Origin of the sequence: Pseudoalteromonas peptidolytica (genome assembly GCF_012641745.1) — a bacterium.
Lineage (GTDB): Bacteria > Pseudomonadota > Gammaproteobacteria > Enterobacterales > Alteromonadaceae > Pseudoalteromonas > Pseudoalteromonas peptidolytica.
Genome location: NZ_WEHZ01000016.1, coordinates 57,672 through 115,342 on the forward strand (window position 1 = coordinate 57,672; position 57,671 = coordinate 115,342).

At 41.9% G+C, this 57,671-nt stretch carries 42 protein-coding genes and 1 pseudogene (2 of these 43 cut by a window edge); 10 read left to right on the forward strand and 33 right to left on the reverse strand.

Annotated elements, in window-relative coordinates; all coding sequences use genetic code 11:
- Window positions 1–334, reverse strand: partial view of an isopenicillin N synthase family dioxygenase gene (locus F9Y84_RS11940; RefSeq protein WP_125253195.1) — the beginning only. It extends 509 nt beyond the left edge of the window; the window shows 334 of its 843 coding nt (coding positions 1–334); it begins with the start codon at window positions 332–334; its stop codon lies off the left edge, out of view.
- Between the two features lie 383 nt (window positions 335–717).
- The gene (locus F9Y84_RS11945) at window positions 718–1,839 is read right to left on the reverse strand and encodes a hybrid sensor histidine kinase/response regulator (protein WP_147390305.1); all 1,122 of its coding nucleotides are present in this window, start codon (window positions 1,837–1,839) and stop codon (window positions 718–720) included.
- A 103-nt stretch (window positions 1,840–1,942) separates the two neighbouring features.
- On the opposite strand from F9Y84_RS11945, the gene F9Y84_RS11950 reads away from it, so the two are divergent.
- The gene (locus F9Y84_RS11950; RefSeq protein WP_147390306.1) at window positions 1,943–5,674 is read left to right on the forward strand and encodes a response regulator; all 3,732 of its coding nucleotides are present in this window, start codon (window positions 1,943–1,945) and stop codon (window positions 5,672–5,674) included.
- Window positions 5,675–6,066: 392 nt separating this feature from the next.
- On the opposite strand, the gene F9Y84_RS11955 is transcribed toward F9Y84_RS11950, so the two are convergent.
- A complete protein-coding gene (locus F9Y84_RS11955; protein ID WP_125253198.1) occupies window positions 6,067–6,744 on the reverse strand; it encodes a DUF3334 family protein in 678 nt (225 codons plus the stop codon).
- Between the two features lie 115 nt (window positions 6,745–6,859).
- On the opposite strand from F9Y84_RS11955, the gene cmoA reads away from it, so the two are divergent.
- The 4 genes from cmoA to F9Y84_RS11975 all read left to right on the forward strand — a co-directional run bounded on the left by cmoA (window position 6,860) and on the right by F9Y84_RS11975 (window position 11,029).
- Window positions 6,860–7,585 carry a carboxy-S-adenosyl-L-methionine synthase CmoA gene (gene cmoA, locus F9Y84_RS11960; RefSeq protein ID WP_147390307.1) on the forward strand — a complete coding sequence of 242 codons (726 nt, stop codon included), beginning with the start codon at window positions 6,860–6,862 and terminating at the stop codon, window positions 7,583–7,585.
- An 8-nt stretch (window positions 7,586–7,593) separates the two neighbouring features.
- Entirely contained in the window at window positions 7,594–8,562 is a 969-nt protein-coding gene (gene cmoB, locus F9Y84_RS11965; protein WP_147390308.1) for a tRNA 5-methoxyuridine(34)/uridine 5-oxyacetic acid(34) synthase CmoB, read from the forward strand.
- Between the two features lie 516 nt (window positions 8,563–9,078).
- Complete coding sequence (locus tag F9Y84_RS11970) at window positions 9,079–9,498, forward strand: hypothetical protein (protein WP_125253201.1); 420 nt, start codon at window positions 9,079–9,081, stop codon at window positions 9,496–9,498.
- 208 nt (window positions 9,499–9,706) lie between these two features.
- Window positions 9,707–11,029, forward strand: a complete 1,323-nt coding sequence (locus tag F9Y84_RS11975) for a hypothetical protein (protein ID WP_147390309.1) — start codon at window positions 9,707–9,709, stop codon at window positions 11,027–11,029.
- A 470-nt stretch (window positions 11,030–11,499) separates the two neighbouring features.
- On the opposite strand, the gene F9Y84_RS11980 is transcribed toward F9Y84_RS11975, so the two are convergent.
- From F9Y84_RS11980 to glk, 7 genes are all read right to left on the reverse strand, one after another.
- Window positions 11,500–11,649, reverse strand: a complete 150-nt coding sequence (locus F9Y84_RS11980; protein ID WP_167508278.1) for a ubiquitin family protein — start codon at window positions 11,647–11,649, stop codon at window positions 11,500–11,502.
- A 564-nt stretch (window positions 11,650–12,213) separates the two neighbouring features.
- Complete coding sequence (adk, locus tag F9Y84_RS11985; RefSeq protein ID WP_125253203.1) at window positions 12,214–12,858, reverse strand: adenylate kinase; 645 nt, start codon at window positions 12,856–12,858, stop codon at window positions 12,214–12,216.
- Window positions 12,859–13,025: 167 nt separating this feature from the next.
- Window positions 13,026–14,030, reverse strand: a complete 1,005-nt coding sequence (gene gap, locus F9Y84_RS11990) for a type I glyceraldehyde-3-phosphate dehydrogenase (RefSeq protein ID WP_128732661.1) — start codon at window positions 14,028–14,030, stop codon at window positions 13,026–13,028.
- A 17-nt stretch (window positions 14,031–14,047) separates the two neighbouring features.
- Window positions 14,048–14,668, reverse strand: coding sequence for a bifunctional 4-hydroxy-2-oxoglutarate aldolase/2-dehydro-3-deoxy-phosphogluconate aldolase (locus F9Y84_RS11995; protein WP_125253205.1), 621 nt, complete (start codon window positions 14,666–14,668; stop codon window positions 14,048–14,050).
- A gap of 23 nt (window positions 14,669–14,691) precedes the next feature.
- Window positions 14,692–16,545, reverse strand: coding sequence for a phosphogluconate dehydratase (gene edd / locus F9Y84_RS12000; RefSeq protein WP_125253206.1), 1,854 nt, complete (start codon window positions 16,543–16,545; stop codon window positions 14,692–14,694).
- A gap of 693 nt (window positions 16,546–17,238) precedes the next feature.
- A complete protein-coding gene (locus F9Y84_RS12005) occupies window positions 17,239–18,258 on the reverse strand; it encodes a LacI family DNA-binding transcriptional regulator (protein ID WP_125253207.1) in 1,020 nt (339 codons plus the stop codon).
- A 4-nt stretch (window positions 18,259–18,262) separates the two neighbouring features.
- The gene (gene glk, locus F9Y84_RS12010) at window positions 18,263–19,270 is read right to left on the reverse strand and encodes a glucokinase (RefSeq protein ID WP_128730162.1); all 1,008 of its coding nucleotides are present in this window, start codon (window positions 19,268–19,270) and stop codon (window positions 18,263–18,265) included.
- A gap of 316 nt (window positions 19,271–19,586) precedes the next feature.
- Here glk and F9Y84_RS12015 point away from each other — a divergent pair, with 316 nt between their 5' ends.
- The gene (locus tag F9Y84_RS12015; protein WP_128730164.1) at window positions 19,587–20,606 is read left to right on the forward strand and encodes a LacI family DNA-binding transcriptional regulator; all 1,020 of its coding nucleotides are present in this window, start codon (window positions 19,587–19,589) and stop codon (window positions 20,604–20,606) included.
- Between the two features lie 54 nt (window positions 20,607–20,660).
- Here F9Y84_RS12015 and F9Y84_RS12020 read toward each other — a convergent pair whose 3' ends face one another.
- The 5 genes from F9Y84_RS12020 to F9Y84_RS12040 form a co-directional block, all read right to left on the reverse strand.
- Window positions 20,661–23,057, reverse strand: coding sequence for a glycoside hydrolase family 15 protein (locus tag F9Y84_RS12020; protein ID WP_147391096.1), 2,397 nt, complete (start codon window positions 23,055–23,057; stop codon window positions 20,661–20,663).
- 10 nt (window positions 23,058–23,067) lie between these two features.
- Window positions 23,068–24,567 (reverse strand): MFS transporter, encoded by a 1,500-nt coding sequence (locus F9Y84_RS12025; protein ID WP_147391097.1) that lies wholly within the window; start codon window positions 24,565–24,567, stop codon window positions 23,068–23,070.
- Window positions 24,568–24,570: 3 nt separating this feature from the next.
- Entirely contained in the window at window positions 24,571–26,445 is a 1,875-nt protein-coding gene (locus F9Y84_RS12030; RefSeq protein WP_147391098.1) for an alpha-amylase family glycosyl hydrolase, read from the reverse strand.
- A 230-nt stretch (window positions 26,446–26,675) separates the two neighbouring features.
- Window positions 26,676–28,190 (reverse strand): tryptophan halogenase family protein, encoded by a 1,515-nt coding sequence (locus tag F9Y84_RS12035; protein ID WP_147391099.1) that lies wholly within the window; start codon window positions 28,188–28,190, stop codon window positions 26,676–26,678.
- Between the two features lie 319 nt (window positions 28,191–28,509).
- The gene (locus F9Y84_RS12040) at window positions 28,510–31,365 is read right to left on the reverse strand and encodes a TonB-dependent receptor (RefSeq protein WP_147390489.1); all 2,856 of its coding nucleotides are present in this window, start codon (window positions 31,363–31,365) and stop codon (window positions 28,510–28,512) included.
- A gap of 617 nt (window positions 31,366–31,982) precedes the next feature.
- Here F9Y84_RS12040 and F9Y84_RS12045 point away from each other — a divergent pair.
- Both F9Y84_RS12045 and F9Y84_RS12050 read left to right on the forward strand, forming a co-directional pair.
- Window positions 31,983–33,605 (forward strand): alpha-glucosidase, encoded by a 1,623-nt coding sequence (locus F9Y84_RS12045; protein WP_147390490.1) that lies wholly within the window; start codon window positions 31,983–31,985, stop codon window positions 33,603–33,605.
- A gap of 60 nt (window positions 33,606–33,665) precedes the next feature.
- A pseudogene (locus tag F9Y84_RS12050) lies at window positions 33,666–33,899 on the forward strand (IS110 family transposase); the annotation flags it as partial.
- A 40-nt stretch (window positions 33,900–33,939) separates the two neighbouring features.
- On the opposite strand, the gene F9Y84_RS12055 reads toward F9Y84_RS12050, so the two are convergent.
- The 3 genes from F9Y84_RS12055 to F9Y84_RS12065 all read right to left on the reverse strand — a co-directional run bounded on the left by F9Y84_RS12055 (window position 33,940) and on the right by F9Y84_RS12065 (window position 35,322).
- On the reverse strand, window positions 33,940–34,281 hold the full coding sequence (locus F9Y84_RS12055; protein ID WP_147390491.1) for a hypothetical protein: 342 nt from the start codon (window positions 34,279–34,281) through the stop codon (window positions 33,940–33,942).
- A 157-nt stretch (window positions 34,282–34,438) separates the two neighbouring features.
- Window positions 34,439–34,864 carry a DMT family transporter gene (locus F9Y84_RS12060; RefSeq protein ID WP_147390492.1) on the reverse strand — a complete coding sequence of 142 codons (426 nt, stop codon included), beginning with the start codon at window positions 34,862–34,864 and terminating at the stop codon, window positions 34,439–34,441.
- Window positions 34,864–35,322 (reverse strand): DMT family transporter, encoded by a 459-nt coding sequence (locus F9Y84_RS12065; RefSeq protein ID WP_147390493.1) that lies wholly within the window; start codon window positions 35,320–35,322, stop codon window positions 34,864–34,866. Before F9Y84_RS12065 ends, F9Y84_RS12060 begins: the two co-directional genes overlap by 1 nt.
- A 92-nt stretch (window positions 35,323–35,414) precedes the next feature.
- Between F9Y84_RS12065 and F9Y84_RS12070 the strand changes: the two genes are divergently transcribed.
- On the forward strand, window positions 35,415–36,335 hold the full coding sequence (locus F9Y84_RS12070) for a LysR family transcriptional regulator (protein WP_147390494.1): 921 nt from the start codon (window positions 35,415–35,417) through the stop codon (window positions 36,333–36,335).
- Window positions 36,336–36,852: 517 nt separating this feature from the next.
- Here the strand turns inward: F9Y84_RS12070 and F9Y84_RS12075 are convergent.
- The 7 genes from F9Y84_RS12075 to F9Y84_RS12105 all read right to left on the reverse strand — a co-directional run bounded on the left by F9Y84_RS12075 (window position 36,853) and on the right by F9Y84_RS12105 (window position 45,381).
- Window positions 36,853–38,439: an EAL domain-containing protein gene (locus F9Y84_RS12075; RefSeq protein ID WP_147390495.1), complete on the reverse strand. Its 1,587-nt coding sequence runs from the start codon at window positions 38,437–38,439 to the stop codon at window positions 36,853–36,855.
- A 111-nt stretch (window positions 38,440–38,550) separates the two neighbouring features.
- Complete coding sequence (gene ihfA, locus F9Y84_RS12080) at window positions 38,551–38,850, reverse strand: integration host factor subunit alpha (protein WP_099641651.1); 300 nt, start codon at window positions 38,848–38,850, stop codon at window positions 38,551–38,553.
- 2 nt (window positions 38,851–38,852) lie between these two features.
- The gene (gene pheT, locus F9Y84_RS12085; RefSeq protein ID WP_147390496.1) at window positions 38,853–41,240 is read right to left on the reverse strand and encodes a phenylalanine--tRNA ligase subunit beta; all 2,388 of its coding nucleotides are present in this window, start codon (window positions 41,238–41,240) and stop codon (window positions 38,853–38,855) included.
- Window positions 41,241–41,253: 13 nt separating this feature from the next.
- Window positions 41,254–42,234, reverse strand: a complete 981-nt coding sequence (gene pheS, locus F9Y84_RS12090) for a phenylalanine--tRNA ligase subunit alpha (protein WP_125253221.1) — start codon at window positions 42,232–42,234, stop codon at window positions 41,254–41,256.
- Between the two features lie 83 nt (window positions 42,235–42,317).
- Window positions 42,318–43,022, reverse strand: a complete 705-nt coding sequence (gene hda / locus F9Y84_RS12095) for a DnaA inactivator Hda (protein WP_125253222.1) — start codon at window positions 43,020–43,022, stop codon at window positions 42,318–42,320.
- Window position 43,023: 1 nt separating this feature from the next.
- On the reverse strand, window positions 43,024–44,085 hold the full coding sequence (locus F9Y84_RS12100) for a DUF2066 domain-containing protein (RefSeq protein ID WP_147390497.1): 1,062 nt from the start codon (window positions 44,083–44,085) through the stop codon (window positions 43,024–43,026).
- 117 nt (window positions 44,086–44,202) lie between these two features.
- Complete coding sequence (locus tag F9Y84_RS12105) at window positions 44,203–45,381, reverse strand: GGDEF domain-containing protein (RefSeq protein WP_147390498.1); 1,179 nt, start codon at window positions 45,379–45,381, stop codon at window positions 44,203–44,205.
- A 160-nt stretch (window positions 45,382–45,541) separates the two neighbouring features.
- Between F9Y84_RS12105 and F9Y84_RS12110 the strand changes: the two genes are divergently transcribed.
- Window positions 45,542–45,982 carry a VOC family protein gene (locus F9Y84_RS12110; protein ID WP_128731049.1) on the forward strand — a complete coding sequence of 147 codons (441 nt, stop codon included), beginning with the start codon at window positions 45,542–45,544 and terminating at the stop codon, window positions 45,980–45,982.
- A 135-nt stretch (window positions 45,983–46,117) separates the two neighbouring features.
- Here the strand turns inward: F9Y84_RS12110 and F9Y84_RS12115 are convergent, their stop codons facing one another.
- From F9Y84_RS12115 to dapB, 8 genes are all read right to left on the reverse strand, one after another.
- Window positions 46,118–46,870 carry a type 2 periplasmic-binding domain-containing protein gene (locus tag F9Y84_RS12115; RefSeq protein ID WP_147390499.1) on the reverse strand — a complete coding sequence of 251 codons (753 nt, stop codon included), beginning with the start codon at window positions 46,868–46,870 and terminating at the stop codon, window positions 46,118–46,120.
- Between the two features lie 350 nt (window positions 46,871–47,220).
- A complete protein-coding gene (locus tag F9Y84_RS12120; RefSeq protein WP_147390500.1) occupies window positions 47,221–50,016 on the reverse strand; it encodes a collagenase in 2,796 nt (931 codons plus the stop codon).
- A 504-nt stretch (window positions 50,017–50,520) separates the two neighbouring features.
- Complete coding sequence (locus tag F9Y84_RS12125) at window positions 50,521–50,796, reverse strand: hypothetical protein (RefSeq protein WP_147390501.1); 276 nt, start codon at window positions 50,794–50,796, stop codon at window positions 50,521–50,523.
- 531 nt (window positions 50,797–51,327) lie between these two features.
- Complete coding sequence (locus F9Y84_RS12130; RefSeq protein WP_147391121.1) at window positions 51,328–51,933, reverse strand: hypothetical protein; 606 nt, start codon at window positions 51,931–51,933, stop codon at window positions 51,328–51,330.
- Window positions 51,934–52,260: 327 nt separating this feature from the next.
- Window positions 52,261–52,737, reverse strand: a complete 477-nt coding sequence (gene greA, locus F9Y84_RS12135; protein ID WP_125253230.1) for a transcription elongation factor GreA — start codon at window positions 52,735–52,737, stop codon at window positions 52,261–52,263.
- A gap of 46 nt (window positions 52,738–52,783) precedes the next feature.
- A complete protein-coding gene (gene carB / locus F9Y84_RS12140) occupies window positions 52,784–56,002 on the reverse strand; it encodes a carbamoyl-phosphate synthase large subunit (RefSeq protein WP_147391122.1) in 3,219 nt (1,072 codons plus the stop codon).
- A 16-nt stretch (window positions 56,003–56,018) separates the two neighbouring features.
- Complete coding sequence (gene carA, locus F9Y84_RS12145; RefSeq protein ID WP_147391123.1) at window positions 56,019–57,155, reverse strand: glutamine-hydrolyzing carbamoyl-phosphate synthase small subunit; 1,137 nt, start codon at window positions 57,153–57,155, stop codon at window positions 56,019–56,021.
- Window positions 57,156–57,362: 207 nt separating this feature from the next.
- Window positions 57,363–57,671, reverse strand: the end of a protein-coding gene (gene dapB / locus F9Y84_RS12150; RefSeq protein ID WP_147391124.1) for a 4-hydroxy-tetrahydrodipicolinate reductase. Its footprint extends 495 nt past the window's final position; only the last 309 of its 804 coding nucleotides appear in the window; its start codon lies off the right edge, out of view — the gene reads right to left on this strand; its stop codon occupies window positions 57,363–57,365.

Consider the following 57,671-nt stretch of genomic DNA (forward strand, 5'->3'; position numbering starts at 1 on the left):
AACGATAATATTCACGGATCTCAGATTCTAATTGAGCTGGTACTTGACCTTTTGGATATACATGAAAGTATTCTTTAATATCTTTCACGGTAAAGCCTTTTGCTACTTCTGACACCTCTGGTGGAAAGTAACCGTCTTGTGTTTCTTTATTAAAAAGAAATTGATGCTTTTCTTCTGAATTAAAAAATTCTTGCCAATTTTTGTAGATTGACTCAACCAACTCTTGAGGGATTGGATGATTCTTTAATACACCAAAACCGGTATTTCTTAATGACTCTACAAATTCTTTCGCAGCATTTGGCGATTGATAGTCTACGGTAGGTAACTGTTGCATAATGGTTCCACCAAAATTATTAGTAATTCATGGTTATTTACCTAAACACATTGTTTCGGTAAATAACGCACTTCCCGTGTCATCTCAACACTGCGTACCTAGTAGAAGGTAAGGCGTATGTTATCGGGTCTGTTAACCTAGGGGTTTATGCTTGAGGGGTAAATCAAACCTTACCTCTCAAAACAGCAACAGCAAAGGCTAAAAAAGCCCTTATACGATCGTGTTGTCGATAATTCTTAGATAAGTCAGTGACGCTAATTCAATACATGGCAGGTGACTTTTCCAGATTACGTTTTAACAGCGAGCGAGCTTATTGAATTAGCGGCGATGACATAAGGACTTATGTCCGCTTTTCCTAATAGAGCTCACTACTTTGACACAGATCAATCACAATCAGGTGCACTAACCGGAATACGGATCCGCCACTCCAATCCTAGTGGAGTATTATCTACGTCAAATTCGCCTTGTAACGCCCCTGAAATCAAGTTAGCAGTTAAATTGGCGCTCAATCCAACATGTCCAGCGTTACCTCGTTTTGTCGTAATAAAAGGTTTAAGGAGTTCAGTTGTTGAAATACCTTTTAGGCCCACGCCATAGTCAATATAAGAAATATGAAGCAGCTCACCAAGGTGTTGACAGCTAATTGTGACACTATGTTCAGGTGAACACCACGCGTGTGCTATCGAGTTTTCAATTAGATTCTCAAACACTTCAAGTAACGCCTGACCATCAATATATAAATTAGCTGCGATTTCTGTAATAAATTCGATTTTAACATTCTGTTTCGAAAAACTGTTGCGTAAGCGGTTCTCAATATCAAACAGCTTTGTAGGCGCACGAACACAGCCCCTTTCTGATTGCGATATTGATTTTAGTAGGCTGACAAATTTTGCTACTTTCTCTAAATTGCGTATACACAACTCGCAACTTTCTTTCATTTGCTCAAAACCATCAACTAAATGTGCTTGTGTCAGCGTTTGTGATGTCAATGCTTGTTGTAAGTTTTGTGCTATCTCTTTTAAATAGCTAGACGAGGTAATACTTGTGCCAAGTGGTGTGTTGAGTTCATGTGCAATACCTATCATCATCTGATTAATAGTGTTCGATAGCTGTTGTTTAACCGCTAATTTTTGCGCCTCAATCAATTTAAATTGGGTGTTAACTCGCGCTATGATCTCACTTGGCTTGTACGGCTTGGTGATGTAATCCACGCCACCTACAGAAAGTGCTTGAACTAAACTCTCACTGTCTTCGTAAGCGCTAACAAAGACAACTGGAATGCCGGCTGTCACTGCGTTCGATTTCAACGTTTTACAGAGCTCGATGCCAGACATATTTGGCATTTTAATGTCGGTGACTATTAAGGCTGGATGATGTTTCTTAACGATGCTGAGGGCAATATCTCCGCCCCTTGCCGCTAGCACTTTAAACCCCTCTTTACGGAGAATAAGTTGTAATACTTGGAGGTTTTCTGGCATATCATCAACAATTAAAATATCAGCCATTCACGTTACCCACTCCCTGAACAGGACACTTTTAACAGCATAGCTTGAGAAATCATATATCGCGACTATGGTTAAATATAAATTCACGCATAAATAATAGCTTATGTCTTCAAAAGCGTTACTAAGTTGGATCGCCCTATTCGCTTTGTTAGGCGTACTTGGCGGCGCAGCTTTGCTCTTTCACGCCACTACATCACAACGCTTGATTGCAGACGATTTTAGGACTTCCTATCAAAACCATTTATCGCTAGAGATGTACGTAAAAGAACGGGATACAAAATGGCTAGATAATCTGAAATTTCCAAAAAGGCCCCCTACGCCTTTTATGCTGGATCAGCTATACGAAGCACAAAAAAGTTTAGCTTCTCACTTCGCTTCTGATCCTCAGGCACAACTTAGCTTCCCTAAGACATATAGACTCGCCATAGACAAGCTGCCGATATTGGCAAACGCTGAGATTGAAAAAGTACATAATCAACAACTTCAATTACTGATTGCCGTCTCGTTAACTATCTTTTTTGTTGCCATCTGTTTAGCGGCTTTTATTTGGCATATGAGAGCCAAGCATTTTTCACCGTTATACAGCATAATCAGAAGCTTACAAAACCAATCCGAACGTGCTGATACACTTGATTTGGCCTTCTCCAAAGGAGATGCTGAAATCCAAGAACTGATCCGTTCGATTCATCAGACTACCGCTACACAAAATCAAAAGTTACGTTCAGCTGCAATAATCGAAAGGTATAATAGAGAACTAAAATCAATCACAGGCTCAAGCGCAATTGTTGAGCACGCGCTCTCATTTATTGCCAACCAGTTTAATTCACCTTGTACTGCTTTATATATACACCAAGATGCTCAAACCTTTTCTTTGTGCCGTGCACATGGAGTTACGCTGGATTATTCTGTAATTGAATCAAGTTTAACTCAGTGTGCCTATCAAAACACATCTCAAATACTTATCGAGCCGTTGTGGCTTAAAGCAAAGCATCTTGAGATAAAAATACAAGGGCGCTATACCTTGCCGTTGACAATAAATAACCAAGTTGTTTATGTGATTTTTATCGGTAGTGCAGAGACGTTAAGTGAGAGTCAATTTGATGCTTTGGAGTATCTCTGTAAAGACTTAAGTTTGGCTTTGGTCATTAACGAAAATATGGAGAAACAACAAAAAACAGAGTCCGCCTTGGGCGAGCAGTTAGAACTCACTCATCACATCATAAATGCCATCCCAAACCCCACATACTACCGTTCTACTGAAGGTGTATTTATGGGTATTAACAAAGCATTTTTAACTCTCCTTGACCAATTTGAAGTTGATGTTATTGGTGCCAGGATAGACGAAGTGTTTGATTTAGGGGTAGCTAGTTTATTTGAATCGAAAGCCGCTGAAATCATTCGTTCATCACACGAGCAAACCTATGAAGTGTTATTACTAGATGGTCAAGAAAACGCGCGCGAATTAATCGTATACGAAGCGCCATTTTTCAATGAGGATGGCGATGTAATAGGTATCGTGGGTATGTACTTAGATGTTTCAGAGCGTAATCAATTACAGCGTGAGCTCATTGAAGCAAAAGACTCTGCACAACATTCAGCAAAAGCAAAAAGCGAGTTCTTGGCAAATATGAGCCATGAAATAAGAACACCGATGAATGCAATTATAGGGATGTCCCATTTGGCATTATCGGGCGAATTAAGCGCAAAACAGCATGATTATATCTCTAAAATAGATGTTGCTGCTAAACAGCTACTGCGGCTTATTAACGACATTCTAGATTTCTCAAAAATAGAAGCAGGTAAAGTAGAACTAGAATACCAAGCTTTTTCAACTGAAAAATTACTCGATAGTGTTGCCACTATTATCGGCGTAAAAGCACAAGAGAAACAACTAGAGTTAGTTTTTGATGTCGACTCTCAAGTGCCTTATTGTGTAATTGGTGACCAATTTAGATTAAGCCAAGTCCTTATCAACCTCGCAGGGAATGCTGTCAAGTTTACCGACAAAGGTGAAGTGGTGATCCGAGTAACTTTGGTGAGTTGCACCACTACGCTTGCCAAAATGAAGTTCAGTGTTAAAGACTCTGGTATTGGGATGAACAAACGCCAGCAGAGAAACTTATTCCAATCATTTTCTCAAGCCGATAATTCAATTACGAGGAAATATGGTGGTACTGGTTTAGGCTTAACTATTTCACAACAACTAGTCAAACTCATGGGAGGAGAGATCTACGTAGAAAGTGAAGAAGGTATAGGCTCCGAGTTCTATTTTACCCTAGAAATGGAGATTAGCGATGAGATTAATAAAACAAAACCCCTCTCTAACTACTTATCAAAATCAACAGCCATCATCATCGATGACAACCAACATGCACTAGATGTGTTAGGCGGCATGCTGAAAAACTTTGGAATGCAGTTCAGTGCTTACCAAGATCCCAATAAAGCGCTAAACCACTTTATACTTACCAAGGAGCAGCCGGACCTTATTTTTGTTGACTGGCACATGCCAAAATTAGATGGTATAGAATTAATTGGCAAAATTCACTCTCAACTTGTTGAGTTAAAGAGTAAAATAATTTTAGTCACGGCTTATGGACGAGAATTGCACCTGACAGACACCCAGGCAAGTTTAGTTGATGGCGTGTTATTGAAGCCAATAAATCCATCAAACCTTATCGATATCATACAAACAGCACTTTTTGGTTCAACCACAGTAAGGGGAAGTGTTGTCGAAAAAGCGCAATCCATACCTAATGATGTGTTACAGGGAATTGTGATTTTAGTCGCCGAAGACCAACCTGTAAATCAAGAAATTGCAGTTGAAATACTGTCAAATTTTGGTGCAGATGTCGTAGTTGCGGATAATGGCAAAGAAGCGATTGAGCGACTCAAAAGCAAGCACGTTAATATTGTGCTAATGGATATGCAAATGCCAATAATGGATGGTATCACTGCTACGCAAAAGATCAGAAAAGAGTATGATAAAGATACCTTACCTGTGCTGGCGATGACGGCAAATGCAATGGAAGAGGACATACAAATTTGTATTGATGCTGGAATGAATGATCACGTAACTAAACCCATTGACGTGAAGCAATTAGTAGAGCGTATTTTACAATATACGCAAGTCAACCACTCGCTACCACCACTTGAGCCAGACGATCTACAAAACGACATCGTGACCACGACATCAACTTTTGTATCAGAGGAAACTATTGAGTTTAACGGTATTGATATTTCAGAAGGTATTGCCCGTGCTGCCGGAAATCAAAAAGTTTATTTTGATATTCTTGAAAAGTTTCTTTCACAGCAAGTTGAAGAGCTCATCAACTTAAAACAAGCATTGGCAATCGAAAATTTGGAACTTGCACAAAGTATGCTTCACGCCTTAAAAGGCGCAAGTGCTAATTTATCTATTGTAAAATTAGTCACTGAATTCAAAAAAATTGAATCCTCACTTGATATTAATCCACCTAAAGCACAAGAAATAGATGAGCTTATCAAGTACGTAAAATATGCGCTGGGGCAATGTCAGTTACGTCGCAAGCAAGATAAAGTAATAGAATCGGAGGCCACTAACAGCGTGACGAAGAGCGAGAGTAGTCAGCTAGAGGAGCTAATACAATTGGCTAGAGCACTGAGAGATTACGATACCCAAGCGACTGAGTTAGTCGATACCATAACGGCCAGTAGCTATTTATCGGAGGTAGAGTTACAGAAGCTAAAAACGGCTATTGCACGCTTCGAGTTTAATGAGGCATACATGATGTTAACGTCAATAAAGCGTGTTGAGGAAGCTAAAGACTTAAATATCGATAAGGGCTCCGTCCACTAATTCAACAATCCAATTATTACTTCTGCGCCCTCTACTGCATTAAGCCAAACAAGGGAAAAAACTGAAAATGGCTAAAGACTTACTACTTCAGCCTAAGACACAGCAAACAGTACATCTGCCAATATAACTCAGCATTAAAAGCACTTTTATCGAGAGCTTAACACCTCAGCCAAAACATAGCCCAAAAAAAGCGTAGATGACTATTCAGTCTGACATTTGAGTAAGTAATGACAAGAGCCATTACCTCATCAAACTTGTTTGACTGCTATATAATGCTTTGCAATCGTGCAACCCAGCCACCATAGGCGCAGCTACATACGTAATGACATGTGCATCTTTATGGTAACTTGGCCGCAGAGTCTACACAGCAACAATAAAAAAATGCTACCCGTTTACAGACCTAATTGATCCATAAAATCATCATCAGCAGTGTCTTGCTCCTGTGCAGCTTTTGTTGACGTCTTTTTATCCGCTTGACTTGCAATGATATCATCTGGATCTACAGACTCTGCAATGTCAAAGTCGTGAAGTTTAATAAACTCAGTCTTATCCATCGCTAACTCAAGATAGAAAATATTTTGACCTTGCGTGGTAAAAGTAACACGTCGCGCTTGCGGTCGATCCATGGTCGTATCAACTGAGATTTGTACTTGTTTATTAATCGCCATCATCTTGGGCTGGTTTTGTGTGATAGATGTATGTAGCTGCTCGCGAACCTTGTTGGTAAAATCACCAACAATTTGATTCATCAGCTCACCTAAAACATTTGCAACATCATCTGACAAATGACTATGTGCAATTTCGTCTTCAGGCATACCCATGTTACGCATATAGTCAGTATAAACTTCCATCGCAGCTTGCGCCGTAAAATTGGTCACAACTAAACCGGTAAATCCACCATCAAACAGTACAAAGCAGCCAATATCTGGTCTCATACAAGTACGGGTAATCTTTTGTACCATTGCAGAATAGCTTATTTGATTGCCGCTTGCCGACGACAGCACTTCTGTTACCGAGTGGCATAGAGTTGAAAGAATATCTTCTGTGCTAATCACTTTGTTTTTCGCCATTTTTTATCTCATATTTACTTCTTATCATTAATAGTAGCCAAGCTACTGAATTTATCACTGACTATCCAGCATAAAATGCTAAAATAGCGAGATTATTTTCAAAGAGAGATTTGATGTGACGGGCAAAGACAGTATTTATGCCACTGAGCAAGCAGTAAAAGACTTTACTTTTGACGAAAATGTTGTCGAAGTATTTCCAGACATGATCCAGCGATCCGTGCCTGGATATGCAACGATAGTCAGTACAATGGGTAAACTTGCTGGTGCATATACACAAAGCAACTCCAATTTATATGACTTAGGATGCTCTTTAGGTGCAGTAACATTAAGTATGCGCAGAAACATCGACAAAGAAAATTGTCACATTATCGCTGTAGATAATTCTGCGCCAATGACTGAACGCTGTAAACTTCACTTAAAAGGCTTTAAATCTGATGTGCCCGTCTCTGTCATTTTAGGCGACATTAATGAAATAGAAATTAATAACGCCTCGGTGGTTGCGATGAATTTCACGCTACAGTTTATTCCACCAGAAAACCGCAATGCGGTGCTTGAGAAGATATATCAGGGCCTAAAACCCGGTGGTGTATTACTATTGAGCGAAAAAATTCGTGGGGAAAATGACATTAAAGACAATTTATTGATCGATCTCCATCATGACTTTAAACGTCACAATGGCTATTCCGAATTGGAAATCAGCCAAAAGCGTACAGCGATTGAAAACGTGATGCGCACAGACTCTTTGAGCACACATTTGACAAGATTAGAAGATATTGGCTTTAGTCAAACTCAAGTCTGGTATCAATGTTTTAACTTCTGCTCACTGGTAGCTATAAAATAGAGGCAATTATGAATCATTGGTTTACTGACTTTTACGCTACCATAGCAAAGACACCACTGAGCCATTGGCTCGAAACACTTCCTGCGCAGCTAAGTCATTGGCAAAAAGAAGCACAGCATGGAGACTGGCCAAAATGGGAAAAAGTACTTAAAAACTTACCTGACATTTCTACTTCGCATGTCAACATCACTACAAAAGTTGAAATTGGCACGGTAGAAGAAATCAGCGAAGGTCACCAAAAGCAACTGACACACCTTCTTAAGCGTATGATGCCTTGGAGAAAAGGGCCATTTCACCTGCATGGTATACATATTGACACAGAATGGCGCAGTGATTGGAAGTGGGATAGATTGTTACCACACATTAGCGATTTAAAAGGCCGCAATGTGCTAGATATTGGGTGTGGCTCAGGCTACCACCTTTGGCGTATGCGTGGTGAAGGTGCAGAACTGGTTGTCGGTATAGATCCATCTGACCTATTTCTATGTCAATTTCAAACTATCAAGCACTATAATCCAGACCCTAATGTTCACCTATTACCGCTTGGTGTAGAGCAATTGCCAGAGCTTAAAGCCTTTGATACCGTTTTTTCGATGGGTGTCTTGTATCACCGTCGTTCCCCGATTGATTTTTTAGCTCAGCTTAAGGCTCAACTACGCAAAGGCGGCGAGTTGGTACTAGAAACTCTCGTCGTTGAAGGGGATGTTAACACGGTATTGGTGCCCACCGATCGTTACGCAAAAATGCGTAACGTATGGTTTATTCCAAGTTGTGATGCACTAACCTTATGGCTGGAGCGAGTTGGCTTCAAAGACATTAAAGTTGTTAACCGGGATGTGACGTCATTGGACGAGCAGCGCCAGACCCCGTGGATGGAAACAGAGTCGCTTGCTGACTTTTTAGACCCTGATGACCCAAACAAAACGATAGAAGGCTATCCGGCTCCACTTCGCGCCATTTTTACTGCTAAGGCGTAAGGAAGTTAATGTGCAAATTTGCCTAGCCTGCATTCTGCAGGTTAGGCAAGCTATGATATTTAGCTCTACAAAACAATAAGCTCCAATGTGTTTATCGTTGTAATAGCTTACAAATCAACCTCCCCCCTTTAATCCAAGCGAAGCTGTTGCACCCCACCCAAGCTCAGTATTTTAGATTGACCGTTAATATTGATAGTAAGATATGTCGAACTACACTATATGTAATAAGTAACCAACATTTTGGACAATAGGTGAGCAAGCTTACTTTTATCGCTCATCGAACATACTACCGCATCCATTTATAAAACCGGCACTGTAATGGCTATTCTTCAATAGTACCCGAGCAGTGGCTAAAAAAGCCTGAGAGTTTGGGGAACAGTTAATCCTAGCTTTGAAGCAAGCGAGAAGTAATCCGTAAAAATGGGATCATGATCAGCCTAAAAGCCTTCTGTTCAGGTACCCCACACAAAGCTCAGCTGTCATTACATGGCTTATTTCATCATAAAAGGAGACTAAATGGCTGTAAATAAATCAGATCAAGAATATACCCATGTGCGGCAACTGTTAAAGAAAATGGATCCTGATATAGCTGCCAGCTTTAGTTACAAACAACGCAAAGCACTACAAAAAGCAATGGATACGCGTAGTTGGAACAACCATAAGATTGACTTTAGGCCGACATTAGCACTGCCATTCTTACCCTGGAGTTTCTATTTTGTTTTCCTTGGCGGTGTAAACAGGCGCAAGCTAAGCTCGAGCGAACGTGTTACCGCCGCTATCGTTTTTTTAATCACGCTACTTGTCTTCAGTGTTATTTTGCTTGGGATCTTGTTTGTTGCGCTTTACTTATTAAAGTCTTGGCTAGGTATTGATATCTTTGCTGGTGAATCACTGGGCTTATGGGATCATTTCAAAGAAGTGTTTAATTTGGAATAAGGTATGTAGAAGAAGCAATGATTTAGCCAGCATCCAAACACCAGATTACATAGTAAGTAGAAATCTTTTTTGCTTCTTACTCTAAAACAGTACAAGTTTATAATCGATTAATTTATATAGTAATTATCAAGGATAAGTCCGAAACAGCGCTATACTTTGTTCCTGATTTTGGGTAGCATCTGCACTGATTCAATAATGGACTAAATCAATGAAAACTACAAAAACACTCATCGCGCTTGCGCTTATCTCTTCATTAGTAGCTTGTGGCGGTAGTGATAATAACAACAGTACACAAGGTTCAGGAAGCAGCAGTGCTGCTCTAGCAAAATTCACAACAATGACTAGCGTGACTAACTCGTGCGGTGAAGCCACTCGACCAGCTTTTGATGTTGTATTCCATAAACTTGATGGTGCCGTAAACGGTACCACAAAATCTGACAATCAAGGGAAGATAGATACCGATATTCCCCAAGGGACACAACATATCTCTGTCATAATACCAATGAAAAACAATGATGGTGAAAAGGTGACTTATGTCGACACGTATCTTGATGTTTCTAACGGATTAACACTAGATAGACTCAGTTTTTATAACAGTGATGACTCTTGTTCATGTACATATGAGGCGCAAGTCGATATTTCTGAACTTAAAATATCTGCACCTGATGCTATTTTGGAGGGGGTAAATCGCCGCCCAATTCATATTGATGTTGCTGATGACGTATTGCCAATGTGTAGCAAGGATAAACTCGCTTATCTTTCAATCAAAACGCCATACTTTGGCGGCTCAAAAGCGGCGAAATTTGATCTCTCTTCCGGAGCAATCAGTGTAAAAGAGTCTGACTTTATTCATCAAGGCGTTAAAGTCGACTACTCACACATTGATGAGCATAGTATGGGGACTGTTAACATACGTGGTGCCATTGATAACCGCTCTGTTTTTCATCAAGTTTCATATAGAACCAAAGATAATCTTTATATCTACCCCTCTATTGCAGATACCAACTTACTTTCTCTTGCAAGCTTTGAGGAAAACAGCTTTGCAGAGGGTAACTTTAAGAGCTTTAATACTGCATATCAGCATATCGACGAAAATGGTCACTTAGATCAACCGCAGAAGATTTCGGCCTACGATGTTGGTTATGAGTTTTCAAACAGCTTTGTTAATGCCCTAGTATCATCAAATAGTAACGTATTATCTTATGATTACACCAACGCTGTACCCAGTGCTGACAGAGTACAATATATGATAGGGTTTAATGATTACAAGCATGGTGCGGTAAGTTGGTATATCAACTCTGAAGCTAAAGGAACAATCCCTGATTTGGAATTTGGTGATATTCTCACTGATGAGACGATGGATGAAAGCTCTATGTACCTCTCATTTAACCTTTACGATTATAATCATGAAGGTAATTACATTGACCTTATCAATGTGTTTCAACGCCAAACATACGAACAATTGATAGACAGTGGTATATATGATGGTGGCGCTTCCATCAGAATAGAGTTTGAACTTAACTCCAATTAAGCTTTATTAAAGGTGATATGAGGCGAGCTTAAACGCGTAAAAAGCTCAGAGCTCGACTTATATCATCTAACTTCCATTGAGAGCCTCTTAGCCGTAATTCCCACTATCGATTAACACCATCGCTATAACAGCCTTAAACCAATTATCTTAATTAAGAGGTCTATGTTGAGGCGAGAAAGTCTTGTCGATAACACCGCGCCCGCGTCCTACTATTACCTCGGTAACTACGTCCTGTAAGCAAGGCAAAAATTTTGCTTCTAAGCTGTTCTAAATAAGAAGTTTTGTGACTAATCAAAACAATAGGATAGTACGAATGTCATACGGCTTTATGCTCATCTCTACGCAAGAAATAAAGTGAAAAAGGAGCTAAAACGCTCCAAATCATGTAGATATATCAACCCTTAATGGCAAGTCTTATCTTTACACTATAAGAGAAGCCTACCTAGTTGTTCTATCACCCATGGTTTAAGTTATTTTGCAATGTCGCAATATGCTCTACTTAACTCTTTAAACCAACTGGAAGTAAATCCGCCTCCCGCAACTTGTGGTGTCAGTTTTTGGTTTAATGACTTGTTATCAGATAGGTTTAACATGTTTTTCTTTTTTACTTTTAATTTCATTTTTTTATCCTTAATGACAATCTGAATTTTCAACTTGCTTACATTGCAAGTAAAAAAATAATAACAACATTGAGATAGTTAGCAAACATTTGCTTTTAAATTGTCCTGTTTTTTAATACGGAAAGTATGAATTTGCGTTAGAAAGACTTGTTACTCAGGTGACGAGTTAACGACCTGAGCCCCTATCCGCTAGTTGCTCTAAAGTATACTGCATACAGCTTTTTTTAAGCTTTCAACAACTACTTTAATTAAAAAATCTCTCTGGATGAATACAACACCTTGTGAAGGTGTGGATCACCAGGATCCAAACTTAACCAACTATTACTGCTGAAAACCTTCACTATATCTAGCTGAGAGGAAGCAATTGTACCGTAACACCTGCTAATCTATGGAAATTGCTAGGCCAGTCTGGATTTGCTAGCAAACTGCTCGCTAGAACTGGAGCTTGGGCATGTAGAGTGAAACTTTTACCTTTTTAGGAGACTTAAATATTCTTTTTGTTGCGAGGTTAATATACTAAAAAAGGAGCTAAAATTAGCTCCTTTTTATTTCGATTTGTAAACTTTAGCCTAAAAGCTCACCAAGCTGCTTGCTGACCGCATCAACAGCTTGAGTACCATCAAGTTTGTGATACTGCGTGTTACCGGCGTCCGCTTCAGCGCTGTAGTAATCTACAAGTGGCTTAGTTTGCTCGTGATAAATTGCTAGGCGTTTACGTACTGTTTCTTCTGTATCGTCATCACGGATGATAAGGTCTTCACCTGTCACATCGTCTTTGCCTTCAACTTTAGGCGGATTGTAAACAATGTGGTAAACACGGCCAGAACCTGGGTGTACACGACGACCACTCATACGCTCAACAATGATCTCATCCGCAACGTCAAACTCGATGACATGGTCTACATTGATGCCATTTTCTTTCATTGCATCAGCTTGTGGGATAGTACGTGGAAAACCGTCAAGCAAGAAGCCGTTTGCACAATCTTCTTTAGCAATGCGCTCTTTGACTAAGCCGATAATAATTTCATCAGACACCAATTGACCGGCATCCATGACTTTTTTCGCTTCAAGACCCAGTGGTGTTCCCTCTTTAATTGCGGCACGTAACATGTCACCTGTAGAGATCTGAGGGATCCCATACTTGTCCATTAAAAATTGAGCTTGAGTACCTTTACCTGCACCCGGTGCGCCTAGCAAGATGATGCGCATAATTAAATCCTCGTTTGGAGTTATTGGTATTTGTGTGTGAATTTTTCCATATACGCTGCCAATCCTCAAGGGACTTATACCAATTGATAAGGCAGAATGGTCATTTTTCTCGTAAAAACAAAAAAGCTCTGCGATTAACAGAGCTTTTGGTCAGAAATTAATCCTGATTATAAGAATGTACCTAGTGCCTTCACTTGGTCTAACATGCGGCAAGAGAAACCCCACTCGTTATCATACCAAGCCATCACTTTTACAAGTTTGCCATCAACTTTGGTTTGCGTTGAGTCAAATACCGAAGAAGCTGGGTTATGATTAAAATCGATCGAAACCAGAGGTAGCTCATTGTACTCTAGGATTTCACTCATTACGCCCTCAGCAGCTGCTTTAATTGCCGCGTTGACCTCTTCTTTTGACGTCTCGCGCTTGGCAACAAAAGTTAAATCAACTAGCGATACATTGATAGTTGGCACGCGAACCGCCATGCCGTCTAGTTTACCCGCCAGCTCAGGCAGCACAAGGCCTACTGCTTTTGCTGCACCTGTTTTTGTTGGGATCATCGATTGTGTTGCACTTCGAGCGCGGTACAAATCTTTGTGGTATACGTCAGATAAGTTCTGATCGTTCGTGTAAGCATGGATAGTCGTCATGCTACCTTGCTCAATTCCAATAGTGTCGTTTAACACTTTTGCAATAGGCGCAAGACAGTTTGTGGTGCAAGATGCGTTAGAAATAATCGTTGACTCAGCATTAAGTACTTCACTGTTAACGCCATGAACAACCGTTGCGTCCATATCAGTACCCGGTGCAGAAACGATCACTTTCTTAGCGCCCGCTTCAATGTGCTTTGCAGCGGCTTCGCGAGAAGTAAACAACCCCGTACATTCAAGCACGACGTCAACATCCAGTGTTTTCCATGGTAAGTTTGCAGGATCACGCTCTTGCGTTAGCGTAATTTCATCTCCACCAATAACCAGTGTATTATCATTCAGTACAACTTGCTCTTGAAAGCGGCCATGTACTGAGTCAAACTGAGTTAGATGCGCATTTACATTTGCAGGTGCAAGATCGTTAATGGCAACAACTTTAATGTCTTTATTCTGACCTGACTCGTATAGTGCGCGAAGTACATTACGACCTATACGTCCATAGCCATTAATTGCGATATTAATCATGATAACTGTCCCCTAATCTATTTTACTTCACTTGCTTGTTTTGCAAGCGCTTCAATGGCTTGCCAGTCTTTGTTTGCGATAAGCGCTTTATCAAGCATCCAAGTACCGCCCACACATACCACATTGTCGAGTGCTAAATACTTAGGTGCAGTTGCCAACGAAATACCACCCGTTGGACAGAATTTTACTTGTGGAATTGGTCCGCCAATAGACTTAAGCATTGGTGCACCACCTGCAGCTTCTGCTGGGAAAAATTTCAAGAATTCAAAACCATGACTTGCAAGTTTCATCACCTCACTTGGCGTTGCGGCACCTGGAAGGAATGGAATACTTGAAGACTTTGCCAGTTCCAATAATTCGTCATTTACGCCAGGGCTGACCATAAAATCAGCGCCGGCTTCTACAGAAGCATTGAAAGTTGCTTTATCCACTACCGTGCCAGTACCGACATAGGCCTCTGGTAAAGCCGCTTTAATGTCTTTCACCGCTTGCGCTGCCACCGGTGTGCGAAGTGTAACTTCAAGTGCTCGCAAGCCACCATTAAACAATGCCCTAGCAAGCGGTACCGCGTCTTCTAGGTTATCAATAACGATAACCGGAACCACTGGTGCTGCTGACAATATCTCTTTAATACTCATGCTCACCCTCATTCCCACTGTTATTATTCTTCGATGCCAAATGAGCATGCGCCTTGATCTGCACTACTCACTATGTGTCTAAATCCTGAAAATAGCTCTCGGCCTGTACCAAATGTCTGTGACTGTGGTGATAGCTGTAATTCACGCTGTGCCATTTCTTCATCAGAGACGTGTAGCACTAATTCGCCTTTAGGTGCATTTAGAGTGATCAAATCACCTTCGTGCACTTTAGCAATTGCACCACCTTCAACCGCTTCAGGCGCAAGGTGTATTGCTGCTGGTACTTTACCCGAAGCACCAGACATACGACCATCGGTGACAATTGCCACTTTAAAGCCTTGGTCTTGTAGTGTAGCCATCACTGGTGTCAGTTTATGAAGCTCAGGCATACCTTTCGCTTTAGGGCCTTGTTCTTTAATCACGGCAATAAAATCTTGGTTAAGCTTGCCAGCAGCAAAGGCTTCTTGTAATTCACCTTGAGAACTGAATACCTTTGCTGGCGCCGTCACAGTTTGATGCTGCTCTTGTACCGCAGATACTTTAATCACCGCTTTACCCAAATTACCACTGAGTAATTGCAAGCCACCTTGCTTATTAAATGGATTTGCGACTGGACGAAGCACTTCTTCATCTAGCGAATTCTCAGGCACTGGTACCCACTTCACTTTAGCAGGCCCTTGGTTATCGCTAATGATCACATTGCTGTTAATATCCAGCAATGGCTCCATGGTGTAAGCATCAAGTCCTTCGCCCACAATTGTTTTGACGTCATTGTGTAAGAAGCCGCCATCTCTCAATTCACGCATCAAGAAGCCCATCCCCCCTGCTGCTTGGAAATGGTTTACATCTGCATGCCCGTTTGGATAAATACGCGTTAATAACGGCACCACTTCAGACAAGTCGGCCATATCCTTCCAGGTAATTTGCACACCTGCCGCTTTTGCCATCGCCACCAAGTGGATAGCATGGTTAGTTGAACCACCAGTAGACAATAGACCAACTAAACCATTAATAACGGTTTTTTCACTCACGATGTCCGCAAGTACATTGCCACTTTTTCCATCGAGCAGTTGCGCCAACATGGTCTCAACTGCACTCGCTGTTAGGCCATCTCTTAGCTCAGTGTATGGGTTGATAAACGAACTACCAGGTAAATGAAGACCCATGATCTCCATTAGCATCTGGTTAGAATTTGCTGTGCCATAAAAAGTACAAGTACCAGCACTGTGATAGGAAGCACTTTCGGCTTCTAGTAGCTCATCCCGACTTACTAGACCTTGAGCGAACTTTTGACGAATACGAGCTTTTTCTTTATTTGGGATCCCCGACTGCATTGGGCCTGCTGGCAAAAAGAAAATAGGTAAATGACCAAAAGATAACGCGCCGATTAATAATCCTGGGACGATTTTGTCGCATACGCCAAGACAGAAAACTCCATCGAAAACATCATGCGATAATGCCACCGCTGTTGACATGGCAATTACGTCGCGAGAGAACAAAGACAGTTCCATACCATCGCGGCCTTGTGTCACCCCGTCACACATCGCAGGTACACCACCTGCCACTTGTGCAGTCGCATCAAACTTATTTGCCACTGCTTTAATTAAATCTGGATATTCTTTATATGGTTCGTGCGCCGACAGCATGTCATTGTACGAATTAATAATTGCTAAATTTGGTTGTTCGTCTTCTTTCAGACGTGCTTTGTCACTGCTTGAACATGCAGCCATCACGTGTGCTAGATTTCCACAGCCCAGTCCTGCTCGTACGCGCGTTTGTTTTTTTGCTTGTTGGATTCGAGCTAAATAGGCTTGACGTGTTGCTTTGCTTCGCTCAATGACGCGTTCGGTGACTTCCTGAATTCGTGGATGCAACATAATACTGACTCTCTAGTGTTAGAGGAAAAAGGCTCTGCACGATTACCAGCATTCGTGGCAATCCTTGTACAGAGCTGCTTTGATTTACCCGTTCAAAGGTACGCTATCAGGTTGTCTCTCACCCCAACCTGACACCGGTGTCACTATATTTACTCACAAAGCTGACACCGGTGTCAACCTTTCTTATAAATTTAGTCTAACTTTTTAAAATGACCAAATTATAACCATTAGAAATTCAACTGGTATCTGTGTAACAAGAATCGTTAGTTGTTTGATTTTATTGTTAATTATTATGACAAAAATAATTATTCTAATGTCTGATCATAATCACTATTGTAGAGTTAAATTCTCAATTGGCCTTAGCATGACGATATGCAGCTTAATACCAATTTGCTTAATTAAGTGGTCTATTTTGAGGCGAGAAAATCTTGTCGATAACGAGACAAAAATTTTGCTATTTAGTTGTTCTAAATGAGAAATTTTTAACGCTGTTAGCGTCAGATTTACTCCTTCAAATTGAGCAAGTATTAAGTCAAATTGGTATAACTGATGGGTCAACAAGCTTCATTAATGCGATACAAACCTGAGGATTACTTGAACGCGCTGTATTTAACATTTTTCCTAAGAACAGCGAAAATAAAAAGCCCAATGACTAAGCATTGGGCTTTGGGGCAAGTATAAAAATTGAAAATGTTATGAGTTCGAGCGCGCTTGGGTCGACTCTCGAGTAATGAGTTTAGCTTCAAGTACATGTTGAAATGGCGTTTCTTGCGGCTGCGAAATATGCTTTATTAACTCCTCTACTGCAATACGTGTCATCTCTTCGACAGGCTGTGCAATGGTCGTTAGTCCAGGCCAAATATGCCGAGCGATCGGCGCATTATCAAAGCCTGCAATAGACAACTGTTGCGGCACTTTAATTTCACGTTGCGTAGCCAACTTTAAAACGGCAGCCGCCATATAGTCATTTGAAGCAAAAACAGCGGTCGGCCTAGGGTCTAGATCTAAAATCGCTTTTGCGCTGTCTGCACCCGAATGGTAACTGAAGTTACCTTCTGCGACTAAACGCGGCTGAAAATCTATACCATGCTTTGCGATCGCGCGCTGATAACCGGAAAAACGATTTTCTGTGGCACTGTGATCTGGGTGACCTTTGATAAATGCTATTTCGGTGTGACCTAACTTAATCAAGTGCTCTGTAAGTTCAAACGCGCCCTGTTCATCGTTACTTCTAATCGAAATGGAGTCATCTCCTTCAATTGCCGACGCGACACGTGCATACGGAATTTTTCGCTGCTTTAAAAAAGCTATCAGCTCTTTGGAGTCTGAAAATGGTGGGGTAAGTACAATTCCATCTAATCTTGAAGTCGTCAGTAACTGCTCAACGTTATCAATAAGGTCTTGACCACGCAGTTCACATGGGTGGATCAATAAGTTGTAACTGTGTTTTTGGCATGCCTCAAGCGCACCACTTTGCACGCGCGTGATGTAACTCTTTGATGGATTATCGTAAAGGCAACCAATAATAAAGCTGCGGTTTTGTGCCAGACCCCGCGCGATTGGATTTGGTTTATAATTTAATTCTTCAAAAACTTTTAGCACTTTTTCGCGAGTTGCCGGACTGACATTAGGTTCGTTGTTCAGAACCCGAGAAACTGTCTTTTTTGACACTCCAGCATACTCAGCAACGCTATTGATAGTTACTTTTTTCATTGGCCTACCTTAACGATCCTCGTCGCTCGTGAATACAAGCCGCAGCACCAATTAGTGGAATATTATCCTGCACCACCAAAGTTACTGGAATTTGGCTGGTATACTGCGACATCATGCCTTTTTCAGTAAAGCGCTCAACAAAGCTACTTGCTTGCAATCTAGTCTGCATGCGAGGCAATATCCCACCGCCAATATAAACGCCACCTAAAGCACCAAAAGTCAGCGCTAAGTCGCCTGCTACACTGCCCATCCAGTCGCAAAAATGTGTAAGCGTCGCGTCACACACTTTACATTCTTTGGCAAGAGCACTAACTTGCGCAGCGTTTAAGTCTTTTGCTTGCTCACCACGCACTTGCGCCATGGCTTTGTAAAGTCTTGCGATACCGGGGCCAGAAAATACAGTCTCAACAGAGACATGCTGAATGCTGGCACGAAGGACGGTCAATAATTCTTTATCTAAAGCGGTCACCGGTGCAAGTGAAATATGCCCAGCTTCACAGCTCATCACTGCACTGCCGTTAATATCTCGCGCAAGACACGCAGCCCCAAAACCAGTTCCGGGTCCCATCACCCCAATATTTGCCCCTAACTCTGGCTGGCCTTGTTTAATTACAAGGTTTTTCTCTAATGCTAAATATGGTGAAGCATACGCAAACGCGGCGAAGTCGTTTATAACCGCCAGTTCATAAAAGTCAAACTGTGATTGAATGTCTTCAGAATTAAAATGCCAACCAAGATTAGTTAGGTGTACTTGCTGAGACTTAATAGGACCTGCAACCGCTAAACACGCTCGGCGTGGTTGTGGGATGGGTAACTCAGTTAAATATTTTTGGATAGCGGCTTCAAAAGATTGGAATTCAGCACTTGGAAAAGTAACTTGGTGAGTGATTGAAAAACGATTAGTTTGTGTGTCGAAATCTGACACTATAGCAAATCTAGCATTTGTTCCCCCGATGTCGGCAACGACAATCGGTTCAAACGGCACGGATGAATGGCTTGTTGTCTGGCTCATATTATTATCTCTTTATCACTGCGATTATGCTTGGGCTAACATCAGGGCTGCCAGCACACGTCCTGCAATTTATTGTCTCAGCTAGCCAAAATTTGCACGCCTTGGCTTTTGCTCCTACCTAAATTGAATTAATTGGTAAAAAAATGCTGCCCTTGGCATAGGGCAGCTAAATACGTTTTGACAACAAAATGATAAAACACCGACATTATGACACCGGTGTCAGACTGTATCAATAAAAATTTGCAAATTCTCTTAAATTGGTTGAAAAAAATTCTCAATGGCTGACAATGTCACAGTCCAAAGCGTTGAGAAAAACATGAAAGGTAAAGCAACTTCATTTGATATTGCCCACTATGCAGGCGTATCACAATCTACCGTGTCACGCGCCTTAAGAAATAGCCCGTTGGTTAACGAAGAAACACGCCGCCGTGTCCATGAGATTGCAAAAAAGCTAAATTATAAAGTCGATAAAAACGCCAGTAACCTGCGTACCCAACAAAGTAGCACACTTGCACTATTACTATTTGAAGACCCAACGGAGGATGAATCACAGATCAATCCTTTCTTTTTAAGTATGCTGGGCAGTATTACTCGCGCATGTGCAAAAGAAGGTTACGATTTATTAGTCTCGTTTCAATCCACCAGCAGTGATTGGCACGCTGACTATGAAGATAGTCATCGCGCTGATGGCCTTATTTTACTGGGTTACGGTGATTACATCGACTACCAATCGAAATTACAAACCTTACTCGACAATCACACTAAATTCGTCTGTTGGGGGGCATCTGTTGATGATCGCCCTGATCTAACAGTGAGCTGTGACAATTATGGTGGTGGTGCGTTAGCTGCTAAGCACTTAATTGAAATGGTTAGGACTGATTGTGCGTTTATTGGCGATGCTTCGGATCATAGTCCTGAATTTTTCGCTCGCTTTAAGGGCTTTAGAGATACTCTCAAGCAAAAGGCGATCGAAGTCAGCGATCGTAAAATAGCCAATGCCATCTCCACAGAAGATTCAGGTTACCATGCGACTCGCTCACTTATTGCCAATAACGTGACATTCAATGCGCTTTTTGCCGCCAGTGATCTTATTGCAATTGGCGCTATCAAAGCGCTACAAGAAGCTGGGATCCGCGTACCGCACGACGTACATGTTGTTGGTTTCGACAACATAGCTGCGGCCGGTTATGTCTCTCCATCTTTGACAACAGTACAGCAAAATACCACGCTGGCAGGTCAAATGCTGGTTGATAATTTACTTCGTCTGATCAGAGGAGAACAAGTAGCCGATACACTACTGCCACCTAAACTGATTATCAGACAGTCTTCACGGTAACAGTCGCAATAAAAATGCCGAGGTAAACCTTGGCATTTTTATCACTTGTATTCGTTATTGCAATTTATTATCTACAATTGGGTAGTGATCCCACACTTGTTTTTCTTGTAGTGAACGAACCAACTTTACGTATTCTGCGTGTGTCCAAGCTAGTGGTGTCGCTGAATTAGTTCCTTCACCGAGCGTATATTCAAAGGTATTCTTACCCACGCCATCCCATACTTGCTCTGGTAACATCATGCCCTCATTAGCAAAATGCTCCATCGCTTTAACATAAGTATTTTTTATTTTGCTCTGCTCATCGATACTCAGTTCACCGTCTAGCAGTGCTAATGCAATGTCATAATGACCCCGTTCACCGGTGAAAAACGGCCATACCCGACCGCGCTGACCATCAGTATTTTGTCCGCCTTCAGCATAATTTGTTCCGCGCTTTTCATCTTCGCCATAGCCATCATTACCATAGCGGCGATAACCCGGGTAGCTATTCACATCGCCATCAAATTTAAAGCTGTATTTTACTCTCAAGTTTTCTGCAATCGTTTCATCATCATATTCAGGCATTGTTGCTACAATACTTGGCGCATCTGCCGCCCTTACCCCATAACGCACAAGCTCCAAAAAGCCACCATCAATGATCTGTTTCTTATCCATACCTTGACGGCCATTATTTGCGTTTAATGGTGTACTCGAGTTCGGGCCTTTATCCTGACCAATTCGGAAGAAATAACGCCCATCACTTTGCTTACTCTGTAAGTTACCTTCGGTGGTGAACATTAAAGCTTCAACTTCACGATTATACTGCTGTGCTGTTGCTAGAAACTTTTCTTCTCCAGCTTTGTCACCAGCTAACTTAGCAATGTCACTTGCTGTGACTAAGCCTGAAATGATGGCAGCCGTAGTTGATGGGGAGTAACCATTTTGCTCTTCCCAACGCTCTTGCTGAGTTGCTGGAGGCATGACCTGTGTGTCATTCCATAGTATTTTCGCCAGTCCCCCTTCAACCAAAAAGTTGGCAGCCGGTTTGAGCATTTTGTTGTACCAGTACACCAACTTCTCATCACTTAGGACACCTGCTTGCCACAGTTTCCATGCTAGCATAATTGGCATTGCAGTTTGATCAAGCTGTACGCCCACCCACTCAAGTTCACCATCAACATGGGTCTTTTGCAAGAACCACCCCGTATCACCTTGGTTACCTGGTGTTTTATCCGTGACTTGGACTTTTTCTAAATATTCAAATGCAGTTAGTGCTGTTTGCTCATCACCCATCGCTAAAAATGCCATTGCCACTTGGTAAAAATCGCGTACCCATACTGCTTTATAACCCGTATGGCCTTGCTCTGCAGGCACTGTATCTCCCCACGGGTTAGATAATGATGCGATCAAGGCGCCTGCATGGGTTTTATCTTCTTGTGCTTTTAATACAAGTGCACTGGTATACAAGAGCTTGCCATTATCTGTTGTGTTAGCGGTCATTGAGTTAAGTGGTTTAAGGCTGGTGATATAGTCTTGCCACCCTATCGCCTCTCCTTCACCATTATAATCTGCCAATACTTGCCCATACCCTTTAGCTAGAGAAGCTGCGCCTTCGGCAAAACTTTTTTGCGCTGAGTGACCAAAGCTCAAGGTTAAATCAAAGGTATTACTACCGCTAATAGTGCCTAAATTTGCCAGCCAGTTCACATTCCCTGACGTTTCCCCTGTGGTGGTATAAGCTTGAGCTAACTTACCTGTAGACTCCAGCATTGATAAATTATCGCTGGTGCCTGTAAAGCCAACAGAAGCTTCAACAAACCCCGTTTTGCTTTGCAACGATAAATAATTATCACCTTCCCACGCTAACAGCCCTTGATCTGTTACTTTTGCAAAGTCATTTAAACCATTGTTATTGACGTAAGGATTAACGTTCACAAACGCCTTAACAGCGTTTAACTTACTATCCACCTTTGCTCTAACAAATAACGTTTGCCTTTCAGGGTCTGTAAAAATATGCTTTTCAAGCGTAAAGCGACCTTGCTTATCTTTGCTGACCACTTTGTAGGCGAGAGACAGTGGACGGCCACTATCATCCTTGTGCAGGTAATCTATGGTCACATCCAAGCTATCTGTATCCGATTCTTTAACCACAAACCCATCACCAACAATGATAAACTGCATGTCTTTAATTTGCGCTTGGTGGATAAGACCAAACATAGTTTCTGTGATCATGCCTTTAGCAAGCGAAAACCATACCTTTGACACAGCTTTGGTAGAAGCTGCATCACTATATTGCCCACTTTGATAAGCCTCGTAAGACGTGCCAATACCTGTTTTACCTGAGTAAGCCCAATAAGGTTTGGCACCGGGGGCACCCGGTGCTGAATGTGAATCGATTGCTGATTGCTGAGTACCGCAACCAATAAGACCCGCACTGACAAGCGCAAGTGCAATTGTTGAATACTTAATCATGTTGTTCTCCTTATTGAGCCTTAATCGTGACTCTTGAAACAGCTAGTGCAGCGAGTAAAAGCGATACGCCCCCAATAATCAGTGCAAATATCGGTTGGTTGTCAAAACCGTGGCGCAAAATAAGTCCTAAAATACTGGCAGCGAGTAATTGTGGAATAACGATAAAAAAGTTAAATATGCCCATAAATACTCCCATTTTACTACTCGGAAGTGCATTACTCAGCATGGCGTAAGGTAGTGACAAAATTGATGCCCAAGCAAAGCCAATCCCAACCATGGGGATCCACAGTAGTGTTGGGTCACCGATAAATTTAAAACTGATTAATGCAGCAGCACCAAGTGACAGGTTTGCAGCATGCGCCCCTTTAAGCCCGATACGCTTCACCATAAACGGGATCACCATTGCAGCGATGGCCGCAAAACCATTGTAAGCCGCAAACAGCACTCCAACCCAATCTGCACCGTCATTATAAAGTTTGCTGGTTACATCCGAAGTACCGTAATGAAAGCTCGTTACCGCGGAAGTGGTGTAAATCCACATCGCGAATAAAGAAAACCAGCTAAAAAATTGCACCACTGCAAGTTGCAGCATGGTTGTTGGCATAGTGAATAGATCAAAAATAACATGATAAAAGCCATTATTTACGCTTTGCTTTCGCTGCATTACATGAGCTACGGCAAATACCATGGCAAACGCAATTAATAAGCCACTCAATAAATAAAGCTCCTTTTCAAGCTTCATTATCGCCACAGCAAGTAACACACAACCACCAAAACCACCCGCTATTACAGCGCCTTTTAAAAAGTTGACCTGTACATTTGCGGTGCTTATTTGCGGCTGATGAGCTTGCGCTTTTTCAAATGCAGCTAATTGCTCTGGGCTATATTCCTTTGTGTTGACAATAGTCCACATCACCGCAACGAATAAGATCGCCCCACCCCAATAAAAAGCATATTTTACCGATTCAGGAATTTGTCCTGCTGGTGCTGTATTACTGACATCAAACCAATTGGTCATCATCCAAGGTAAGGCTGACGCAACCACAGCTCCAACGCCAATAAAAAAGCTTTGCATCGCATAACCGTTGGCACGCTGCTTTTCATTTAGGTTATCGCCAACCAACGCTCGAAACGGCTCCATTGTCACATTAATTGACGCATCCATGATCCATAACATACCGGCTGCAATCCAAAGGGTTGGTGAATTTGGCATAATAAACAGTGACAACGTCGTGAGAATCGCGCCCCACAGGAAGAAAGGTCTCCTGCGTCCCAACTTACCCCAAGTTCTGTCACTCCAATAGCCAATAATAGGTTGAACAATAAGGCCTGTTAGTGGCGCAGCAACCCACAGAATAGGAATGTCATCGACTTGAGCACCTAACGTTTGAAAAATCCGGCTAACATTGCCATTTTGCAATGCAAACCCAAATTGGATCCCTAGAAAGCCAAAGCACATGTTCCATATCTGCCAAAAACTGAGTTGTGGTTTTTGTTGTTCTTGTTGCATAGATTACTTCTCTAGTTGATATACCGCACTCGCCAGTGGTGCAAGGGTAATTGTGGCTTTGACCTGCTCGCCAACTTCACTCTGTTGTAATTGTAAATTCGCGTGCGCCTCGAGAATATCGCTGTAGCGACCTTGCCAATCTGCAGGCAAGTGCACTGTTACAGTTCGAGATTGTTGTGCGTCAAAATTACTGATAACAAGCAGTTTTTGTTGGCCTAGCTTGCGGCCAAATGCCATTATTTTCTCAGTATTGATAGGGTCATCACTGTGTGTAGCCACTGGACTGTATTGCCCTGCAGCTATCGCGGGTTGCTTAGCCAGATTCAAAAGCTTAATGTAGTAGTTGCGCAGCGATACTTGCTCTTCGCTCAGCAATGCACCATCAAACTTACCGTGGTTCATCCATTTTTGATGTTCGGGCACCCCAATATAATCAAAAATACTGGTACGGCTAGGACTGCCAAACCCTGCTTGTTCCGAGCCATCTTCACCTACCGTTTGACCAAAGTAGATCATAGACGGAGCTGTGCTTATCAGATGACTTACCACCATGGCAGGTTTACCTTTAAGTGCATCTCCAGCAAACTCAGGACTTGCGATCCGCTGTTCATCATGGTTTTCTAAAAAGTGCAGCATATGCGGAGCAATATCCGCAACTGACTGATGAATATCTAATACAGTTTGAGCATCTCCTTTTCCTTGCATTAAGGCTTTTAGGGTGTCATAAAAACCAACCTTATCATAAAGGTAATCCATCTTCCCTTGTTTGATATAAGGCCGATATAAAGCTGGGTTATATACTTCAGCTAGCAAAAATGCGTCCGGTTTTTTTGTTTTAATCGATGAGTTTAAAAAGCTCCAAAACTCTACTGGCACCATTTCAGCCATATCGTAACGAAAACCATCCACCCCTTTTTCTAGCCAAAAATGGGTAATAGCTTGGAACTTATACCAACTGTCTGGCAGCGATTTGTGTTGCCAAAATTCGAAGTGTGCTTGATAGCCCTTGTCTACATATTCATCTGGTAGGCGGTCAAAATCATAACTACCATCAGGCTTAACCCCATAGTTTACTTTGACGGTTTCATACCAGTCATTGATATCTGGCTTTGCTGATCGAGCGCCGTTCCCTGTCCACTTCGCCGGAATTTCAGTAAACTTACCATCAGCAAGAGGGTGTACATCACCACCTAGCACTTGATAATCATCGCTGCTTGGCACTTCAAATGCTTCACCTACGACATAATAAAAATTATTGTTCTTCGCATAAGTGACTTGCGTGTCATCATTATCGCCAAAATCTATCGTTCCATTTGGTGCCCCTAAAGATTGATAATTACGGGCAACGTGATTTGGTACAATATCGATAATGACTTTAAGCCCCGCCTCGTGGGTGCGTTTAATTAGCGCCTCAAACTCTGCAAGACGTGCTGAGGGGTCATTAGCAAGATCAGGGTCAACGTTATAGTAGTCTTTGATTGCATAAGGTGAGCCAGCTCTGCCTTTCACCACATCTGGGTCATCTTGACCAATGCCATATTTACTATAGTCAGTGACAAGTGCATGATGAAGCACGCCAGTATACCAAACATGGGTTACCCCCATGCTTTTTAACGCCAGCAGCGCCGTTGGAGTGAAGTCAGAAAACTTGCCTACACCATTTTCTTCTAGTGTTCCCCAAGGTTTATTAACTTGTTTAGTATTACCAAATAACCGAGTAAATACCTGATACACGACGGGCTTACTCAATGGCACAACCTCAGGTTGTAGCGTCATCTGCTGTGACTTTTTGTCGATAGGCGCAGGGCTACAGCCAGCTATACTCACTGCACCACCTAAAAGGGCTGAAACAGCCAATAATAAAGATTTATTTTTCATAATGTTGTCATACTGCTGTTTTAACAGAGTCTACTTGCCTCACTGTTTATTTAGAACGGCCTGCATACGTATTCACAGAACTACTCATCGTTATTCTTCAGGCTTTATGACTAGTGATAAGCGCTGTTAAGCAACATTTAACTTAAGCTACTGAGAATAAATGCCTTTTTAACGCTCACTGTGTTGAACTCGATGCTAATAGTCGGTTACCTTCAAGTAACTTGGTCTGGTTATTTATGAAAAGTTGAGGCAAGCGCATCTAGTTCCAACCGATGTGCTTTAAAATTCAATCCACATCGTCTCAAGTAATCTTCAATTTTTTCGATATTATATTGCTTAGCTAACGCGTTGCCTGGTTTGAGCTGAGCCTGATCTGGATAGACTCCATAGCCTGCAAGCAGACAGTGCCAGCTAACCGATGGGTAGTACTGATCAATATTTTGGCGCGCCAATTCATCCGATAAATTATTGCCTGACACCCAAGTTTGCAGCACATTAAATAGTGAGCGAGATAGGTTGTTATTATTTGCATTATCAAGCCAATACTGTGTATCCGTGCGACTATTTACACGATAATGGGCAACAATATAATCTCTAATGGCTTGATAGCGCGTTGCGATCGAATGGTTATGTTTGTCGCGATTCCCATCCGTGAATCCTGCCTCTTGATAACACTCTATAAAGCTTTGCACAGTCTCTTGAACTATGTGTAAAGCCGTCGCCTCTAATGGTTCTATAAACCCTTGAGATAAGCCAACAGCAATACAATTATTTTTCCAGTGGGTTTTCACTTGACCCACTTTCATTTTTATATGGCGAGCTTCAACGTCTGAGTCTAGTAGACCCAGTGCGGCCCTTAACTCTGTTTCGGCCTGATCTCTATCGCAATAGCGCTGACTATATACATAGCCATTACCTGTCCGGTTGGTTAATGGGATATGCCAAGACCATCCGTATTTGCGCGCCACCGACTGCGTTTCAGAGCGAATGATATCGCCTTGTTTGGTTGCTAATACCACCGCAGCATCATTAAACAAGTTATTGCCAAATGATTCAAAACCGACATCAAGTGCTTGTTGTAGCAGTAAACTCTTAAAACCTGAGCAATCGACAAAAATATCTCCAGCGATTTCTACGCCCTGTGAGGTAACAAGTGCCGCAATGTCACCATTCACATGCTTTCTCACATCTGAAATTGTTGCATCAATATGCTTTACATTGCGCTTTTCGGCTTCACGTGCCAAAAACTCTCCCAACAAACTTGAGTCAAAGTGGTAGCCGTAATTGATTTCGAACGGAAAGTTTTGTGCAGCAATTGGCGACTTATTTGTGTTCGCTAAATGAGTGGCCAAAAAAAAGTGGTCTGGATGACCTTCAACATCAATTGCCTTACGCCTCACGAAGCTATTATGAAAAAATGCAGGTGCAGAGTAGTCATCTGGCTGTGCGGGAAAAGGATGAAAGTAACTGGAAAATCCGGTTTTCGTTGACCAATCAATAAATCGGATCCCATTTTTGTATGTCGCGTTGCAAGCTGGCATCCATTGAGCTTCCGAAATACCAAGGTAATCCATAAAGCCCTTAAATTGTGGTGTTGATCCCTCACCAACCCCAATAATACCGATACTGGAAGACTCAACAACGGTGATTTCGATCGCTTTATCTGCCCAACTCTTAGCCATCATATTTGCAGCCATCCAACCAGCAGTTCCGCCACCTAAAATCACTATTTTTTGGCTTTTCATCGTCTTCATACCTTAACACTGTCAACATTGCTTATAAAAAGCTGAGTAATACCTATTTTCTTAATTAAGTGGTCTATTCTGAAGCGAGAAAATCTTGTCGATAACTAGGCAAAAATTTTGTTATTTAGTTGTTCTAAATAAGAAATTTTTAACGCTATTAGCGCCAGATTTACTCCTTCAAATTGAGCAAGTATTAAGTCAAATTGGTATAAATACGCCTTGTTAGAAAATAGATGATAGCAATCAACTACTGCTTCAGCGATTATAAAAAAACCACCAAAGCAGGGGTTTACTTTGGTGGCTATCAAGTTCTTATTGATTAAAAACTATAGTTAAAGCCCAGATAATACTGGCGACCAAATTCCTTGTATTCCCCTGTCGCCAGAGCTGTACCATAATTTGTCGTATTCGGTTCGTCAGTCAGGTTATTTACTTGCAACACAGCCTCTAAGCCATTTTCAAAATTATATGATGCTTGCCAATCGACTACCGTATATTCATCAGCCCATGCTAACGATGACCCACCAGGTGACGCCCCCTCATAAACGTACTCGTCACGGTAACGAATATTTAAGTGAGTTGTGAATGAATCAATGTTCCAAAATACCGTTGCACTCCAGACATTTTTAGACAAACCAGGCAGTGGTAGCTGTTGATCTGGGAAGTTACCGCCACCATCAACGGTGGTTTCACTTTCGGTATATGAATAGTTAGCATTGAAGCCTAAACCGGAAAAAATCCCCGGTAAGTTATCAAACATTGTCGTGTAGGCAAGTTCGATACCTCGGACATAGCCGCCCTGATCATTATTTTGTGTGGTCTGATACTGACCAGCCACAAATCCTTCCGGAACTTCCAGACCAATATCAGCCCAGTCGACTTCACCTTCTTGATAAGTGATACTTTCAATTAATGACTCAATATCCTTCCAGAATAAAGCTGCAACAAAAGCACCACCATCTTCAAAATAGCGCTCGTATGACAAATCTATTTGAGTTGCTCTAAATGGGTCTAGATTTGGATTACCTTTTGACCACACATTGTAACGAGGAGTTTTACCATCATTTGCCGTATCAGCCCATGAGCCTGCGCCCCCTCTTAGCTGATAGACAGGCGGTCGACCTATCACCTCTGCTGCTGCAAATCTGATTTGGTCGGTGTCACTTACTCTGAAGTTCAGGTTTAATGAAGGTAGTGTGTCAGTGTACTCTGGACCATAGTTGACATGGCGATAATCCGTTCTTTCAACACCATTATCATCCACGATTGAATCACCTACTTCATTACCTTGGATCTGTTGGATCCCAATAGATTTAGTATCAGTTCTAACAACTCTTACACCGAAGTTACCAGTCACAGGAATGTCTGCGATTTCGGTGTCTATGTTGGCCATGATGTAACCTGCAAGTACTTCTTCTTTAACCGCACCACTTTCAATAAGAGTCCAGTTATGACCCCAAGTTTGTTGCGCGTCATAATTGCCGGGCCCAAAGACCTGATCAGCGATACCTTCAAGGTCTAACTCTAAGTATTGGAAGCCACGCGTCTCTCTAAGCGAGACAAACCCCGTCACATCGTGAGGAATACATGGGTGGTTTTGATCATTAAACTCACAGCCTTTATTCGTGACAATAGTGCCATCAGGTAGCTGATAACCATTTTGCCCTTCACGAGCGCCCCATCTAAACGTCGAACGTTGATCGGTAAACTCTCGGTCTGACCAACGTGCGCCAACCTCAATCGATGAAATAAAGCTATTTTCAATATAATATTTGAAGTCAACTTTTACGCTGTCCAACTCATCCGTATACTTATGTGGAAATTGCTCCCAGTCTCCCAAGCGCATATTTGAAAGATCGGTATAGCCATTACCCAAAGTTAAAAACGGTGAGTCTTTTTCTCTTTGCTCAAAAGAAAACGTTTGGTTTCTTAATTCCTGCCATGTATTTACCAGCGTACCATCTTCCAGTGTCGCCGTACCGAACTCGTAGGCGTGCATAGAGGCAATCATATCTCTTCGCGTTTTTTCGCCTTCGCTGTGTGCGATGTCAAGGGCTATTTCCCAAGTGTCAGTGGTGTACTGCAAGTTTAAGCCAAAGCTGTCTGTCGTCGAATCTGTAGATTGATCCTCAGAGCGCATTTCCACCCAAGGGCCTGTAGGGTCGGTAATCGTCACGTCACCGGCAACCAAGAAACCATCTTTTACAACAGCATTGTCAATGGAATACAGAGAGTTCAGATCTTTTGAAAAGCCTTCAATATTTAAACCGCTCTTTTTATCTTCCGATTCAAATTTTGAGTGAAAATAGTCAAATTGTACCTTGAATGTGTCTGTTGGTTGATAAACCAAAGTACTTAACAGGCCAAGCCTCTCATCGCTTCCTTTTGCCGAGCGATATTGAAAACCGTTAACCGAGCGTTCTTCATTACCATCACCGTCAAAATCTTGGGAGCGAGTTGGGGCATGTGCAGAAATATCGATGGCATTATTAGGTTGATTTAAATAAGCTCCCCCTATTGCAAAGCCCAGTGTCTCATCAAGAAACTTACCACGATAAGAAAAGCTTATGCGCTCTCCTGTAGAATCAGCACCAACATCAGACGCGCCATCGTTGTATGAATATCTAACTGAAGAATTAAAGTTATGCTCATTTTCAGCATCAAGTGGATTAGCGGTTTTTAGCTCTACCGTTCCTGCAACCCCGCCTTCAACAAGAGAAGCTTTGGGAGACTTATAGACCGCAGCTTGATTAATTAGCTCAGACGGATATTGGTCAAACGAGATCCAGCGACTACCAGCAGTATAGCCACTAGTACTGGCTTGCTCGCGTCCATTGAGTGTCGTTTGAATAAAGTCGCCATTCATTCCGCGGATATTTAACTGAGAAGACTGTCCACTTGCTCTAACAGCCGTTATGCCTGGTAAACGGCTTAACGAGTCTGCAATAGAAACATCTGGTAAAGCCGCCAAATCTCCAGCATCAACTATTTCTGAGACCGTATCGCTGAACCTTTTTTTATCAATAGAAGCGATAATACTGCGCGAGATCCCACGAACCTCTATCACTTCTACATTTTCATCTTTGTCAACGGCGTTATCTTCGACTGGAGCTGCGTGACTCACACCCGCTGCAATCAGTGCAAGTGTTAGCATACTCGGTTTGAACTTAGACATAATGTTTTATCCCAATTAACCATATTATATTGTGCGATTTGCTCATCGGCGTGCAATTTGATGAAAAAACAATCTGGCACTATTGTTGTCTGGTAAATACTAGCGGTTGATTAAATTTGCAAACAACTTTGTGCATACGTATTCAAAGCTAGTGTATTTTAATAAAATTTACAGGTAGTTTACGAAAACAAAACCTAACCAAATGAAATATATAACTTTTTATGATTAAAGGTTATTAGTCCTCTCGTTAATTTTATTCGGTGTAAAGTTCACTAAATTTTAACCCAAATGCGTTACGGTCATTTGCTATACCTCTATAATATCGGAGCTGTTGTGTATTCGCCCACCAAGCTTAAATTGGTCTTACCAATAAATCACAGCTAGACCCAATAAATACAGAACAATCAAATCAATTACATCTAATTGGTAAAGTCTTTTGACAAAAATATATCTTGCTTGGACTTTACTTTATCCCGCAATGCAAAACCTGCATACGTATGCAGGTTTTTTACAGCCTAAAAACCATGACGTATTCTTTGCCACAATATAGTGGTGCTTATCAAGACTAGTAAGCAACACAACCACAAAGCAATAAGGTGAGCAGCCGGAGAATGTACATGGCTAGTAATAATGAATGGTGGAAAGGTGCAGTTATTTATCAAATCTACCCTCGCAGTTTTCAAGATAGTAATGCAGATGGTATCGGCGACTTAAAAGGAATAATTCATCGTCTGGACTACATCAAATCTCTTGGCGTAGATGCGGTGTGGATCTCACCGTTTTTCAAGTCACCAATGAAAGATTTTGGCTATGATATTAGCGATTATCGTGATGTAGACCCTATGTTTGGTGCGATTGAAGATTTTGATGAATTGATTAACCAAGCTCACGAGCGTGATATTAAGATAATCATTGATCAAGTCCTGAGTCATACCTCAAACCAACATCCGTGGTTTATCGAAAGTCGTGAAAATAAAATCAACGATAAAGCTGACTGGTATGTTTGGGCTGACGCCAAACCTGACGGCAGTCCGCCTAATAACTGGCTGTCTATCTTTGGCGGTGTTGCTTGGCAATGGGAGTCTAGACGTTGTCAGTATTACTTACATAATTTTTTGACTGAGCAGCCGGATCTTAATTTCCATAATCCAGATGTACGTAAAGCTGTCCTAGATAATGTTGAGTTCTGGCTGAAAAAAGGTGTTGATGGCTTTAGATTAGATGCAATTAACTTTTGCTTTCATGACCAACAATTAAGAGATAACCCGGCAAAGCCAGTTGCGTTACGTCAGGGAAGAGGTTTTAGCGAAGACAACCCGTATGCTTTCCAATACCACTATTATAATAATACCCAGCCTGAAAACTTGGCGTTTATGGAAGAGATCCGCGCCCTGCTTGACCGCTATCCAGGAACCGTTAGCCTTGGAGAGATAAGTTCAGAAGATTCGCTACAAACTATGGCTGAGTACACCGCAGATGATAATAAGCTGCACATGGGCTATAGCTTTGAACTTCTCACCCGCGACTACAGTGCGAAATATATTCGAGACACCGTATCTCGCCTCGAATCTGTCATGACCGAGGGGTGGCCATGTTGGGCATTTGCTAATCATGATGTCGAACGCGTCGCAAGTCGCTGGAGTACTAACAGCGTAGTCAATAACGAACAAGTAAAAATGCTCACTGCCCTACTCGGTTCGCTACGAGGAAGTGTTTGTATGTACCAAGGTGAAGAACTTGGCCTTGGTGAAGCTGCGGTGGCATTTGAAGAGTTGCAAGACCCATACGGGATCACATTTTGGCCTAACTTTAAAGGTCGTGATGGCTGCCGTACACCAATGCCGTGGACAAAAGCCAAACCACACGCTGGGTTTTCAGAAGCTAAGCCTTGGCTCCCTGTGTCCAATGAACATAGCGAGCGAGCAGTTGATGAACAAGTACAAGATAACAACTCAACACTTAGCTACTATCAAGCATTTTTGAGGTGGCGAGGTGCACAGCCTGCACTAAAAACTGGTGAAATTGAGTTTATCGACACGCCAGAGCCGATATTAGCTTTCTATCGAAAAGTGGATGAACAAACCTTGTTATGTATCTTTAACTTAGTAGATACCCAGCAGGCGTTCACTTTACCTGAGCTAACACTGTCAGAATGCGACGTCAAACATCAAAGTGGCAGCATTACTAACAATGTACTTCAGTTGAGCGCCTTTGGTTGTTATTTTGCTGAAGTGATTTAATACAGCTATATCAGCATAGAGCGGCGCTAAGCCGCTCTTTTTTATTTTCCGGCTTTTTTTCGCTTCAAAGGTCCCAGAAAAATACAAGGTGGTCGCCATCAAGTAAGGACCGTTTTATACATGGCTATGATGTCTACGATTCAATCAAACCCCGTATTCAAATCCCAATATGAAAAGCTAGTTGCTGCCGGAAAACCCAAAAAAGTATCACTCATTGCCTGTGTCAGAAAGATGATTGTGATCGTAAATTCGATGGCCAGAAACGGGGCAATGTGGGAAGCGCCAAAAGTTTAAAATTTAGCTATTGACGCCATAGTCTCTTGTTAGAGTTTCACTACTCTGATTTTAAATATCTTTGGTAGTGCTCCTCTACTTCTTCCTTTGGTATAACTCGCCCCTCAGATTCTCTTTCCAGTAATGTATTCATATAACTCAGAATATTACCGTGACTTAACTCTTTTTGATTTGGAAAGAAATCGCTAGGTGCAATCTTAAAATCAAGCCAACTATCATCATCGTCGAAAGCTATATGAGAGCCCCATTTTGAAATAAACAACTCACCATCACGATCATCAAAGAAAATGCTAATTTCATAGTAATATGATTCACCATCAAATGATTCTGAGTATGGGAACTCTTGGCCATTTTCACTGACTATAATTTTATCGTATGGCATGCAAGAAACTCTAACGCACGCATTAAGGTGTGAGCAACGCTACCACTGAACTTAACCATACCACCGTAAACACGAAACCCAACGATGGCACCAAAAATGCCAAGCGTTGGGAATCACTCTTAAATGCTTTGTTATGAGCGTACTTGAGTAGTTGTACTTACTTATTTTGGAAGCTTAATCGTCCTTTGAAGAAAACTCCAATGACAACTAAACCAACTCCAATAAGCTGCGCCCCAACTTGTTCAAAGCCGAAACTATAAACCTCGATGAACAACCCAAACAGCATTTGTCCAGCAACAACTAATACTATTGAATTTGTTGATCCAAGCCTAACCATAACAAAACTATTCACTGCTACGTACAACGCACCAATAACTCCCCCGACATATAAAGTTAGGTCTTGAGGTAATGCATTTACTGGTTCAGCTACAAATATAAACAATAAGGACAATGAAGCAAACCCTACAGCATGATTCACAAATGAAGCATGAAAAGCTCCATTACGCACACTAAGCTGGCCATTCAAAACTCGACTTAAAGTGATACAAAACCCGTTAAGAAGACCTAGTAATATAAATTCCATTACATCTCTACCTTACCGTAAATTATTAAAATTGACCCAACTGCAACCAGCAATGTGGGCAACAAGTTGACTATAGTAACCTTAGTTTTGGGTTGGTTTAACAAACCATAATGTTCAAGAATTAATGAGAGAAGAAATTGCCCAATGAGCGCTAACGCTAAAGTTCCTGTCAGACCGATATAACTCTGTACTGTCATTGATGCAAAAACTACTGTTAAAGCACCAGGAACACCTCCAAACCAGTACTGTTTCTTGATTTCTGGTCGGTTTGCACGAGCGTGATTTTTTTTGAATGCAGAATAAAGAAACCACGCTGTAATGCCACCAACCCCATGAGCAATCCAAGATGCTTGAAATGCAGACGTAGTACCTGCTAATTCGGCATTAACACTGATCATTAACGCAAGTAACAGACCACTAAAAATAGCTACTAAAACTAAACCACTTTGTTTTAACATAAATTTTCCTCTTCTGATGAGGGCATTATAATTAACAACAAATTGATGTATAATAGCTAGATTATCACAACTAAGTTGAGTAAAACTCACCAATGAAAGATGTTTTTTCCGCAATCCCAATATTTGTTGCAGTGGTAGAAGCAGGCTCATTCTCATTAGCAGCTGAGCGCCTTGGAATGACAAAGTCAGCCGTGAGCAAACGTATATCTAGTTTAGAGGATAACCTTGGTACAAGGTTATTCCATCGGAGTACTCGCAAGTTGGTACTAACGGAATCAGGCGAAGAGTTTTCAGATTACGCTCGTAATTCTGTATACATAGCTCAACAAGGCATTACTGCTGCGACATTAAATCAAGGCAAGCCTAAAGGCACATTAAAGATTAATGCCCCAATGACTTTTTCCAGATTACACCTAGCTCCTCACCTAAAAGAGTTCCTAGATCTGTACCCTGATATAAAAGTCATTTTAAGTATGGATGATCAAGTTGTTGATATGATCGCTGGTGCTTACGATGTCGGAATTCGGATAGGAGAATTAAAAGATTCAAGCCTAATTGCTCGGAAATTAGCTAAGTGCAACAGTGTTGTATGTGCATCCCCTGAGTATTTGCAACAAGCTGGTATTCCCAACACCCCGCACGACTTGAAAGATCACAATTGTATTTATTACAGTTTATTTCAAGCGGGTGTTGAATGGACATTTTTTAAAGCAGATAAAAAACTCAAGGTTGAACCTACTGGAAATTTCATAGTAAACAACAGTGATGCTATATGTGAGATGCTTTTACAAGGACTAGGGATCTGTCAAATGCCAACATTTATTGTTCAGAGATACCTCAATACAGGTCAGTTGGTTCCAGTGTTGGCTAACTATGACTTACCAGATCACAGCATTTTTGCTTCGTACCCAGAAAGGAGACACATACCAGAGAAAGTAAAAGTATTCATCGACTTTCTTGAGGAGAAACTGCACTCCGTTTACTGGGAGGTTGACAGTGGTAAAAGCTCATAACACTTTAGTATTTATGCGAGACGCAGTTTGTGTTGCATAATCGCTTGTTGGACTGAGCTGCTACCCGCTCGATGTCTCAGAGTTGGTGTTATTTATGCTAAGGGAATTTGTTTTTTGGAGGCTCTCACTTTCCTAGCTAGTGTTATGTAAGCTTTCCCTGCATTGCTCAGCGCTCATTATGTATTCATTACACCTAAATTTGCCTTAATAAGCAATTATATTTTTTATACGTACAGAGGCCGCTAGCCTGAGCAATTAAGCAGGTTAACTAATTGATTTTGAAAAGTTATCTAGCTACTAACTCGTGCGTTCTACTTTGATCGGTGTTGCCTCTAACTTGATTGCGCCAATTAGCCGCAAGATACCTGCCTTACAATGCTAACAAGGCCATGTTTGATAACCGAGCTAACATCTAACCCGTTGGGTGATACATTTTCCAGTAACTAAAATACAAAACGCCCGATGAAGTTCATTGAGCGTTTTAATTTCAAATAGTGTCAGTCCATGCTAGGACGGATCACTTATTCATCTCATGCTTTAGCTGAGGTAGCTCGAGCGCTTGGTAATATAACCATCCTTGATGAATGTTGACGCCCCGACTTTGCAGATAATCCGCCTGAGCCTGTGTTTCGACTCCTTCTGCAATTAGTTTCTTATCGAGCTTTTCCGCCATATCTATTACAGCCGCGAGTACTGGAGACTGAAGTGTGTCTAAGCCTATCGAAGCTACAAAGCTCTGGTCTATCTTGAGTAAATCTATTGGGAAGCTCTGTAAATACTGTAAGCCACTATAACCTGTACCAAAATCATCAATAGCTATCTCAATGCCTGCACGCTTAAGTTCATTTAAGACCGTTTTGGTTTGTGCCTGTGTCAGCACATCTCGTTCAGTTAACTCAATGGTGAGTGATGAAATATGCTTCTTTGCGCCAAGCAGTGTATCAATATATCGCTTTGATCCAAGTAATAAGCCATTGACATTAAATGACACTTTAAACTTCGGTTGCTGCAATAAGATCTCGCTTAAGTCTCGTATTGCCTCTTCCACTTGGGCGATTGAAATATCCAGTATGGTGCCATCTCTCTCGGCCTCTGGTACAAAATAAGCGGGACCCAAAACACCTTCTAACGGGTGGCGCCATCTGATCAATACTTCTACGCCAACAATACTTTTTGACTGAGCACATACAAGTGGCTGATAAACATTGAAAAGCTCTTCATTTGCAAGTGCTCGTAGAATTTGCGTTTTACTGCTCAGCTGACGTTTATCATAGTTAATTAACAGAAAGGTTAGCCCACCCCAAGAGCAGCAATACAAGACCCCCCACAGTAGCCCCCAGATCCATTCCATTTTGACCAAGCGGTCGTCGTTTTTGGCAATGATCAAACTTAACTGCGGCAAACTAGGGATTGCGGAAATATAAGCAAACTTAACAGCGCCATCGTCAAAGTGCCCTTCTACAGCTTGTCGGTTTTTAGCTGGAAAAAGTTTCTGGCGGATCGGCAGTGAATAATTACCGTTTAGAAAGATGGGTACGCCTGTCGTGTTATCAACTAAAGCTGCAAAATTAGTATCATGATGAGCTGATATGTCTAACATTCTTTTCAGCCAATGATCTGGCATCAGCACGTTTACCTCATAGCCATCATCTCGAGTACGGGCAAGAACAAATGCTGGTAGCTCCAAATAATCAGTAATAATGGGGCCATAATATCTCAAACCAGACTGTTTTAAAGGCGCGCTAGTATTGACGGGGGGAGTCAATCTTCCAAACGAATTACAGATGAGTTTACCCTTGGGATCTATAACCCCTATTTCGCTCATACCAGGGTTTTCAAATACTAGCCTGCGCATATGATGAAGACTGTGCGGATCACAGTTTAAAGAGAGATCTACTGCATACTTGAGTGTGTCGTCAACAACGGTAAATTCTTTATCAATATCGGAGACAATTCGGTTTACTACGGTAGCTAGGTTCGCCTTTGCCGTTTCCTTTAGGTGTACATAGCTGAATAAAGTCGCTATTGAAAAAACAAAACTACAAGAAAGCCAAGCAATCAAGATATTCTTTAACAACTTGCTTAAGGAGTGTGCTCCTCGCATATACTTCTCACTACACAAAATGCGACAAGGCGCAGAGTGTAGCGTGCGTATATGACGATACTATTTCGAATTAAAAAAAGCCTTGGTATCGCTACCAAGGCTTTTTTACTTTTACAAGTTTTTGCTTGTGCCGACCTCAACACGGGTTTTTAACTTTTGGCCTGGCCTAAAAGTTACCACGCGTCGCGCAGAGATAGGAATATCTTCCCCAGTTTTTGGGTTCCTACCTGGGCGTTCCTTCTTGTCGCGAAGGTCAAAGTTACCAAACCCGGAGAGCTTTACTTGCTCGCCGTTTTCTAGCGCTGAGCGGATTTCTTCAAAAAACGCTTCAACTAAGTCTTTGGCATCTTTCTTATTGATCCCCAGTTTATCAAATAGGTGTTCAGCTATGTCGGCTTTAGTAAGCGCCATATCTAGTCCCTCAACGATGCATTGAATTGTTTGGCCAATTCGGCCACCACGTTTTCTACAACCGCGTTGATGTCTTTCTCTTCGAGTGTTCTATCAACCGCTTGCAATGTTAGAGCAATAGCTAAACTCTTATGATCAGGTTCAACACCTTGCCCTTTGTACACATCGAATAAGTTTAGGTCAACTAATTGATTTCCGCCAACTTTCTCAATGCACTCTAAAATATCGCCTATTTTTACGTCATCTGCAACTAAAATAGCAATATCTCTTCTATTTGATGGGAATTTAGAGATGCTTACCGCTTCAGGAAGCAGACGGTTTTCTAAAGCAGCCATGTCAATTTCAAACACATATGGCGTATCTTTAAGCTCTAACGGCTTTAATAGCTGCGGATGTACTGCACCGATAAAACCGACTTTTTTGCCATCTGCATAAATTGCAGCTGATTGGCCTGGGTGCAAGCCATCACTCGCTTCGGCTTTAAAGCTAAAACGTGCTTTATCATTACATAGTGCCAGTAATGCTTCTACATCGCCTTTTACATCAAAGAAATCCACTTTACGTGAAGGCACAGACCAGTGTTCATTATGTGTATTACCATAGGCAATACCACCAATTACAGCCGTTTGACGTACACCGTTTTCTGCACTGTCATCTTTAATAAACTTCAGCCCAGTTTCGAACAAGCGAATGCGTGATTGTTGACGATTTTGGTTATAAGAAACCGCATTGATTAAGCCCGTCATCAAGCTTACGCGCATTGCCGACATTTCCACTGAAATTGGGTGTGGCAAGATTAACGCATCAGATTGTGGGTGCAACAACTGCTGAGCTTTTGGATCAACAAAACTGTAGGTGATCGCCTCTTGGTAGCCACGACTTACTAACTCATCTCTAAAACGCGCTACTGGCAAACGCGCTTCTTGATGATCTGTCATCTTTAACGCCGCGGTTGGCGCCACATTTGGAATATTATTGTAGCCAAATACGCGAGCCACTTCTTCGATCAAATCTTCTTCAATGCTGATATCAAAGCGATAGCTCGGTACTGTTGCTTGCCACTGGCCGCCTGCAAATGTTACCGCTAAACCAAGACGCGTTAAGATATCAGATACTTTAGCATCTTCGATATGATAACCGATAACGCGATCTAAACGCTCACGGCGTAAAGTCACTTCACGCTCTTTTGGTAAATCTGCTTCTGATACCGCTTCAACAATCGGCCCAGCTTCACCACCAACGATTTCAAGCAGCAAACCTGTTGCTCTTTCCATTGCGTCACGCTGGAGTACAGGGTCTACACCACGCTCGTAGCGGTGCGACGCATCAGTATGCAAACCATAGCTACGCGCTTGACCCGCAATTGCCAACGGTGCAAAGAAGGCACTTTCTAATAAAATGTCTGTTGTCTGCTCATTAACACCAGAGCGCTCACCACCAAAAATACCTGCCATGGCCAGTGCCTTATTGTCATCTGCAATAAGCAGCGTTGATGGCTTAAGCTTCGCCGTATTGCCATCTAATAATACCAGCTCTTCATTTTCATGGGCGTTGCGTACTTTGATCCCACCTTCGATTTGGTTTAAATCGAATGCGTGCATCGGGTGGCCTAACTCAAGCAAAACGTAGTTAGTAACATCAACCACAGGGTCAATTGAGCGCACGCCACAACGGCGCAGTTTTTCAACCATCCATAATGGAGTGTCTGCGTTAACGTTAACGCCCTTGATCACTCGACCTAAGTAACGTGGACATGCTTCGCTGTTTACTAACTCAATAGCGATTTTGTCATCAATTGTTGGAGTAACTGGCGTGATAGCCACTTCTGTTACATCGATACTGTTTAGTACTCCAACTTCACGAGCAAGACCTTTGATCCCTAAACAGTCACTGCGGTTTGCAGTTAAGTCAACATCAATAGTTACGTCGTCTAAGCCAAAGTATTCGCGAATATCTTGGCCAATTGGCGCGTCCATCGGTAGCTCTAAAATACCGTCTGAACTTTCTGCCATGCCCAGCTCTTCGAACGCACAAAGCATACCATGTGATGGCTGACCACGAAGTTTAGCTTTCTTGATTTTGAAATCACCAGGCAGCGTTGCGCCCACTTTAGCAACCGCTACTTTTAAACCTACACGGCAGTTAGCGGCACCACAGACAATATCTAGTAGCTCGTCTTCGCCTACGTTTACTTTTGTTACTCTAAGTTTGTCAGCATCTGGGTGTTGTTCACACTCAACTACTTCACCGATAACAACCCCTTGGAAGTCACCAGCTACTGGGTCTACACCATCAACCTCTAAACCAGCCATTGATAATTGCTCAGATAGCGCATCAGTATCAATTGCTGGATTAACCCACTCGCGTAACCACTTTTCACTGAATTTCATACTTTTGTCGCTCTTATCTGAATTGGTTTAGGAATTTTAAATCGTTTTCGAAGAAAGCCCTCAAGTCAGTTACGCCATAACGCAACATAGTCAAGCGCTCAACCCCCATACCAAAGGCGAAACCTGTGTATTTTTCAGGATCAATGCCTACCGAACGCAATACGTTCGGGTGCACCATACCGCAACCGAGCACTTCTAACCATTTACCATTTTTCCCCATTACATCTACTTCTGCTGAAGGCTCTGTAAATGGGAAGTATGAAGGGCGAAAACGAATTTCCATATCTTCTTCAAAGAAATTACGTAGGAAATCGTGCAAGATCCCTTTCAGTTCAGTAAAGCTAACGTCAGTATCTACCATCAGGCCTTCAACTTGATGGAACATCGGTGTGTGTGTTTGATCGTAGTCGTTACGATAAACACGGCCCGGCGAAATAATGCGTAAAGGTGGTTGCTCTGCTTCCATTGTACGGATCTGAACACCACTGGTTTGTGTACGCAGTACCAATTTAGGATTGAAATAGAAAGTATCATGATCAGCACGCGCTGGGTGATGCTCAGGAATATTTAGCGCGTCAAAGTTATGAAAGTCATCTTCAACCTCTGGGCCAGATTTAACAGCAAATCCTAGCTCACCAAAGAATTGTTCAATTCGTTCAATAGTGCGAGTTACTGGGTGAAGGCCACCAGCGGGCATAGTACGACCTGGTAAGGTCACATCGATGGTTTCAGCGGCTAACTTCTGCTCAAGTGCTGCATTTGCTAACGCTTCACGTTTTACCGTAATCGCATCTTGTACTTGGGTTTTAGCTTGGTTAATCACTTGACCTGCGTCTTTACGCTCTTCCGGCGCTAGTTTGCCTAGCGTTTTTAGAAGACCGGTGATCTCACCTTTCTTACCAAGGTAGTTAACTCTAACTTCCTCAAGGTGCGCAATTTCGCTTGCCTGCTCTACGGCTTCGAGCGCTTGCGCTAAAATATTTTCTAAATTCATTGTCTACCTGATCTTTGCTGAGGTAATTTGCTGTTATTTAATCTCTTATGATAACTGAATTGCAAGGCGATATTCTAGCCCTGTTACAGCTTTAAAGTCGCTTTTATAAAAGGAATCGTTAACTTTCTTTGCGCTGCCATGGATGCGTGATCAAGTTTGTCTAGTACATCGAGCAGTGCTCGCATGTCACGGCTTAGCCGAGTGAGCAAAAATCGAGCACAGTCATCTGAAAGTTCAAGGCCACGCATATACGCTCTTTTTACCAATGCTTCGGCTTTGTCGTCATCACTCATTGAGCGGATCTGAAATGTCGTACCCCACGTCAAGCGCGATTCTAAGTCTGGTAACGACAGGTTTAGCATATTAGGAAGTAAGTCTGCAGTCACCACGAGACACTTACCTTTTTCGTTGAAGCGATTGAAAAAGTTAAATAATGCTTTTTCCCATGCTTCGTTTCCAGCAACCAAATGGACATCATCGATGCACACAACGTCTAAGGCGTCTAAACCATCAAGCACCAAAGGACCGAAATCGAGTACTTCTCGCAATGACAACAAAATGGTGGAAAGCCCTAACTCCTGGGCTTCGATACAAGTAGCATAGAGTAAATGCGACTTGCCAGAGTCTGCTAATCCACACAAATAAGTATATTGAAACCCCGTTGAGCGCTGAGCTAGGCCATTTTTTAGGTGGCTTACTTCTAAGGAAGCTTCACCACCGAAATAAGAAGAAAATGTTTCGTCATCAGGTAATGTGACGGGCAATGCCATTTGACGTGGCGATTCCATCTTAGCGACCCACCCAGTTATATTTTAAATTACCATCATCGGCAATTTGGTAGTACGCCCTAGGGTCAACGAATATTTTAAAGCTTTGCTCTAAGCCTATTGTTTTACGCAAATCAGAAACTGTTGAAGTATGCTCAATGGCAAACTTGACAGCCGTTTTTGCTCGATAGATGACGTCAACATCCATCACTGTGCTCATAGACAGTAGCCTACGCCTAGCATGCTCAACATCAGCAAAGGATAATAATTGGTCGACCGTAATCACTGTTCGGTGCACATCTTGCGTTTGATTGGGATCTATTACGTATTGCTGAGCCAAGGTACTAGATACATAATTTATCATATCAATGATCACTTGCTGTTTATCGCCAACATATTGCTCAGGTTCAAAAAGCTCTGCATCAGTATAACGCCAATCTAATTGCCAAGAGCTAGTATGAGGAGGTTGAAACAACCTTGCAGTAATAACACGTTCGGCTTCATACCGACGTGATGCAGCTTCCACTTCGTTGGAAAAGTTTCCCCATACTTCAGCAATACTAACGTTACTTCGGTCTACCAAGTCCATCAAGGGGACAACAACAGGCACTCCCCATTCATCAGCGGTATCGTAAATTAATCGTTCTAATTGGGGGTAGCTTTCTTGTGTCACGAAATCACGCTGAAAGTTGTCTTCAATTACTATCCAAATAGCAATCATAGGGCGTCGATTTCCCCAAAGAGGTAAGCCTGCTCCTCTAACCAGCTCTTCAACTTTCCCCGGCTCAAATTCAACCTTTATTTTCGTTGCGCCTTGCATGTCGTAATATTCATATCTCAACATGTAGTCCGAGATCCGCCTTAGGCTTGACTGAATTGCCGAGTGGGAAAAATCGTCAGCTTTACCGGTGAGCTTTTGTAATACTTTTAACAGCGCCTGTTGGCTCGCTTTAGCCCGTGTCGCACGAGATTTATCGCTAACGGTCAGTGAAGTCTCATATAGATTTTGAACTTCAACAGCTTTTGCCGTCAAGGTAAAGCAAATAAGTGCAATAAAGATCAGCCTAATGGTCATAGAATGCAATTGTTTTATCTGTAAAGCTTGATCCTAAAACAATCACCAACGTAAAGCAAAGGCCAACATGCAATCACCAAAAGAAATTATAAAAACATGATAAATATAAGGATCTTAATCTCAAGTTCAGCGTGGTTCAAAGCTAAATGAGACCTGATTTTTACCTTGTTTCTTTGCTTCATAAAGTGCATTGTCCGCCCTTTTTAACAACGACTCAGCACTCACGCTCACCCCTTCAGCAATCACCACTCCAATACTACAACCAACCTGTACAAGCTGACCATTACTCAACAAAATATCTTGGTTAACCTCAGTGCGAATACGTTCTGTTAATCGAGATAACATGTCTGATGCAATGCTTTCATTAATAACAAACACAAATTCATCTCCACCAATCCGACATACAAAGTCATACTCCCTTACTGTCTCCTGCAATCTTCTAGCAACATGTACCAGCACTTCATCGCCACTATGATGACCATGAGTGTCATTGATTGGTTTAAAATTATCTAAATCTAAATATCCTAGGTACACATTAATTGGCTGACGAGATGAACGCGCAGATAATTTTTGTAACTCATTTAACAAATACTTTCTATTGGCAAGCTGCGTGAGATTGTCGTGATAGGCATCAAATTCCAGCTTTTCTTGAAGCGCTTTGCGTTTGTCGATTTCTGATTGCAACTCAGACAGGCTCGCTTGAAGTTCGAAGGTTCGCGCTTGTACCGTTTTTTCTAACTCTAATTCGTGTTTTCTTAATGCTTGATTGGCGTCAATTAATGCTTGCTGGTTTGCAAAAGCATCCATTGCAGAAGCGATTACATGACTCACCGTGTATAAAAGATCTACCATATTGTCTGAGTATTCATCTTGACGGCGGTAAGACTGGAGTACAAAAGCACCTAAATGCTTGTCTTTATTCATTAATGGGAAACACAACCACTGTTTGGGAAAGCTCCCTAGCATATCGATAACACCTGTGGAAGTGAGTGCCTTTAGCGAGTGCTCGGTGTAATTTTTTACGCTATCTGAACTAAGCGCATAATAGGTCAGCGTCTTGTTTAACTCAGCTGTAGTTAAATTATTTAACTCATCTAGTGAAATACTATCCTTGACGTCATGAAAATAAGGAAACTCAAATGAGCCATCTTGACGTTGCAACACAACATAAAAATTATCGGCATAGGTAATTTTTTGCACAATACAGTGAACATTTAATAAAAAATGCTCCAAAGACTCACTTGTATTTAAGCATGATACGATGTCTGTCATGCTATCAATTACCTCTGGAAGTTCTGCCATCATCGAGCACCTTCTTTTAATTCGTTATCCATCGTCAAAAAGCTTAACTACCCGATGTAGAAATTGCCAGAAATCCGCCTCATTTTTATAAAGTTAAGCCTTCGCTTTTAATCCATGAGGTAAAGCTTTAAAATTGATGTTAGTAACCCAGAAGGAATAAGTAATGAAATATTTACACACCATGGTTCGTGTAAGCGATCTAAATGAGTCACTTAATTTTTATTGTGATCTATTGGGGCTTATTGAGGTAAAAAGGTATGACAGTGAGCAAGGTCGTTTTAGTTTGATTTATCTTGCAGCCCCTGAGCAAGCAGAGCAAGCGCGAGAAAGCTTTTCACCCACGATTGAGCTAACTTACAATTGGGATCCCGAAAAATATGATGGCGGTCGTAATTTTGGGCACTTGGCTTTTGCCGTTGAAAATATTTACGATCTTTGCCATAAACTGCAAGAAGCCGGCGTAATTATAAATAGGCCTCCTCGGTGCGGCCACATGGCCTTTATCAAGTCACCTGATGGTATATCGATCGAATTACTGCAACAGGGTGATGCACTACCACCACAAGAGCCGTGGAAATCGATGGAAAATACAGGTAGCTGGTAACGTAACGCCCAGCTGCCGTGATTCGAAAAATAGCGTTAATCCCGCCCGTTATACACTCAACGATTAGCGCTCATGTTGTAGTTAAAATTGATGTTGCACGTTAGCATGCACTTGGCACCACTGTAGTTTGATTTTTCAGTAGACTAAATGATAACTTTTTAGCAATGTCACAAGTTGCTTTTTAAATAACTCAGAGTCTAGTGCATCTTGTAGTAACGTAAATTCTGCTTTGAGTGACTCTGGTGCCATAATCGCTCGGTAATATGTCTCATGTGGATTTTGAGAAAAGTAAAACACCTCTTTCCAACCATTTTTAGTGGCTAAATGCTCTGTGGTCGAGCGGCTGACAATGGCAACATTAACCCGTTTTTTCAACACCATTTCAAGCAAGGCTTCCTCAGAATTAACATCTACTCTTTGCACTTTTGAATATTCATTTTTTTGATCAAGGTATCGATAATAGTAACCAGCGATTGTACCGACCAAATTGCCAGACAACGAGCTTGGATGATAATATTCAAACGGATGTTCAATATGCGATACGAATTCATCCGTGTCATACATTAATGGGCTGCTCCAAAGGTACTTCTGTTTTTTTATGTCCCCAAACCAAGCTGGGTTAACCCCTAATATAAAGCCTGGTAACTGTGCTTCTTGAAGCAGTTTATCCAGACGCTTGCGGGGAATAAATCGCAAGTCAAACTGTAGCTCAGTCGCATGGCTATTTATCAGCCTGACAATATCAAAATAGAGGCCTTCACGAGCGTCTAAGTCTGTGATGTATGGCGGCTTATTATGATACACATATAGTGTCTGTTGCAGAGCGCTATATGCTAGAAACGACCCTAACAGAAATAGAAAAGTAGAAAGAAAAGCTATCTTTAACACCACAGGCCTCATCACTTACACAGCACTTATACCAATTATCTTAATTACGTGATCTATTTTGAGGCGGGAAAATCTTGTCGATAACTCCGCTACCGCGTTCTATTCTCGCTCAGGTATCTACATCCAAGTAAGCAAGGAAAATGTCTTATTTAGTTGTTCTAAATAAGACATTTTTAACGCGGTTAGCGTCAGATTTACACTTTCAAATTGAGCAAGTATTAAGTCTAATTGGTATTATATTATCAATACAGCCTAGCCTCTTTTGAGTAAAACTGTCACATCATTCTCTGGGTAACGAAAAAGGAGCTCATAAAGCTCCTCAAACATTATAGTCGATTACCCTTTTATAGCTAATTGCAGCTCCCCGCGTTATACGATACTTTGATTGATGCACCAGCTGGATCACCTGATACTTTTATATATCCCCAATACGAAGATTGTGCACCGAGCTCGATACATTCAACATTACCTTGATTAAAAGAGCTAGCCTCCACATTGCTACCATTTGGCCACCCCCCATTACTGTACTCAAGCCCCAAGTCACCGCTGCCATGGGCAGTTTGTATTACAATTGATTGCTGTGCACTTACATTTTCAAGGCTAAACCACATCGGATCTTGGCTACCTAGACACACCGTTTTACCGGCTGTTAATCTGCCATTGGATATACTACCTTGAGACTTGCACATATCCTCAACCGCTGACTTAGTATGGATCTCTCCTAATAACTGAACATTTTCAAAGCGATTGTAACCGTGTAGCATAAGGTAATAAGTGCCAGCTACCGGGGTAGCAATTTCGCATATTTCTTCGTTACCAGATTTATAAGGCCGGCAATCAAATTCATTGAATGTTGGCGCTGTTCCCGCTTTGACATACAGATCAACATCTCCAGTTCCTCCAGATGTCGTCAAAATTAATTTGTCTACACCCGCAGCAACGTCAATGGAAAAGGCAAGTTGTTCATCTTGTTCACCTGAAATAATTACTGGACTTCCTGAACGTAACTTTTCTGATGACGCTGCACTTATGGAAGCAATCGTATTACTTACATGACTTAAACCGGCAGGATCCATAACCGTAAGACTTACTTGATACTCACCAGGTTGAGTATAGTTATGTGTGGGATTAGCGATGTTGCTCTCACTACCGTCTCCAAAACTCCAAAGATACGTTAATGTGTCACCATCTGGATCTATGCTTCCTTGACTAGAAAACTGAATGGCTTGATCAGCAGTCCCTGTATATGGGCCATTAATTTGTGATGTCGGCGCGTTATTTTGTCCGCCATCAACCAAACTATTACACCATTGCACAAATTCAGACTGATACTGAGACGCCCAACGATTGACACGCTCTTGATAACCATCCCAATTTGCGGTTCTGGTTTCTTGTCGCATTGCCTTTACTTCATCAAAGTGTCTTTCGTACATAAATCTGACACCTAAATATCCCCAACGATAGATCCTATCTTGGTCAAATCCATCGTAAGTGGTGCTAAAGGTTTCAGCTAGCGTATAGGTGGAGCCATCTTGAATCGTATCGATAGCAGCTTGATTGTCGTTAAGGTTTGCGATGTATTCAGCAACCCCTTCACTCCACCACACGATTGGTTTGGTTGGGGCATTAAATCCTCCATACAAGTCAAAACGACCATCAAGGTAATGCACATACTCATGCTCTAAGTTCCAGATGTAGTGATCGGGTTTAGCATAGCTTGCCTCGTAAGCAACAAAGTTGGCAATATTATTCACATCGCTTGGATCCCCTTCCAGATACATACCACCATTGTCTGTGCTTATTTTAAAAATGGCTTTAGCATATTTTTTATAGTCTGAACTACTGTTAAAGATATTAACCTGAAGAAAATCATTGTTATCGTCTGCTACGGGTGAACGACCTGTCTCAAGCATATCGTGGAAACGCACTTCCTCTGCTTCCATTTTTTCACAAGCAGATGTCAGCTGTACGGGTGTTAACTCTTGTGCACGTATTTTAATAGTGTCGCTACAGCTATGCTGCTGTGACAGAACTTTCGCTTCTAGCTCTTTGTCAAAGTCACAAATATCAAACTTACTACAATCCGAGTAATACGTTGCAACATCAGCCGCAGCCAACCATACTCCATCCCCAAAGCCATAGCTCTCATAGCGTGAAAATAGTGACACTAGTTGATTGTCTACGTTGTCTTGTATTGCTGCACCATCATATAGCTTTAATCTTGCCAGTTCGCTTGCAGCATTGATAATGAGGTATTGTGAATCAGAGTTTATCATCCAAGTTTGCGCCGTAAAGTTACCTAATAATTGGACTAGCTCTTGATCATTTTTTACCTGCGCTACGAAGTTACTATTCCATTGTCCACGATATAAAATCGTAAAAATGCCATTTACCGCGCTTCGCATATTCCATTTCTGCCCATAGCTTTCATTCCATTTTGCTAGCCAAGCCTTCACTACTGGCAGGTAGCTGTCTTGCAACTCAGACGAGTCCATGGTGATTATTGCTTCGCTTAAGACTTTGCCATGTGCATCATTGTCATCGTAAAAGTGGCTATTATTTACAAACGCATCCAAAGCCTCTTTCACAGCAGGCTTTACCCAAGTTGCAAAACTCACTTGGTCGTTATAAAACTCAACGTAAAAACCAGCACGAATAAATAAGTATAAAGCTTCAAGATCAGAGCTACCGTTGCCAGCGTAGCTCTGAGAAAGCGCTTTTGTGCTTTGCGCAGCAGCATACATTTTATCAGAAGTAAACACTTTTGATTGAATACTGCTTTCAGCCGAAAATAGCGCATTGATACAACTTGCCCCTTGCAGCTTGACTTCAGCAACAATTTGACTGCTGTTGGCATTTGCCAGACTAGCTAAGTCGCAAACGCTTAACTGCTCGCTGCGGTCAGCATTAAATGTATTGACTTGAGAAGTTTGTGCGGCGAGTAATGGGCTAACTTGCATAGCTTCACTCTCGGCGACCGGCGCTTTATCCCGTTTGGCGTTGTGTTCATGACCATGCGAGATATTAATTTTTGCCTGGCTCGACGCCTCTAATGGCTTAAATAATCGCTCTGACTCTTGATGGGCGTTTACCGCTCCTGCCATTGCTAACGCGACCATGACTGACGTAAATTTTGTTGTTTTCATAAGTTACCTTTATGTTGTGTATCCAAACCCAACGGGTCTATCCGATTGGGTTTTATTTTTCTAACATCAAATACACAATGTATACAATATATTTTATATAACATTATGGAATAGTGAGGTGATTTATATCTTGGTTGGAGGGGCTCAAATGCGCGAAGTAGAAATCACAATACCACTTCCACTGTTTCCAAAAAGGAAACTATTATCGCGTACTACAGCGTTAGTTTTGCTTGAATAGAGCTGCTTTTGATGTATAAATTTGCCATATATTAAGAAATCACTTCTGGCTAGAGCAATATTGCGCAGAGGCACCTAAGTTGACTAACTAACTGCTTATCCCGACCTAAAGTTTGAGCATAAGCTCAGTCATAATTTGTCATTGAGACTACCAGATTACAGTACATATCAAGTTTCGAGCATTTAAACCCAACCCTTGGTTAAATAAAGATAAATCGGTTAACTGACGGTGGTGAGGAATAGAAATTTACAGAAAAGGAGAATATTTTAAATTTTATCTATTTGGGCGATGGCACCTGATGATATTTTAACTCTAATTTTACAGTTTGAAAGCGAAATGGAATAAATACCATCCGTTGGCTTCTGCACTAATAGGTGCTGAAGTCCCAATACTAACTCATCAGTCTCACTTTTCATTTGCGTGTTTCGTGAGTCTATGAACTCCTTTCCCTGCTTCAATGCTTTATCAAGCACGACCGAAGCGACCTGCTGAGTAGATTTACTTTTTAAAGTCTTAATAAGTGCACTTTTTAATAAACTCATGCTAATCCTATAAATAAAGATACCGATCCATATCACAATGCTTAGGGATCGGTGTCTAATTGGTCTTGGGAACAAATAAAGTGTAGCAAGCACAGCAAAAAAGTCTAAAGTAAATTCGTTTCAAACTGTGTCAATTGTTACATCATCGGCTAATTAATTTGCATGCAAGTTTATCCCCTATTCACACTCTGTGGCTAGGTACTCAACTATCGCCAAAAAGCTAAAATGCCTCATATTCATCAAACCGGACTTCGAATAACTTATACTTTTTTAGCCGCAAGTTTTATGTGGCCTTTATACCAATTTGCTTAATTAAGTAGTCTATTTTGAGGCGAGAAAATCCTGTCGATAACTCCGCTACCGCGTCCTGCTATCGCCAAGGTACCTACATCCGTGTAGGCAAGGCAAAAATTTTGCTATTTAGTTGTTCTAAATGAGAAATTTTTAACGCAGTTAGCGTCAGATTTACTCCTTCAAATTGAGCAAGTATTAAGTCAAATTGGTATTAACACTCTCTACCTAAAGTTTGAGTCAATAAAGCGCGGATAAATGATTACACTGCTCAATAATCTGCTTTTCAGAAAATAGCTGCGGTATAAAATATAATAAACTACTAGGAAGCTGGGATGCTGAGCGTGGCGCCGAAGTGAAATTTGTTACGGCTTCCAGCTCATGAAACGCATCGTGCCATGTCGGAACGGCCTTGCGTAATTGCTCATAGCATATTGTATTTATCTCAAAATTCTCGAAGTATTCATCGATTAAGCAAAGCGGCTGGTTGAGATTAAGAGAATCAAGCAATTCTCGAGAAAAACACTGCTGAGCTGGATTAGCGTCATTAAAAAAGTGTCCTGGCAAGTTATGGCCGATAATTAGGTCTTTACTCTCAAACAAGCTATTGGTGTACAACAAAGCAGTAAGAACGAGGTATGTGTCGTACCTAGCCAAGCTAACCCCTTGGAGAAGTGCGCTATGCTTGCTGAGATCCACTGTGGATCTTAGTCGTAGAGTGCGCCAAAACTCATGCTTTTGACTGGGTAACTCTTGATGAATTCCTGTGCTTGCTAGCCTCTCTTTCCAACTTGATATAAAAAGCTCAAATCCTTCAGTTTTAAACTGTTCCATTTCAAATGGCACATGTACCTCCTCATTTTTGTTCCGTGTCAAGGATTAACACAAACCCTAGAAGGTTTTGCATAATTAGCAATTACATGACATTACAGCTAAGTTCTGAGTGAGCGTTCAGACTCGTTTAAGTTCAGTGACTGAGACACGGGGTAAGAAGCTACATCAATTAACTGGATTAATACCAATTAATCTTAATAAACGAGAAGAGGTTGTTGATAACATAGTATTAAGTGAACACCTGTGCATCTATATTCATAGAGGTGAGGAAGAGTTATGACAAGGTGGGTAACAAAAAAGCCCGTATTTTTCAAAATACGGGCTTTTAATTGAAAAGGATTACTTGTATTCAACCTCGATGATTTCATACTCAACTAGGCCATTTGGCGTTTGAATATTCACTGTATCATCTAGCTCTTTGCCAATTAATCCACGCGCAATTGGAGAGTTAACAGAAATTAAGTTATTTTTAATATCTGCTTCATCATCACCAACAATGCGGTAGCTAACTTCTTCGTCCGTATCCACATTAACGATAGTAACCGTACTGCCAAAAATAACCTTGCCGTTATTTTGCATTTTAGTTACATCAATTATTTGTGCAGTTGAAAGTTTCGCTTCAATTTCTTGAATACGGCCTTCACAAAAACCTTGCTGCTCTCTTGCTGCATGATATTCAGCGTTTTCTTTCAAATCGCCGTGTTCACGTGCTTCTGCAATGTCTGCAACAATTTTTGGGCGAACAACTTTTTTTAAATGATTCAGTTCTTCACGAAGCAATTCTTCGCCTCGCACTGTCATCGGAATTGATTGCATAAGTATCTCACTCATCGCCAGAGCATATGCTCTGGCTTTGTTCTTTTTAGTTCAAACGCTGGTGTAATTCTTGAACAGAGTTTACAGAGCTTCTGTCGTCAGCTGCATTCGCTGTACAGTTTGCAAACGCTGCATTTAGCGTAGTGGTGTAGTTAGTCTTATGCTGAAGTGCACCACGACGTAACACCTTCGAGTCTTCAATAGCTTGGCGACCTTCGGTCGTATTAACGATATAGCTGTACTCACCATTCTTGATACGGTCAAGAATGTGAGGACGGCCTTCGAATACTTTGTTTACGCGACGTACTTCAATACCCGCTTCTTCAAGCGCTTTCGCCGTACCATTCGTTGCATCTAGCTCAAAACCAATGGCTTTCATTGTCTTAGCCAGTTCAACGACGCGTGCCTTATCACCATTACGCACAGATAGTAGCGCGCGGCCGCCACGTGGTAAAGTGTTTGATGCACCTAATTGGGCTTTTGCGAATGCTTCGGCGAAGTTTTCACCAACACCCATCACTTCACCCGTAGAGCGCATCTCTGGACCACGCATTGGGTCAACACCTAAGAATTTAGCGAATGGGAGTACAACTTCCTTCACGCTATAATAAGGAGGGATAACTTCTTTTGTTACACCTTGGCTTTCAAGAGACTGCCCAACCATACAACGCGCTGCTACTTTTGCCAGTGCAACACCCGTTGCCTTCGAAACAAACGGTACTGTACGTGCTGCACGAGGGTTAACCTCGATTAGGTATACTTTGCCATCTTTCACAGCAAACTGAGTATTCATTAGACCCACAACACCAAGCTCTAGCGCCATGTCACGTACTTGCTTGCGCATAACGTCTTGAATATCTTGCGATAGAGAGTGTGCTGGTAATGAACATGCTGAGTCACCTGAGTGAACACCCGCCTGCTCGATGTGCTCCATAATACCGCCAATAATCACGTTTTCACCATCACAGATAGCATCAACGTCAACTTCGATTGCATCATCTAAGAAGCGGTCAAGAAGAACTGGTGCTTCGTTAGATACAGATACCGCCTCAGTCATGTAACGACGTAAGTCATCTTCGTCATATACGATTTCCATAGCACGACCACCTAATACGTATGATGGACGAACAACTAATGGGAAACCGATCTCTTGAGACTTAGCAACCGCTTCTTCTAGAGAAGTTACTGTCGCGTTCTCAGGTTGAAGAAGGTCAAGGCGCTCAACAAGTTGCTGGAAACGCTCACGGTCTTCTGCACGGTCGATTGCATCTGGAGAAGTACCAATTACTGGCACACCATTCGCTTCAAGGTCACGTGCTAGTTTAAGTGGTGTTTGACCACCGTACTGAACGATAACACCTTTTGGCTTCTCAACACGTACGATTTCTAGTACATCTTCAAGCGTGATTGGCTCGAAGAATAGACGGTCAGACGTATCGTAGTCGGTTGAAACGGTTTCAGGGTTACAGTTAACCATGATAGTTTCATAGCCATCTTCACGCATTGCAAGTGCAGCATGAACACAACAGTAATCAAATTCGATGCCTTGACCGATACGGTTAGGGCCGCCGCCGATAACCATGATCTTGTCTTTTTCAGAAGGTGCTGCTTCACATTCTTCATCGTAAGTTGAGTACATATAAGCGGTGTCTGAACTAAATTCTGCTGCACATGTATCAACACGCTTATACACAGGTAGAATTTCTAACTGATGACGCTTCTTGCGGATTTCTTTTTCAGAAACACCTGCAATCTCAGCGATGCGCGCATCAGCGAAACCTTTGCGCTTGAGGCGACGAAGGAAATCTTTGGTAAGACCAGCAAGACCCGCTTCTGCGATCTTAGTTTCATCTTTAATGATGTCTTCAATCTGCACTAAGTACCAGCGATCAATCTTGGTTAACTCAAATACATCTTCAACGCTCATACCGTGACGCATTGCATCTGCAATGTACCAAATACGCTCAGCACCTGGCTCACGTAACTCACGAATGATGGTTTCTTTTGCGTTTGGCGCATCAAGTGCAATAATCGGGTTGAAACCTGTTGCACCCACTTCTAAACCACGAAGTGCTTTGTGAAGAGACTCTTGCTGGTTACGACCAATCGCCATAACCTCACCAACAGACTTCATCTGAGTCGTTAGACGGTCATTTGCACCAGCGAACTTCTCAAAGTTAAAACGAGGGATTTTGGTAACAACGTAGTCAATTGAAGGCTCGAATGACGCTGGTGTCGCGCCACCAGTGATGTCGTTTTGTAGCTCATCAAGCGTGTAGCCCACAGCCAATTTTGCTGCAATTTTCGCGATTGGGAAACCCGTTGCTTTTGAAGCTAGTGCAGATGAACGAGATACACGAGGGTTCATCTCAATGATAACCATACGGCCATCCTTTGGATTCACACCAAATTGAACGTTTGAACCACCTGTTTCAACACCAATTTCACGTAGTACCGCCATCGAAGCATTACGCATTAGCTGGTATTCTTTGTCAGTTAATGTTTGTGCTGGTGCAACAGTGATTGAGTCACCTGTGTGAACACCCATGGGGTCAAAGTTTTCAATAGAACATACAATGATGCAGTTGTCGTTTTTGTCACGAACAACTTCCATCTCATACTCTTTCCAACCTAGTAAGCTCTCATCAATTAGAAGCTCATTAGTTGGTGAAAGGTCTAAACCACGTGTACAGATTTCTTCAAATTCTTCCATGTTGTAAGCAACACCGCCACCGGTACCACCCATGGTGAAAGAAGGACGGATGATACATGGGAAGCCGATACGCGTTAGCACGTCTTTTGCTTCATCCATTGAGTGTGCAATCTCTGCGCGAGGACACTCAAGGCCAATGTTTTTCATCGCGATATCAAAACGCTCGCGGTTTTCTGCTTTGTCGATTGCATCTGCCGTCGCACCAATTAACTCTACACCGTGCTTAGCAAGTACACCATGCTTGTCTAAATCAAGCGCACAGTTTAGTGCTGTCTGACCACCCATCGTAGGAAGGACAGCATCTGGCTTTTCTTTTTCGATGATTTTTTCAACAACTTCCCAGTGAATTGGTTCGATGTACGTTGCATCAGCCATTTCAGGGTCAGTCATGATCGTTGCAGGGTTCGAGTTTACAAGAATGACTCGATATCCTTCTTCTCTCAGCGCTTTACAGGCCTGAGCACCAGAGTAGTCAAATTCACAGGCTTGGCCGATAACAATTGGGCCTGCGCCCAAAATCAGAATGCTTTTTATGTCAGTACGTTTTGGCATTATTACTCCGGTCTAATTAAGCGTTGCGAGATTGCATTAATTCAATGAAATGGTCGAATAACGGTGCTGCATCATGTGGACCTGGGCTTGCTTCAGGGTGACCTTGGAAGCTAAACGCAGGCTTATCAGTACGATGGATCCCTTGCAGTGTGCCATCAAACAAAGACTTATGCGTTGCACGTAGGTTATCAGGAAGCGTTGCTTCGTCAGCAGCGAAGCCATGGTTTTGTGCTGTGATCATCACAACGTCACGATCTAAGTCTTTAACCGGGTGGTTGCCACCATGGTGACCAAACTTCATTTTCACTGTTTTTGCACCAGAAGCGAGTGCTAATAACTGGTGGCCTAAGCAAATACCGAAAATAGGTGTGTCTGTTTCTAAAAATGCTTTTATCGCGTCAATGGCATAAGTACATGGCTCAGGGTCACCAGGACCGTTTGATAGGAAGATGCCATCAGGGTTGAGTGCTAGGACATCAGCAGCGGAGGTTTCTGCTGGAACAACTGTTAGTTTACAGCCTCTGTCAACTAGCATTCTAAGAATGTTCTTTTTCACACCAAAGTCATAGGCAACAACATGAAACTTTTCATCTTCAGCGCGAAGTGTTTTAAAACCTTCGCCCAGAGTCCAGCTTGATTCACGCCATTCAAACTGAGTTTCTGTTGTCACTACTTTTGCTAAATCCATCCCTTTTAAGCCAGGGAATGCTTGCGCAGCTTCTAGCGCTTGTTGCTCGTCAACTTCATCACCTGCGATAATACAACCATTTTGGGCTCCTTTATCACGAAGAATGCGAGTGAGTTTACGAGTATCAATATCTGCTATCCCTAAGATATTGCGTTCTTTTAAGTAGTCACTTAATGACTGTTCATTACGGAAATTACTCGCAAGCAGTGGTAAGTCACGGATCACTAGGCCTTTTGCCCAGATTTTGTCCGCTTCCTCATCTTCGCTGTTAGTACCGGTGTTGCCGATATGTGGGTAAGTGAGCGTAACGATTTGTTCCGCGTATGAAGGATCCGTTAAGATCTCTTGATACCCCGTCATTGACGTATTGAATACTACTTCACCGACTGACATACCGTCAGCACCGATAGCAGTACCACGAAAAACCGTGCCGTCTTCAAGGACTAACAGAGCGGATTTAGTCAAGTTAACCTCCTAGATAGTAAAAAACGGGCGAAAGCAAAACGCTCAACATCCCGTCTACAAAGCGCTTGGTAACACGCAGTTATTAAAATTTTGGCAAATTCGTTATAGTCTACAGCATGAATCACATTTCGTCTAATTAAAATCACCAAAATTACAAAAATAAGCCTTTAAACTCTTTTTTTACTTTAAAGCCGCAAAATGATATGCTTACTTCTTTAAATCTAGGACATCTTGCATATCGTAAAGGCCTGCAGGTTTATCTTTTAACCATTGCGCAGCCCTTACAGCGCCTGATGCAAAGGTCAATCTCGATGCAGCTTTATGTGTTAATTCGAGTCTTTCCCCCATTGTTGCAAAGTAAGCGGTATGTTCACCTACTATATCACCCGCTCTAAGCACCGAATAACCAATCTCATGTTGTGATTTCGCTTCATGGCTGTGACTTCGGTCATAAACCGCAACATCGTCATGCTGCCAGCCTTTAGCTTCAGCTATCGCTTCACCAATAGCCAGTGC

Bases quoted from the DNA above. Each gene is read 5' to 3' on its own strand.
- F9Y84_RS12030 (WP_147391098.1), bottom strand. From the start codon at position 26,445: ATGAAAAATAAATCTTTATTATTGGCTGTTTCAGCCCTTTTAGGTGGT.
- F9Y84_RS12040 (WP_147390489.1), bottom strand. From the start codon at position 31,365: ATGTCTAAGTTCAAACCGAGTATGCTAACACTTGCACTGATTGCAGCG.
- F9Y84_RS12075 (WP_147390495.1), bottom strand. From the start codon at position 38,439: ATGCGAGGAGCACACTCCTTAAGCAAGTTGTTAAAGAATATCTTGATT.
- edd (WP_125253206.1), bottom strand. From the start codon at position 16,545: ATGTTGCATCCACGAATTCAGGAAGTCACCGAACGCGTCATTGAGCGA.
- glk (WP_128730162.1), bottom strand. From the start codon at position 19,270: ATGAGCCAGACAACAAGCCATTCATCCGTGCCGTTTGAACCGATTGTC.
- F9Y84_RS11980 (WP_167508278.1), bottom strand. From the start codon at position 11,649: ATGAAATTAAAAGTAAAAAAGAAAAACATGTTAAACCTATCTGATAAC.
- F9Y84_RS12060 (WP_147390492.1), bottom strand. From the start codon at position 34,864: ATGGAATTTATATTACTAGGTCTTCTTAACGGGTTTTGTATCACTTTA.
- gap (WP_128732661.1), bottom strand. From the start codon at position 14,030: ATGATTAATATCGCAATTAATGGCTATGGACGTATAGGTCGTAATGTA.
- F9Y84_RS11945 (WP_147390305.1), bottom strand. From the start codon at position 1,839: ATGGCTGATATTTTAATTGTTGATGATATGCCAGAAAACCTCCAAGTA.
- F9Y84_RS11975 (WP_147390309.1), top strand. From the start codon at position 9,707: ATGAAAACTACAAAAACACTCATCGCGCTTGCGCTTATCTCTTCATTA.
- F9Y84_RS11970 (WP_125253201.1), top strand. From the start codon at position 9,079: ATGGCTGTAAATAAATCAGATCAAGAATATACCCATGTGCGGCAACTG.
- greA (WP_125253230.1), bottom strand. From the start codon at position 52,737: ATGCAATCAATTCCGATGACAGTGCGAGGCGAAGAATTGCTTCGTGAA.
- F9Y84_RS12045 (WP_147390490.1), top strand. From the start codon at position 31,983: ATGGCTAGTAATAATGAATGGTGGAAAGGTGCAGTTATTTATCAAATC.
- F9Y84_RS12005 (WP_125253207.1), bottom strand. From the start codon at position 18,258: ATGAAAAAAGTAACTATCAATAGCGTTGCTGAGTATGCTGGAGTGTCA.
- F9Y84_RS12025 (WP_147391097.1), bottom strand. From the start codon at position 24,567: ATGCAACAAGAACAACAAAAACCACAACTCAGTTTTTGGCAGATATGG.
- adk (WP_125253203.1), bottom strand. From the start codon at position 12,858: ATGCGCATCATCTTGCTAGGCGCACCGGGTGCAGGTAAAGGTACTCAA.
- ihfA (WP_099641651.1), bottom strand. From the start codon at position 38,850: ATGGCGCTTACTAAAGCCGACATAGCTGAACACCTATTTGATAAACTG.
- F9Y84_RS12120 (WP_147390500.1), bottom strand. From the start codon at position 50,016: ATGAAAACAACAAAATTTACGTCAGTCATGGTCGCGTTAGCAATGGCA.
- F9Y84_RS12125 (WP_147390501.1), bottom strand. From the start codon at position 50,796: ATGAGTTTATTAAAAAGTGCACTTATTAAGACTTTAAAAAGTAAATCT.
- F9Y84_RS12015 (WP_128730164.1), top strand. From the start codon at position 19,587: ATGAAAGGTAAAGCAACTTCATTTGATATTGCCCACTATGCAGGCGTA.
- F9Y84_RS12020 (WP_147391096.1), bottom strand. From the start codon at position 23,057: ATGATTAAGTATTCAACAATTGCACTTGCGCTTGTCAGTGCGGGTCTT.
- F9Y84_RS12070 (WP_147390494.1), top strand. From the start codon at position 35,415: ATGAAAGATGTTTTTTCCGCAATCCCAATATTTGTTGCAGTGGTAGAA.
- pheT (WP_147390496.1), bottom strand. From the start codon at position 41,240: ATGAAATTCAGTGAAAAGTGGTTACGCGAGTGGGTTAATCCAGCAATT.
- F9Y84_RS12035 (WP_147391099.1), bottom strand. From the start codon at position 28,190: ATGAAAAGCCAAAAAATAGTGATTTTAGGTGGCGGAACTGCTGGTTGG.
- F9Y84_RS12055 (WP_147390491.1), bottom strand. From the start codon at position 34,281: ATGCCATACGATAAAATTATAGTCAGTGAAAATGGCCAAGAGTTCCCA.
- F9Y84_RS11950 (WP_147390306.1), top strand. From the start codon at position 1,943: ATGTCTTCAAAAGCGTTACTAAGTTGGATCGCCCTATTCGCTTTGTTA.
- F9Y84_RS11955 (WP_125253198.1), bottom strand. From the start codon at position 6,744: ATGGCGAAAAACAAAGTGATTAGCACAGAAGATATTCTTTCAACTCTA.
- hda (WP_125253222.1), bottom strand. From the start codon at position 43,022: ATGGAATCGCCACGTCAAATGGCATTGCCCGTCACATTACCTGATGAC.
- F9Y84_RS12105 (WP_147390498.1), bottom strand. From the start codon at position 45,381: ATGATGGCAGAACTTCCAGAGGTAATTGATAGCATGACAGACATCGTA.
- F9Y84_RS11995 (WP_125253205.1), bottom strand. From the start codon at position 14,668: ATGAGTATTAAAGAGATATTGTCAGCAGCACCAGTGGTTCCGGTTATC.
- F9Y84_RS12110 (WP_128731049.1), top strand. From the start codon at position 45,542: ATGAAATATTTACACACCATGGTTCGTGTAAGCGATCTAAATGAGTCA.
- carB (WP_147391122.1), bottom strand. From the start codon at position 56,002: ATGCCAAAACGTACTGACATAAAAAGCATTCTGATTTTGGGCGCAGGC.
- F9Y84_RS12065 (WP_147390493.1), bottom strand. From the start codon at position 35,322: ATGTTAAAACAAAGTGGTTTAGTTTTAGTAGCTATTTTTAGTGGTCTG.
- pheS (WP_125253221.1), bottom strand. From the start codon at position 42,234: ATGAATTTAGAAAATATTTTAGCGCAAGCGCTCGAAGCCGTAGAGCAG.
- cmoB (WP_147390308.1), top strand. From the start codon at position 7,594: ATGAATCATTGGTTTACTGACTTTTACGCTACCATAGCAAAGACACCA.